General features: G+C 34.1%; 50 protein-coding genes (1 of these 50 cut by a window edge). 28 read left to right on the top strand and 22 right to left on the bottom strand.

Annotation, left to right across the window (positions count from 1 at the left end; genetic code table 11):
* Positions 1-129 precede the first annotated feature (129 nt).
* Entirely contained in the window at positions 130-1,041 is a 912-nt protein-coding gene (locus BMW63_RS14290; protein WP_074724155.1) for a helix-turn-helix transcriptional regulator, read from the top strand.
* Positions 1,042-1,254: 213 nt separating this feature from the next.
* Here the strand turns inward: BMW63_RS14290 and BMW63_RS14285 are convergent, their stop codons facing one another.
* The 8 genes from BMW63_RS14285 to BMW63_RS14255 form a co-directional block, all read right to left on the bottom strand.
* Positions 1,255-1,998, bottom strand: a complete 744-nt coding sequence (locus BMW63_RS14285) for a hypothetical protein (RefSeq protein ID WP_074724154.1) — start codon at positions 1,996-1,998, stop codon at positions 1,255-1,257.
* Positions 1,980-2,426 (bottom strand): hypothetical protein, encoded by a 447-nt coding sequence (locus BMW63_RS14280; protein WP_074724153.1) that lies wholly within the window; start codon positions 2,424-2,426, stop codon positions 1,980-1,982. Before BMW63_RS14280 ends, BMW63_RS14285 begins: the two co-directional genes overlap by 19 nt.
* Entirely contained in the window at positions 2,426-3,115 is a 690-nt protein-coding gene (locus BMW63_RS14275; protein WP_074724152.1) for a GTPase domain-containing protein, read from the bottom strand. The genes BMW63_RS14280 and BMW63_RS14275 overlap by 1 nt, the downstream gene beginning before the upstream one ends.
* Positions 3,116-3,183: 68 nt before the next feature.
* Positions 3,184-3,627, bottom strand: coding sequence for a hypothetical protein (locus BMW63_RS14270; protein WP_074724151.1), 444 nt, complete (start codon positions 3,625-3,627; stop codon positions 3,184-3,186).
* 271 nt (positions 3,628-3,898) lie between these two features.
* On the bottom strand, positions 3,899-4,075 hold the full coding sequence (locus BMW63_RS18190) for a hypothetical protein (RefSeq protein WP_175460298.1): 177 nt from the start codon (positions 4,073-4,075) through the stop codon (positions 3,899-3,901).
* Entirely contained in the window at positions 4,065-4,316 is a 252-nt protein-coding gene (locus BMW63_RS14265; RefSeq protein WP_074724150.1) for a hypothetical protein, read from the bottom strand. The genes BMW63_RS18190 and BMW63_RS14265 overlap by 11 nt, the downstream gene beginning before the upstream one ends.
* A 3-nt stretch (positions 4,317-4,319) precedes the next feature.
* Positions 4,320-4,760, bottom strand: coding sequence for a DUF5675 family protein (locus tag BMW63_RS14260; RefSeq protein ID WP_074724149.1), 441 nt, complete (start codon positions 4,758-4,760; stop codon positions 4,320-4,322).
* A gap of 109 nt (positions 4,761-4,869) precedes the next feature.
* The gene (locus BMW63_RS14255; protein ID WP_074724148.1) at positions 4,870-5,625 is read right to left on the bottom strand and encodes a hypothetical protein; all 756 of its coding nucleotides are present in this window, start codon (positions 5,623-5,625) and stop codon (positions 4,870-4,872) included.
* Positions 5,626-5,929: 304 nt separating this feature from the next.
* Here BMW63_RS14255 and BMW63_RS14250 point away from each other — a divergent pair, with 304 nt between their 5' ends.
* The 3 genes from BMW63_RS14250 to BMW63_RS14240 are packed head-to-tail and all read left to right on the top strand — an operon-like array spanning position 5,930 to position 7,435.
* The gene (locus BMW63_RS14250; RefSeq protein WP_072992765.1) at positions 5,930-6,154 is read left to right on the top strand and encodes a helix-turn-helix domain-containing protein; all 225 of its coding nucleotides are present in this window, start codon (positions 5,930-5,932) and stop codon (positions 6,152-6,154) included.
* Entirely contained in the window at positions 6,154-6,486 is a 333-nt protein-coding gene (locus BMW63_RS14245) for a HipA N-terminal domain-containing protein (RefSeq protein ID WP_016991032.1), read from the top strand. The genes BMW63_RS14250 and BMW63_RS14245 overlap by 1 nt, the downstream gene beginning before the upstream one ends.
* Positions 6,479-7,435 carry a HipA domain-containing protein gene (locus BMW63_RS14240; protein ID WP_074724158.1) on the top strand — a complete coding sequence of 319 codons (957 nt, stop codon included), beginning with the start codon at positions 6,479-6,481 and terminating at the stop codon, positions 7,433-7,435. The genes BMW63_RS14245 and BMW63_RS14240 overlap by 8 nt, the downstream gene beginning before the upstream one ends.
* Positions 7,436-7,886: 451 nt before the next feature.
* Here the strand turns inward: BMW63_RS14240 and BMW63_RS14230 are convergent, their stop codons facing one another.
* From BMW63_RS14230 to BMW63_RS14205, 6 genes are all read right to left on the bottom strand, one after another.
* A complete protein-coding gene (locus BMW63_RS14230) occupies positions 7,887-9,953 on the bottom strand; it encodes a glycoside hydrolase domain-containing protein (protein ID WP_074724147.1) in 2,067 nt (688 codons plus the stop codon).
* Between the two features lie 9 nt (positions 9,954-9,962).
* Positions 9,963-11,225 carry a YdcF family protein gene (locus BMW63_RS14225; protein ID WP_074724146.1) on the bottom strand — a complete coding sequence of 421 codons (1,263 nt, stop codon included), beginning with the start codon at positions 11,223-11,225 and terminating at the stop codon, positions 9,963-9,965.
* Between the two features lie 54 nt (positions 11,226-11,279).
* A complete protein-coding gene (locus BMW63_RS14220; RefSeq protein WP_083380513.1) occupies positions 11,280-12,944 on the bottom strand; it encodes a RagB/SusD family nutrient uptake outer membrane protein in 1,665 nt (554 codons plus the stop codon).
* An 11-nt stretch (positions 12,945-12,955) separates the two neighbouring features.
* The gene (locus BMW63_RS14215) at positions 12,956-16,348 is read right to left on the bottom strand and encodes a SusC/RagA family TonB-linked outer membrane protein (RefSeq protein WP_074724144.1); all 3,393 of its coding nucleotides are present in this window, start codon (positions 16,346-16,348) and stop codon (positions 12,956-12,958) included.
* 84 nt (positions 16,349-16,432) lie between these two features.
* Positions 16,433-17,032 carry a sigma-70 family RNA polymerase sigma factor gene (locus BMW63_RS14210; protein WP_083380508.1) on the bottom strand — a complete coding sequence of 200 codons (600 nt, stop codon included), beginning with the start codon at positions 17,030-17,032 and terminating at the stop codon, positions 16,433-16,435.
* Entirely contained in the window at positions 17,022-17,966 is a 945-nt protein-coding gene (locus BMW63_RS14205; RefSeq protein WP_245744975.1) for a FecR family protein, read from the bottom strand. Before BMW63_RS14205 ends, BMW63_RS14210 begins: the two co-directional genes overlap by 11 nt.
* Before the next feature lie 199 nt (positions 17,967-18,165).
* Here BMW63_RS14205 and BMW63_RS18185 point away from each other — a divergent pair, with 199 nt between their 5' ends.
* Positions 18,166-18,321: a hypothetical protein gene (locus BMW63_RS18185; protein WP_175460297.1), complete on the top strand. Its 156-nt coding sequence runs from the start codon at positions 18,166-18,168 to the stop codon at positions 18,319-18,321.
* Between the two features lie 510 nt (positions 18,322-18,831).
* On the opposite strand, the gene BMW63_RS14200 is transcribed toward BMW63_RS18185, so the two are convergent.
* The 4 genes from BMW63_RS14200 to BMW63_RS14185 are packed head-to-tail and all read right to left on the bottom strand — an operon-like array spanning position 18,832 to position 23,831.
* Complete coding sequence (locus BMW63_RS14200; protein ID WP_074724142.1) at positions 18,832-19,263, bottom strand: acyl-CoA thioesterase; 432 nt, start codon at positions 19,261-19,263, stop codon at positions 18,832-18,834.
* A complete protein-coding gene (locus BMW63_RS14195; RefSeq protein ID WP_074724141.1) occupies positions 19,260-20,435 on the bottom strand; it encodes an acyl-CoA dehydrogenase family protein in 1,176 nt (391 codons plus the stop codon). The genes BMW63_RS14200 and BMW63_RS14195 overlap by 4 nt, the downstream gene beginning before the upstream one ends.
* A 27-nt stretch (positions 20,436-20,462) precedes the next feature.
* Positions 20,463-22,610 (bottom strand): 3-hydroxyacyl-CoA dehydrogenase NAD-binding domain-containing protein, encoded by a 2,148-nt coding sequence (locus BMW63_RS14190; RefSeq protein ID WP_074724140.1) that lies wholly within the window; start codon positions 22,608-22,610, stop codon positions 20,463-20,465.
* A 21-nt stretch (positions 22,611-22,631) separates the two neighbouring features.
* A complete protein-coding gene (locus BMW63_RS14185) occupies positions 22,632-23,831 on the bottom strand; it encodes an acetyl-CoA C-acetyltransferase (protein ID WP_139174254.1) in 1,200 nt (399 codons plus the stop codon).
* A gap of 154 nt (positions 23,832-23,985) precedes the next feature.
* Here BMW63_RS14185 and BMW63_RS14180 point away from each other — a divergent pair, with 154 nt between their 5' ends.
* The 5 genes from BMW63_RS14180 (at position 23,986) to BMW63_RS14160 (ending at position 28,475) form a co-directional block, all read left to right on the top strand.
* Entirely contained in the window at positions 23,986-24,642 is a 657-nt protein-coding gene (locus BMW63_RS14180) for a transglutaminase-like domain-containing protein (protein ID WP_074724138.1), read from the top strand.
* Complete coding sequence (locus BMW63_RS14175) at positions 24,643-25,212, top strand: TetR/AcrR family transcriptional regulator (RefSeq protein WP_074724137.1); 570 nt, start codon at positions 24,643-24,645, stop codon at positions 25,210-25,212.
* 419 nt (positions 25,213-25,631) lie between these two features.
* Entirely contained in the window at positions 25,632-26,351 is a 720-nt protein-coding gene (locus BMW63_RS14170; RefSeq protein WP_175460296.1) for a DUF4339 domain-containing protein, read from the top strand.
* 545 nt (positions 26,352-26,896) lie between these two features.
* Positions 26,897-27,235 carry a P-II family nitrogen regulator gene (locus BMW63_RS14165; protein WP_074724135.1) on the top strand — a complete coding sequence of 113 codons (339 nt, stop codon included), beginning with the start codon at positions 26,897-26,899 and terminating at the stop codon, positions 27,233-27,235.
* Between the two features lie 37 nt (positions 27,236-27,272).
* Positions 27,273-28,475, top strand: coding sequence for an ammonium transporter (locus BMW63_RS14160; RefSeq protein ID WP_074724134.1), 1,203 nt, complete (start codon positions 27,273-27,275; stop codon positions 28,473-28,475).
* A gap of 198 nt (positions 28,476-28,673) precedes the next feature.
* Here the strand turns inward: BMW63_RS14160 and BMW63_RS14155 are convergent, their stop codons facing one another.
* Positions 28,674-29,228, bottom strand: a complete 555-nt coding sequence (locus BMW63_RS14155) for a DNA polymerase ligase N-terminal domain-containing protein (protein ID WP_074724133.1) — start codon at positions 29,226-29,228, stop codon at positions 28,674-28,676.
* A gap of 251 nt (positions 29,229-29,479) precedes the next feature.
* Between BMW63_RS14155 and BMW63_RS14150 the strand changes: the two genes are divergently transcribed.
* Positions 29,480-30,583: a DUF3667 domain-containing protein gene (locus BMW63_RS14150; RefSeq protein ID WP_074724132.1), complete on the top strand. Its 1,104-nt coding sequence runs from the start codon at positions 29,480-29,482 to the stop codon at positions 30,581-30,583.
* A gap of 89 nt (positions 30,584-30,672) precedes the next feature.
* On the opposite strand, the gene BMW63_RS14145 is transcribed toward BMW63_RS14150, so the two are convergent.
* Positions 30,673-31,029 (bottom strand): hypothetical protein, encoded by a 357-nt coding sequence (locus tag BMW63_RS14145; RefSeq protein WP_074724131.1) that lies wholly within the window; start codon positions 31,027-31,029, stop codon positions 30,673-30,675.
* Between the two features lie 296 nt (positions 31,030-31,325).
* On the opposite strand from BMW63_RS14145, the gene BMW63_RS14140 reads away from it, so the two are divergent.
* The 6 genes from BMW63_RS14140 (at position 31,326) to BMW63_RS14115 (ending at position 34,986) form a co-directional block, all read left to right on the top strand.
* Positions 31,326-31,586 (top strand): heavy-metal-associated domain-containing protein, encoded by a 261-nt coding sequence (locus BMW63_RS14140; protein WP_074724130.1) that lies wholly within the window; start codon positions 31,326-31,328, stop codon positions 31,584-31,586.
* Positions 31,587-31,739: 153 nt separating this feature from the next.
* On the top strand, positions 31,740-32,072 hold the full coding sequence (locus tag BMW63_RS14135) for an ArsR/SmtB family transcription factor (protein WP_074724129.1): 333 nt from the start codon (positions 31,740-31,742) through the stop codon (positions 32,070-32,072).
* An 18-nt stretch (positions 32,073-32,090) separates the two neighbouring features.
* Positions 32,091-32,561 (top strand): DUF6428 family protein, encoded by a 471-nt coding sequence (locus BMW63_RS14130; protein ID WP_074724128.1) that lies wholly within the window; start codon positions 32,091-32,093, stop codon positions 32,559-32,561.
* A gap of 18 nt (positions 32,562-32,579) precedes the next feature.
* Positions 32,580-33,212, top strand: a complete 633-nt coding sequence (locus tag BMW63_RS14125) for an arsenate-mycothiol transferase ArsC (RefSeq protein WP_074724127.1) — start codon at positions 32,580-32,582, stop codon at positions 33,210-33,212.
* A gap of 1 nt (position 33,213) precedes the next feature.
* Entirely contained in the window at positions 33,214-34,284 is a 1,071-nt protein-coding gene (arsB, locus tag BMW63_RS14120; RefSeq protein ID WP_074724126.1) for an ACR3 family arsenite efflux transporter, read from the top strand.
* A 267-nt stretch (positions 34,285-34,551) separates the two neighbouring features.
* Positions 34,552-34,986: a cytochrome c oxidase assembly factor Coa1 family protein gene (locus BMW63_RS14115; RefSeq protein WP_074724125.1), complete on the top strand. Its 435-nt coding sequence runs from the start codon at positions 34,552-34,554 to the stop codon at positions 34,984-34,986.
* A gap of 22 nt (positions 34,987-35,008) precedes the next feature.
* Here the strand turns inward: BMW63_RS14115 and BMW63_RS14110 are convergent, their stop codons facing one another.
* Positions 35,009-35,383, bottom strand: a complete 375-nt coding sequence (locus BMW63_RS14110) for a hypothetical protein (protein ID WP_074724124.1) — start codon at positions 35,381-35,383, stop codon at positions 35,009-35,011.
* Between the two features lie 225 nt (positions 35,384-35,608).
* Here BMW63_RS14110 and BMW63_RS14105 point away from each other — a divergent pair, with 225 nt between their 5' ends.
* A complete protein-coding gene (locus BMW63_RS14105; protein WP_074724123.1) occupies positions 35,609-36,658 on the top strand; it encodes a glycosyltransferase family 9 protein in 1,050 nt (349 codons plus the stop codon).
* 81 nt (positions 36,659-36,739) lie between these two features.
* On the opposite strand, the gene BMW63_RS14100 is transcribed toward BMW63_RS14105, so the two are convergent.
* Positions 36,740-37,486: an NUDIX hydrolase gene (locus BMW63_RS14100; protein ID WP_074724122.1), complete on the bottom strand. Its 747-nt coding sequence runs from the start codon at positions 37,484-37,486 to the stop codon at positions 36,740-36,742.
* 159 nt (positions 37,487-37,645) lie between these two features.
* Here BMW63_RS14100 and BMW63_RS18700 point away from each other — a divergent pair, with 159 nt between their 5' ends.
* From BMW63_RS18700 to BMW63_RS14055, 10 genes are all read left to right on the top strand, one after another.
* Entirely contained in the window at positions 37,646-38,302 is a 657-nt protein-coding gene (locus tag BMW63_RS18700; RefSeq protein WP_394333765.1) for a glycoside hydrolase family 3 N-terminal domain-containing protein, read from the top strand.
* An 8-nt stretch (positions 38,303-38,310) separates the two neighbouring features.
* Positions 38,311-40,113 (top strand): glycoside hydrolase family 3 C-terminal domain-containing protein, encoded by a 1,803-nt coding sequence (locus BMW63_RS18625; RefSeq protein WP_394333764.1) that lies wholly within the window; start codon positions 38,311-38,313, stop codon positions 40,111-40,113.
* Between the two features lie 107 nt (positions 40,114-40,220).
* The gene (panB, locus tag BMW63_RS14090) at positions 40,221-41,039 is read left to right on the top strand and encodes a 3-methyl-2-oxobutanoate hydroxymethyltransferase (protein WP_074724121.1); all 819 of its coding nucleotides are present in this window, start codon (positions 40,221-40,223) and stop codon (positions 41,037-41,039) included.
* 65 nt (positions 41,040-41,104) lie between these two features.
* Entirely contained in the window at positions 41,105-41,866 is a 762-nt protein-coding gene (locus BMW63_RS14085; RefSeq protein WP_074724120.1) for a glycosyltransferase, read from the top strand.
* A gap of 12 nt (positions 41,867-41,878) precedes the next feature.
* Positions 41,879-43,300 carry an ArnT family glycosyltransferase gene (locus BMW63_RS14080; protein ID WP_074724119.1) on the top strand — a complete coding sequence of 474 codons (1,422 nt, stop codon included), beginning with the start codon at positions 41,879-41,881 and terminating at the stop codon, positions 43,298-43,300.
* A gap of 17 nt (positions 43,301-43,317) precedes the next feature.
* On the top strand, positions 43,318-44,007 hold the full coding sequence (locus BMW63_RS14075; protein ID WP_074724118.1) for an RluA family pseudouridine synthase: 690 nt from the start codon (positions 43,318-43,320) through the stop codon (positions 44,005-44,007).
* A gap of 73 nt (positions 44,008-44,080) precedes the next feature.
* Entirely contained in the window at positions 44,081-45,409 is a 1,329-nt protein-coding gene (locus tag BMW63_RS14070) for an aldehyde dehydrogenase (protein ID WP_074724117.1), read from the top strand.
* Positions 45,400-46,137 carry a nitroreductase family protein gene (locus tag BMW63_RS14065; RefSeq protein WP_074724116.1) on the top strand — a complete coding sequence of 246 codons (738 nt, stop codon included), beginning with the start codon at positions 45,400-45,402 and terminating at the stop codon, positions 46,135-46,137. The genes BMW63_RS14070 and BMW63_RS14065 overlap by 10 nt, the downstream gene beginning before the upstream one ends.
* 42 nt (positions 46,138-46,179) lie before the next feature.
* On the top strand, positions 46,180-46,962 hold the full coding sequence (locus BMW63_RS14060) for a hypothetical protein (RefSeq protein WP_074724115.1): 783 nt from the start codon (positions 46,180-46,182) through the stop codon (positions 46,960-46,962).
* A gap of 756 nt (positions 46,963-47,718) precedes the next feature.
* On the top strand, positions 47,719-50,196 hold the 5' portion of the coding sequence (locus BMW63_RS14055; RefSeq protein WP_245744973.1) for a PAS domain S-box protein. The gene runs 954 nt beyond the window's last position; 2,478 of the gene's 3,432 nt are visible here — the first part of the coding sequence; its start codon is at positions 47,719-47,721; the stop codon falls past the right edge of the window.

Below are 50,196 nucleotides of genomic sequence, written 5' to 3'. Positions count from 1 at the left end.
TAGAAAGCCTAAAGACAAACAAAATTGCTTTCTGAATTTGAAAAATAAGGCAAAACTTAATCGCCAAGAAATTGCGCTAGAAACTTGAATCCGCCCATATGTCCGATAAAAAACAATAAATAGCTGCATATGAAAGAAAATCAGAGTTTAAACTTGACCCAATTGAGAAGAATAAGCCTGTTACTGGCTTATTTAAAACGAAATCCATACAAAACCAAGCATGATATTTTAGATTATTTTGAAGACAACGACAAAGGTTTTAATGAGCGTACTTTTTACAGACTTAAAGAAACATTAGCCAGGGATTTCGGGATTGAAATTGTATTTGACTATAACAATGATGGTTATTTTTTTGATGAACAAAAAAGCACTAACCCGGAATCTTTCCTGAGCTTATTAGAAGTTTTGGCCACAGCCGAACTTTTTTCAAGCAATTTCAAACAAAAAAACAATGCGCTTTCTTTCGTAGAATTCGAAAATAAAGCTGCAATAGAATCCATTCCTAATTTCAAAATCGTTTTGGATGCTATCCAACAACAATTACCTATAACCTTCAACCATAATAGTTTTTATCATTTAAAAGAAAGTAATTATACCTTAAAGCCCTATTTCCTGAAACAATACCAAAACCGTTGGTATGCCATTGGCGAAACCGAAAAAGGATACCGAACTTTTGGGATTGACAGAATAGATAATATTACTATTGGCACTAAAAAATTCAAACCAAAAACAGAAGAAGCAAAAGACAAGTTCAGCCATGTAATCGGTTTAAACTACGTAGATCATAAAATGGAAAAGATAAAATTATCATTTCACATTTCCCAAAAACCTTATATTGTCTCACTTCCTTTACATCATTCCCAAAAGGAAATCAATCTCGAAAATGAAACAACATTTGATATTGAACTACTCATTCATCCCAATTTTGAATTTAGACAGCAGGTTTTGAAATATGGAAGTCTAGTCAAAGTTGTTGAGCCGAATTGGTTGGCGGAGGAGATTAAGGAGGAATTGAGGAAGGGGTTTGAAGGATACTTATAATAAATAAAACCTCTTAAGTTTTAAATTAAGAGGTTTCTTTGGGTTTACTAATAAGGATAATAAACTAACGTTTTCCCTTTTCTGCCTGAAGACGGAAGTCCTAGTTTCAAATAAATACCAGTTTTTCCAATAAAATAATGTGTTTTCATTTTTTTAAATTTAAATTATTAATTACCCATAAGGTTTTCATATTTAAATCGCTGTAATATTCTCTTAAAAATAAATCACCATATCAAGATTTACTTTTTTTATTGATTTAAACTTTTTCGAAAAACCCATATTTAATTCAAAAACATCCTTCATTACGTTCAAACCTGCTGAAAATTCTAAAAGTTGATTATAGTCACTTGTTATTTCTGTTTTTAAAGTTTGCTCCTTATTAAAGGAATCATTTTCTGGATCTCTCGAATCTATAAGACCTTGTAATTTTGTATCCGCAGAAAAATTGTGACTTTTAACAAAATCATTTGCTTTAATAAACCCTTTTTCGATGTCAAAATCCGTTTTCTTTTCTATTTTTCTTTTTAATTCTAACCTTTGAGAGATTTTATTAGTCTCATTTTTTCTATACGTTGAATCAAATTCGACAACTTTATATTTAAAATCGCCATTTCCATTAAAATCCATTTCTTCAATACTATCTAGAACCACTGTAGCTTCAAAACCTGTAGCTCCTAACAATTGAGCCACTTTTGCATAAAACTCAATTTTTTCTTCCATAAAATAATACTCATCTAAAGAACTATTTACATAAAAACCAGGTTTGTTTGGATGCTTATAATAAACTGAGCCTAATTCAGGTTCCTGTCCAATTATTTCATATTTATTTAAAAACTCTTCTTTATCATATTCTAACGATAAAATTTCTGTCGACCTTAATCTGTCAGAAAATTTTTCAAATTTATAATTTAAAGACCTTTCGTCTTCTTCAAACAATACTATTTTACTATTTCCCATACTACAAAACTTATTATTAATGAAATGAAAAAAACAATAATTATTTTTTTAATATTTTCTTTTTTTTTAATTTTAGTTATTAATTCTTCAACATTAAAAGCAATATCTTTATTAATTTTAAGCGAATCTTCCTTCAAGTACTTCAGCATTTCTTCAACATTGTTCGATTCAATATAATAGATATAAAAAAGAAATCTACCAACTTCATCTTGATTTTTATAATGTGATTTTATACTTAAAAAATTACCTTTCTTTTTAATTTTCAACTCTTCATCTTCATATAGAACTTTCCAATTTTCACTACTATTAACAATTTGGAATGCTTTCATTGATAAATCAGAAACATTATTTGTTTCTAGATTACCATCAATAACGAAATAATCACCTTTAACTGGGGTCTCACTTTGTGAATACAAAATCCTTTTCATTATCCAAAAATTTTATCCATTAAATCACTAACTTCATTTCTTTTAGTCAAATTAACTACGAAAAAAGCATTATTGAATAAATTCGAATATTTTTTATCTCTAACTTGATTCAGTATTTCTTCGATCAATTTATTTTTACTGTGTTGGGATAAGTCTGAATGTGATGCTATGATTGCTGATTTTTTATTTTTAATATTTCCATTTATATGATCTAGGCGCGAGTTGCATTCACGTTTGTAATCAATACTTGTTAGATACTCACTAACATTGAAAAAATATAAAACTATATCATTTTTTTCAATAATTTGCCTGTATTCTACCATATAATTTTTAGCTCCCCCTATATCATTACCTTTATCAATATATATAGTTTTGCCATTACTTAATTCAAATTTAAAACTTTCAAAATTTTCACGTGAGGTAGGATTAAGAACTGCCTCAAGTCCTCTTAAATTATTTAAAAAAGTGGTTTTCCCTGATGCTTGCATTCCTATTATGCCAAGTTTATTAGCTTTACTATCTTTACCAAAGAAGTCTACAACAACACCTGTAACACCCCCTATGCCCCCGCCGATAAGTGCACCAACTAATGATACTGCACCAACTGGTCCTGCTACTGGTAAGGCAATAACAGCACCCACACCAATTGCAATACCTCCTAAGATTTTACCTACTTTTTTTATATTCATTTTTTTAATTATTTAATTTTATTATCAAAACTAATATTCCAAACTGTCAATTCTTGTCGCTCTATTTTTTATTCCAAAAAACTCTTAACCTTTCTCTCAATCCCTTCATCCGCTTTTTTCAAATTAGCTAAAGTTATTTTCAAATCAATTTCATTAAGAGTTATGTTAGAAGGATTACTCAACCAATCTTCCATTTTTCTTTTACCCTTAGATTGATTGATACATCTTAAAGTAATACCAACATTTTCGGGACAATTAACAACTAAAGCTATTTGCTCATCAGTTAAACGAGATTTGAATTGAGTATGAACGGATTCCGAGGAACGCAAGTGTTCATAATCGTAAGGATCTCCTCCTCTGAGTGTTTTTCCTGTGTAACAATCAATATAAAGTGCCAATCCATCACCACCACGAATGAGTGCGGCTTGCTGCATGACAGCTTTAGTTTTTGTAAAAACTTTATCGATTGCTAGTCGGCTATAAGTACGTTCTGGGTTTATTAACTGACTCATTGGGTTATTATCTTTTTACCAAATATATAATTATTTAATCCTATTTCTTATAATTAAAAAGCAATTACTCCTTAAAATTTAATTTTTAATGAAATACAAATATTAACTCATTGAATGTTATAAACTTGCTCTCATTTGTTTCTTAACAAACCATATAATTTAAAATTTAAAATAGACTATTCTTAAACTTATTACATAAACAAAAAAAAGCCTGATCTCACGACCAGACTTTTATATAAATTCGGAAAAAGGTTACCAAGCCAAACCCGAATTATTTCTTTTTTGATTTTGTCAATCCTTTTAAAAGGAGAGAAACCGCAAAACTTACAATGGCTCCCACTACCGCTAAGATAGTCGTTTTTACAATATCTTCAGAAAGGATATTGGGCACAATACTCAACAAAGTTCCTGATGCGGTTCCTATTCGGAGGGAAATATTAGTCTCCATCACGGGTTTTATTTTGGTTTTCCTGCTCTTTTTTGGCTTTGTCATCCACAGTGATTTGACTTACCGCTGAGATAACGCCACCTGCAACAGCCAAATAGCCTGCAACGGTCACGACAGTAGCCGGTAAAACAATTGGCGCAGCTATAACGCTCCCGCTGATGGCCAACAAAGCCAAACCAATGGCTCTCACAATCTTAAAAAAACTTGGAGTGGGCGCTTTCGCGCGTTCAACTACATTCATAATTTATCTACTTTTTTTCAGCCTTGTCGTCCTGAGCGGAGTCGAAGGATTAGATTGGATACTTATTTTTACTTCTTCATTGCGATCTAAAGCTGCATAAACCAAAGCTTTCAGCTTTTCCAACGCTTTTCGGGAATAAATTCCCTTTCCTACTCCACTATGTTGCGCTACAGGAGCAATACAGCCCAATAATTCTTTTTTGGCGTCATTGGCGGGATGGATTAATATTAAATCTCTTCCCGGAACATTTCTCAAATGCAAGTGCCATTTAAATTTTGGGCTAAACCGCTTCTGCAAAACATATTCTCCTTCCGGAATACAAGAGATACGCCTTTGATTTCCCAACCAAGGCAATTCGATGGTATAACAAACTAATGTGCCGTTCCATTCTAGTATCCCTTGCGTTCCTTCAGGAAAATAGATTCTGGTTAATACTAAACCCATCTTATATCAATTATATTTTTGTATTTATCCGAAAATTTTCTGGTATAATGCCGATATAGTATGAAAATGGTCCAATTTTTATTGGACTATATTGAATACATAATCGGTATTACAATCCGCTTACACTAACCAAAGCTAACGGGTTGAAGGATCCATTTTTCAAGGGATACATCTGGCCATTTACTTGTTGGTAAAACTCAACACCTAAAGCCAAAAACAACGGTTTTGTGCTGTTTGGCGTGACCGGGTTTACATGACTAATCGCCGCTGTTGCAGTCATATCCCATGGAAGAATAGCAGTTTCAGAATTCGTTGATACGAAAGTCTCTGCCTCAAAATCAATTTCAGCACCAGCTGAAATAATTTTGAAATGGGTCGTCCCTCCTGGAGCTGCAATCATATTAGCGGGAATAAACGAATCCAAATCAACGCTGATATCTCCAGATACTCTGTCGATTATCCCTACATAGGGCGCAAACAAACTAGTTCCCAGTTTCCCTCTGATATTGAACTCAAAACCAATAAGCAATTCCGCCTCACCATCAATTACATTTCGTAACCCACGCTCGCTAATCGTATCCGCTTGGATCACTTTCACCATCGCTTGGGTAAGTCGACTCACCACTCTACCGTCCGCAGAATTTAGAAGTAAGACTCTCAGAGCCGTTCTTAAAGTTTTTCCGGCCTTCCCTGCTCTACCAAACTCGGAACCATTTTCACGGGTTCTTTGAAACGCAGGATCATTTTTGATTCTGCTGGCATCAATACCACCTTTTTCACGAGCCAAATGGCCGTCTTTGGTTTTGTAAAAAGTAATATCTCCAATAGTACCTTTCAACTTAATTATGCCTTTCTGTCTTGCCATAATTCCTAAAATTTAAGTTTATAAATTAATTTAAAATGAATTCAATCGTCTTCCTGTTGCAACACTTTTCAATTGATTTGAATACAAATTTTAGCTAATTAAATCACATTAAAAAGGCCTCGACGACCAGATGGCAGGATCAGACACAGATGGCATAAATCGACATAAATGACACATGTGAGTTCGTTACGAGTTATAAATTTCTATATGCAATTACATATAGATTGTGTTTTAGCAAGTAAATTATATTCTTTTGCATATAATTTCATATATTTGCTCTAATTCGATGTAAATGCATATAATCATGATGACACTAGCAGACTTTGTAAAAGAAAAAAGAAATGAAGTAAACCTTACCCAGGAAGCATTTGCAGAACGTGCTGGAGTAGCACTTACCGTTATTCGAAAAATAGAACAAGGCAAAGAAAATCTAAATCTCGAGAAGGTAAACCAGGTACTCCGAATGTTCGGGCATACCCTCGCACCGGTTAACGCAAGAGAATTATCCAAAAATGAAAAGAAAGAATAATGAGAAAGGCAGCAATATATTATAAAGACGTCTTAGCGGGAATACTCACCGAAACAGATGAAGGAGACTATATCTTTCAGTATGAAGAACAATACATAAAGAAACATCCCAAACAGTTCATTACGTTTACGATGCCAGTAAGTCCTAAAACATATACCGACAAACGATTATTCCCCTTTTTTGAAGGACTAATTCCTGAAGGCTGGCTCCTGGATATCGCATCCAAAAACTGGAAAATCAATCCCAATGACCGTATGGGATTACTCTTGGCCTGCTGCCAAAATTGTATCGGTGCCGTCAGTGTTCAACCAATACCAAATGAAAATGAGTAAGAAATGCGTATATTGTTATCAGATAGTAGAGGATACAATTGGAGGTGATTTTCACGAGCAATGTAGCTTAGCGTTTTTTGGAACAAAACACCAACCTGCATTTGAACATACCCTAAAACAAATGACCGCCTTAGCGCTAAATGTGGTGGAGCGAAGCGTAGCAGTACCCGGGGTACAACCCAAATTATCACTATCAATAGTAAATGACACGATTCAGGACGGGAATAAAGGACGTCTTACCGTGGTAGGTGCTTTGGGCGGTAATTATATTTTCAAACCGCCATCCGAACAATTCCCTGAAATGCCCGCAAATGAACATGTAACGATGCGCATTGCAGAAGCTTTTGGAATTAACACTGTAAAATCAAGCTTGATCCGACTACAATCTGGCGAGCTTTCCTATATTACCAAACGCATTGATAGGACAACTACTGGAGAAAAAATCCACATGCTCGACATGTTCCAAATCACGGAAGCTTTTGACAAATACAAAAGCTCGATGGAGAAAATAGGCAAAGCCATCAACGAATTCTCAGACAATACCTTACTGGACAAACTATACTTTTTGGAATTAGGTGTTTTCAGCTATCTGACCGGAAACAACGACATGCACCTGAAGAACTTCTCGATGATCAATACAGGGGATAGTTGGACATTGGCTCCAGCCTATGATCTGTTGAACGTGGCCATAGTAAACCCGGAAGACACCGAAGAACTAGCCTTAACTCTCGATGGAAAAAAGAAAAAACTAAAATGGGAGCATTTCCAAACACTAGGAACAAACCTTGGTCTTAACGAAAAACAGCTAAAAGGAATAGTAAAACGATTCCAAAAAAACAAACCAATTGCCATGCAGTGGATCGACAATTCATTCCTGTCTGAAGCATTCAAAGAAAAATACAAACTACTATTAGAGGAAAGATACAGCAGTTTATTTCAGCCTAAGTAAACAAGCACTTTTTTGTTTAATTTTACTTAGAAGTTCGGATAATAGAATTTTTAAGTAAGCCAAAGCCCAATCAAAGCTATAGATAGAGTATGAAAACAGAATATAAGAGATTGTGTATTTACCCGAAGGATATACAACGCATTACCGGAAAGAGCTATCGCCAAAGTATTAGACTGTTACAAAACATCCGAAAGGAACGCAATAAGCTCCAAAATGAGCTTGTATCTATAGAAGAGTTCTGCCAATATACAAGCCTAAAAATTGAACAGGTTGAACCGCTGATTATTGGTTAGAAATTGTTTTAAACCTTTTAAAATAATTAACCTGAATAGCTATTGCAACTTATAAGCAAAAACGAGAAGCCGGACTTTCAACTCGGCTTCTCGTTTTATGAGGTAAAGGATATTAAGCGAAAAAAAATCACTGATACCTAATTTATTAATCAATTGTATTACTCTGTTTTTGAAATCCACTGATCCTCAATTCCCCACTTTTTATTAGGCAAAGCAGCAGTTTCGATTATTAAGGTTCCACCATTACTAATCTCTTCCTGCGTCAACCAATTTCTAAACAAAGGCCGCCCATTTAAATTAGCCGATTGAATATAAAAGTGATCTTTATTATAATTGCGAACTTCAATGTGAAATGACTTTCCGTTTTCCCAATTTAAATCTACTTTCTTAAAGATAGGAGCGGTCAAATAATAAATGGGACTACCAATATTTGCTGGTGACAGCCCTATACTTCGCATCACAAACCAGGAGGACATTGTACCTGCATCATCATCCATAGTACGCACATAAGCTTGGGGTGCATTCTTATAAATCCTTCCAATATAGGAATCTACTCCTTTACTATTGTCATTAAAATAAGCCTGTACCACGGTATCTAACATAATATTCCGAAACAGTTTTTGAGATTTCCAAGGTTGTGAACTCGAGTTATACAAACCAGGAACTTGTAGGTCTGGTTGATTCGCATGATTGTAATTATCCTCTGCAAAAAATTGATCTAATTGCTTCAAAAATAAATCTTCGCCTCCTATTAAGTTTTTTAGACCCAACACATCAAAAGGAACAAACCAGCGATACTGCCAAACGGTGCCTTGATACATTCCACGAGCGGGCATTTTATCGAGATCTCCTTTGGATAAATCGGCAAAATCTTTTTTCCAATAATTTTTATATTTTAAAGCCTTATTCAAATATTGGGCACTTAACATAGAATCTTTGGTAATTTTCAGGACTTCAGAAAGTGCCCAACAGTCATAAGAAGATTCCAAAGCCTTGTCAGGCGAATTGTATTCCAATCGGTCTACTTCTGCGATTAGGGAATCTTTGATGGAATTAAAATCTACAGGAAACCCTTTTTTATAACCGTCCAATAAAACAACAATCGCATGCTCCGTGCGGACTGTAGGCGAGGACTCGTGTTTGGTAGCCCAATTATTCTTGCCATACGGATACAAGTTTGCAATAGACTTCACTATGGGGCCAAAACGTTCCGGATAAGCCAATGATAGCATGGGTAATTGTTCTCGATAATTATCCCAAATAGCCCAACCGTTGTATATTGGGCTACTTGATTTTTGAATAGAACCGTCGATGGCTTTGTAGCTTCCATCCGATTCTGAAACTAAAAATGGCGCCTGCAATCCCCGGTATAAAAGAGAATAGAATAAATCTTCTCTATCTTTTTCGCCAGTCACTTCTATTCTGGTTAAAAAATGATTCCAGTCAATTGCTGTTTGTGCAGCCAACTCTTCCAAGAGAATCGCTTCTATTTTAGCTTTGGCGTAAGCCGTACTAACGGAGGAGAAACCAACACGAACTTCCATTTCGGTAGTGTCAGCAAGGCCAGAAATAAGATACTTATGTTCCGAAATTGGAGTTATTGTTGCCAAATTAGAGATCTCTAAAACATAATAAATACGATAAATCCCCTTATCGCAAGTGGTTTGGGTGTCAATCCAGCCGCTTATAGTATTTCTATCAACTTCATGCTCTTCGGCAACAAATCGATTAACAAAAGCATGGGACAAATCAATAAAAAGCCCTGCTCCTTTTTTCGGAAATTCATAATGATGAATTCCAAAATTATGTTTTACACTCATTTGGGCTATAATTCCATTCTTAAATGCTACTCCATAGAAACCCGGGGAAGCTGATTCTTGTTTTTTGATTAATGGTGCACTCACATCACCATCAAAAATAGGTTTAATAAGCAAATTTCCTCCAGTTCCCATACAGCCTACTCCTTCGATACGGCTATGGGTAAATCCCAAGAATTCCTTGGCCAAATGTTCGTAACCGGCATGAATATGAGGATAGGTTTGGGGGCCAATACTCATCATATTAAAAGGAGAAGATGCCGAAGGCGACATTTGTCCATGATCTCCAGAAGTACCTAAAAATACATTTACCTTTTCAACTGGTGATTGCTCTTTTGTAGCATTTTTTTTCAAAGACTGGCATGCAACTATAATAAAAACAAGTAATATAACTAATATTTTTTTCATGATATCAATTTATGGATCTAAAGGGTCGATTGGGTTTTGATGCAAAGATTCGATTTTTGGTAAAAACTCTATTGTAGTAGAATTAAGTCTCTTTAGAATAATGGCAGGTAAATAACCTAATTCTTCAATACAACGCGCATTAAAATTGGGGCTTCCTACATAATCACTATGACTAACATTCGTAATTACAATACTTTTTTTGTTAGTTGGCATTTGATAAGCAAACATCATTCTACTGACATTACGTAAATTTGTTGTGGTATGTCTGGCAAAAGGATCAATAAGGATGTTTTCTTCGGGAATATGATACACAGTCATCAATTCTTTTTTCATTTCAATAGCCTCGCAATAGGGAGCTCTAAAAGGATGAGCATGACCTCCAGAAACAATAATCAAAGGGGCTTTCTTAGCTTCATATTCTAATACTCCTAATTGTATGTTTAGTTTTCCTATGGCGGACAATCGGTCTTGATAATTCTCTGGTCCGTTTCCCAAAATTAAAATAGAAGCATAATCTAAAGCATTGAAATTTATTTGCTTTATATGATCAATTGCTTTTTTGTTCTCTTTTTCCTCTAACGGTTCGTAACGCGCCACCTCATCACGATGGTTCATGTACAAAAGTGACAAACTAAAATCCAGACTTTCTTGAAAAAATAAAGTATTCAATCTAGGTTTTTTATTGTGAAGCATATCAGACCACATAAAAACAGATCCTTTATAAAATTTAGACTTTACATCATAAGAAACAGAATCTATTGTAGCATACTGAGGGGCTTCTCCAATTCCATAAACATTCATAATCCGATTCATTCCTCGAGAACAAATTTGCCACGCTTTTAGCAGTAATTCGGTATCGGTATCGTTTTTAAAATTTTCATATTTACCAGAAGAACGCAAATTATTTTTCACAAAATCTTGTAGTTCCTTTTTACTTTTCATCAAAATTTGAACTTCCTTTTCAATACTTTTGAGTTCTTTTTCTTTAATTTGATAGGTACTAATCAAGCAGGAAAGGCTGTCTTTGCAAGAGCTCAGCTTGGAACTTATCTCTTGTTGCTGTTTATTAAAAATGCTTTTTAAAACACTATTGTTTTCTAGAAGTTGTCTAACTGCTTTATCGTTTTGAATGGCTGTCAGCAAATAAAAATTCTTATCCTGTACCAACGAAGAAGTTTTGGATGATTTATAATTTAGATCAAATCCTTTGACTTCTTGGCTATAGCCTGAAATACATGCAAGTGTAATTAATATGTAAATTAGTTTTTTCATCTTTTTTATATAAAAATTAGGCAATCGATAAGATTACCTAACTTTATTTAGTTTTTAATAACCATTATTCTGAGTAACCATTCCTATAGGTAATCCATCTATATACCTTTGTGGTATTGGAAAATATTCGTTTTTCCCTTTGATAAACACCGCATTAGTTAGATGTGTTCTTCTGGTTTTTTCAATCAAAAGATACGCATTTAAAACAGTATCTGCCTCTCCCCATCGAACTAGGTTAAAGAATCGATGCCCTTCCATTGCTGTTTCCAAACGAGTTTCTAAATGTACTGCAGTTTTAGCCATAACTTTACTTGTCCATACTGTGCTATACGGCGCTATAGTATAGTTAGCAGCATTGGCACTTCCGTCTAAAGTTTTTACAAAGGCAGTATTAGCTGCACGATTTCGAATTTGATTTACTAACGTTCTCGCTTCTTCTAATTTCCCTATTTCAACGGCTGCCTCTGCTCTCCATAAAACGACCTCCGCATAACGGATAATGTAATAATTTAACGCATTTACATATGGCCAAACCGTAACATAATAAGGTGACTTTGCTGAAACTATGCGCTTCTTTGGGGAAAATGAACCATAAGTAGCCAAATCTCTAGCCCAAGTATCCTGATATAAAATACCCAAATCTTTGTATGGTATTCCTGGACGACCAACGGTAATGTCCAAACGAGGATCTACATTATCACTAGCAACAACGTTTACATTATTTTCTAAGGGTAAACCTGAAGCATCTGTTTTAAAAGCGTTCACTAGATTCTGTGAAGGACGGTGAAAACCATATTGAGAATAAAATGGGCCTCCTGGAGCAGTCAATCTATCGCCGATACTCCCATTATAATTACTAGGCTGTCCATCATTTACCGAATGTTGAACTGCAAAAATAATTTCCTTATTATTATCATTCTCTGGTAAAAACACTTGTTGAAAATCCGTCAATAAACCATAATTACTACTCATTATTTCAGTAGTAGCGTCATAAGCAAGTTGCCATTTACTTTCAAATAAATAACATTTTGCCAAATAAGCTTTAGCAGCTATTTTAGTTGGTCGTCCCAGTTCACTTTGCGTCTCTGGAAGATTGGCATAAGCTTCCTGAAAATCTGTTTCAATTTTAGTCCAAATCTCATCTGAAGAAAAGGTCGTATTTGATTTTGCATAATCAGCAACAGTTGTAGCCGTTTCATCGATATAAGGAATGTGATTGTATATCTTTTTTAATTCAAAATAAAAGTGGCCTCTCAAAAAACGTAATTCAGCCATTCTCTTCACTTTTAAAGAAGCTTCAAAATCAGTCGAAGCGTTTAACAATCGCATGGCTTCATTAGAACGCTTTACACCTTCATAAAGTGCCTTCCATTTACGTTCAATATCTACAGTAGTTGCATTTTCATTGTAAATCTCCATTTGGTGAATGTTATTCTGATCACCTGTTCCGCCACCACCTTTATAACTATCATCAGACGTTATGTCTCCAAAACTAAAATTAGAGTCGGGAGAATTATAAGCATTACTAGCCCCATCTATTTGACCGTTCAGAACACTATAGGCCGATATTATAGCACGTTCTACATTTGCAGGCTTTGTCATTTCAGAAGGATCAACTTCACCGTATGTAACCTCCTCTAAAAAATCATTAGAACATGAACTCATCTGTAGGCATAAAGCCAATAGGAAAACTGTTTTTATTGTGTTTTTTATTCGCATCATTTTTAAATTTAAAAGTTTAAATTACAACCAAAAGTAAATGTTCTTGAAGGTGGATAAATCCCTCTATCAATACCTATATCAAGATTTCTATTACTTGAAGAATAACTTTGTAGACCTATTTGAGGGGTCATTCCACTATATTTTGTTATAGTAAAAACATTACTAGCCTGCCCATATAAACGCAATTTCATTCCAGCTAAAGCTTGCGAAGGAAAAGTATAGCCTAATTGTAAATTGTTTAATTTGAAATAAGAACCGTCTTCAACATAATAGGAAGAAGCACGAATGTTGTTGTTTCTATCGTCCAGTGACAATCTTGGAATAGTAGAATTTGGATTATCAACCGTCCAAGCATCTAATAAAGCAACATCTTTATTGTAGGCTGCTTGATTGAAAAAATGGGTTTTGTACTTGGTTAGATTATAGATATCATTTCCAAAACTTCCGTTAAAAAACATTCCTAAATCAAACTGTTTGTATTTAAGGTTGATATTGAAACCAAGCATCAAATCAGGATGTGGAGAACCAATAAAAGTCCTGTCTTTACTATCAATTATTCCATCACCGTTGACATCTTTAAACTTAAGGTCTCCAGCTTGTGCATTAGGTTGCAAACCATAATCTGAAACTTCTTGTTGACTTTGAAATAAACCTTCAGAAACATAGCCATAAAAAGATCCAATAGGTTCTCCAACTGCACTTCTAGATATTTCCTGATCAAAATTAACTGTATGCAAAGAAGAACTAGGAATTCCTAAATAAGCTACGCTATTTAAAGCCGTCAATTCATTTTTATAGCCCGTCAAATTCAAAGCAAGGTCATAGGAGAAATTACTTATTTTATCAGCAAAATTTAAATCTAGTTCATAACCATGATTTTTCATTTGCCCGTCATTAATCCATTGTCCATCATTAGTGCCTCCATAGGTTAGTGGAACCACATTATAAACAAGAATATCATTTGTTTCTTTATTGTAATATTCTGCCGTAACATTTAATTTATCATTAAAAAAACCTAGATCAACTCCAATTGTTCTCTGAGTAGTTGTTTCCCAGGATAAATCAGCATTAGAAACGCGTGTTTGTGTTAATCCTGTGGCTGTCACATTTTGACCGCCACCAATAGCATAATCAGAATAATTATTGTTATTAAAATAGCTATCTACAGTAGAATAAGAAGGTAGCTGTTGATTTCCTGTTTGTCCCCAACTTCCACGCAGTAAAAACGAACTGAATTTATCTCCAAAATCAAAGAAATCTTCCTTGTCAATTCTCCAGCCTCCAGAAACTGCTGGAAAAGTACCCCAATTGTTATTGGCTAATCTTGAAGTCCCATCCCTTCTAACAGTGGCACTTAATAGATATTTTTGATTAAAATTATAATTTACTCTACCAAAATAGGAGTTCAAAGCCCATTCGTTTGCAGTCCCAGTGTTTAATTGGTTTTCAGTACCATAACTTAAATATCTGAAATTTGGATCTTCATAAAGGAAGTTTTGACGAGAAGCTCCAAATCCTTCGTAATAATATTTAATAGCTTCATGTCCCAAAAGAACGTCTAGATTATGACTACCAATCTGTTTCTTATAATTTAAGGTATTTGAAATTGTTAATTGATAATTAAAACTATTGTTAGTGGTTAATGAGTTTTTCACATTTTGCGAAAGAATTTCATTGTAAACAGGTGAAAAACCTCTGTAATTATAATTCTCAAAATCCAATCCTAAAGAGGTTTTAACAGTGATATCACTGATCTTAGCACTAATAAATACATTCCCTAAGGCTTGAATTCGTTTTTGCTTATTATCTTTGGCACGAGTTAAATTCCCAAGAGGATTTGCAATATCATTGATTGGATTTCCAGCAAAATCTCCATTATTATCATAAACGGGAACAATAGAAGGGAATTGCAATGCATCATAAACGATACTTCCCAAAGCACTATTCGTTCCTGTTGCTACTTGCTCAGTATACGAAGACGTAAAGTTTTCACCAATAGTCAAAAAGTCTTTAATGGTATAACTGGAATTAAATCGAGCAGAAAAACGTTCAAATCCGGTATGCTTTATAGTTCCTTCCTGATTAAAATAGCCAAGAGAGAAAGCGTGTTGGCCTTTTTCATCCCCTTTTGACAGCGATAAATTATATGAATGAACAGCGGCAGGCTGCATAATTTCATTAATCCATTTTACATCATCACTGGGAATGGTTTTACTAGAATTAAGATACTCAGGAATTGTAGGTGAATTAAGATTGCTTCCGTAGATCCCACTTGCTGGTACTTTTCCATCATTCTTTGTGGCTTGCCAAAGTAGATCACCATATTGTTGTGCATTCAGCAGATTAGGCAAATTAAAGGCCGATTGAACACCAGAATACCCATCAAATTGTATTTCGGTTTTACCATTTTTCCCCCCTTTTTTTGTTGTTATAACGACAACTCCGTTAGCAGCACGAGAACCATAAATAGAAGAAGATGCAGCATCCTTTAATACTTGAAGAGTTTCAATGTCTGCTGAATTAATACCATTTAATCCATTTGAAGCTGGAACCCCATCTATAATTACTAATGGATCATTATTGTTAATGGTACTAAAGCCTCGTACACGAATAGAAGAACCTCCTCCTGGGCTGTTATCACTCATGATTTGAACACCAGGTAAGCGACCTTCAAGCATTTCAACTACATTAGCCTTTGGTTGAGATTTAATATCTTTCATTTTTACAGTAGAAATAGAAGCAGTAACATTTCTTCTTTGTTCTGTACCATATCCCACAACTACAACCTCGTCTAACTGAGAAGTTGATTCAAAAAGAATTACTTTAATTTCTGTCTTATTCTCAATATTGATTATTTTAGTTTCAAATCCCATATAACTAATGGATAAACTGCTCGCGCTTTCAGGGACATTAATCGTAAATTTCCCGTCAAAATCAGTAGTGGTTGCTATTGCAGTTCCTACTGCAAAAACAGATGCTCCAGGAATAGGCAAATTAGAATTATCTAAAACTACTCCAATAATTTTTCTGTTTTCTTGAGTCTTATTTTGATTTGAATTACCAAGTTCTTTTACTAAAATCCCGTTTTTAGTTATCTTAAAATCAAGACTCACCTTGGTTTTTAAAACAGCTAATACTTGATTTAAATCCTGATTACTCGTCGTAATAGAAATTTTTTCTTGAAGAAATTTCTGGTCTGACATATAAATGAACTTTTTGTCAATTTGCTGCTCTATTAGAGAAAAGATTTGTTTTATGGAAACATCTTTTAGATTCAAATTAATTTTCTCGTTTGCAGCTATATTTTCTACGGCTTCATTCATTATCGGAGTATTAGAATAAATAGTCCCAATACCCAACTGAAGACATAATGATAAGGTTAGAATAATTTTTTGTTTCATTTTATCTGTGATTACTTAATGTTGTTTTTAACAAACTAGAACTGATTTTAAAAAGTTAGTTTTTCTAATAATTATTAAATAGAGTTAAATAACTCTATCTTTTTTATGAGATTCCAAAGCCTTACTAATATATTTGAGTGCAATAGCTATATGATTTTCAACCGTTTTAGGGGTGACGTTTAGAATCACGGAAATTTCTTTATATTTTAATCCGTCTATTCTACTGAGTTCAAAAGCTTGCCGTGACTTTTTAGGAATAACATCTAATATTTCACGTATCAAATTGGTACTAATTTCCTTCTCTTCATTTTCAATAATCTCCTGCTCTCTACTGGGAGAAAACATTGTATTATTAGTTTTACTTTCATCGATTTGTTGATGAAACTGCTCTGATTTCCGTACTGTTTTTAAACTGTTTTTTACTACTACATAGATATAGGATTTAGGATTTTTAATTTTATCAAGAATATTTCTACTGTTCCACAACTGAATAAAAATATCAGCTACTTTTTCTTCTACAAGACAAGAATTCGATTCATAACTCAATCCAAAACGACACAAAGGAGTATAATACCTATTAAAGAAAAGTTCCATTGCTTCGTATTGACCATTTCGAATTTGCTGAAATAAATAATCGTCTGAAAAGCAATCACTATTGCCCATTTTTATTTGGTTAATGTTCATGATATTTTGCTATTTCGAAATTGTTTTGAATAGTTTTGGTTATACTCACATCTAAAATAAATTCTAGAGAAGTTATAAAGTCATCAATAGACTGATTCTTGAAAGCACCTTTAATATGCATATTTGCAATTACAGCATCCTTAATTACAAAATTCACCCCATAGAATTGATTAATTTTAGGAAGAGCATCTTCAATTTTCACATCGTCGAGTAGAAGGATATTATCTTTCCAAGCTAAAATTTTATTCACATTAAAATTTCTTTTAATGACACACTTTGTCTTAGCATTCCATACCAATTCTTCATTTGGCAGTAGGTTAATTTCATCCTTACTTTCTTTCAATAGTACATTGACCTTTCCCTTTGATAATGAAATTGTTTGGTTAATTGCACTGCCATTAACATTAAATTCTGTACCTAAAACTTTCACATCAAAATCATTAGTATGGACGGTAAAAGGGGAATTAATATTCTTTGTAACTTTGAAGAAAGCTTCTCCTTTTAACCATATATCCCTCTGCTTTCCAAAATCGCTAGAGTATTTAACTTCACTTCCCGAGTTTAAGATAACGGTACTGCTATCTGGTAGCGTAAAAGTGAGTCGCTCCCCTTTAGTAGCAGTTTTATGATTGTTATAATGTGAATTTGGTATTGTAACAAAATAAAAAAATGTGCAAAAGACAAAAAGTAAAGCAGTAGAAAGAAGTACCTTATAATTTAATGACCCCTTTACCGATTTTTCCTTTACTGGTTTGTTATGTTTTTTAATAATTTGTCCAAAAGAAGTAGTTGTTTTGGTTAATTTACTATCGGGATAATTAATCCAGATTGTTTTAAAATTTTCAAAAACAGCAAATAGATCATCATCCAAAGACAATTCGATTTCAAATACAGATCGCTCTGCTTTTGACATTTCATTGGCAAGATACCTCACACATTTTTTTTCCTTCTGATTAACATTCAACATAAATATTTTCCTTTACTTATAGGAGTCAAAATAAAAGAAATACCCCTAGTTTTCAATACCATCAAATCGACACCATATTGTTAATGAATCGTTAATAGCCTATTTATAGTGGAAGTAAGTCCTCGCTTAGAAAATTATATTTTGATAAAACTATTAAATCTAAAAAGTGACTAAGAGCTTAAACCGCGATCCGTTAGAAATACAAATGACTATCAACAAAGAATCGATTAACCATCAGGCGGGAACGGAACAAGCTCGAGAATGGGTTTGCAAGCATAGAGGAGTCCTGCCAGTACATCAGTCTAAAAATGGAACAAGTTGAACCTTTAATTATTGGGTAGTAACTTTATTTAACCTCATCAAATTTTGAACTTTACTAGGCTAATAACTTGTTCAATGATCGGTTCATTTACATGTTCATTTTTTAGTTTAGTTTATCCTCAAAAATTGTAATAAATCTGCAATATTTTGTATATTTACTGAACACAAATTGATAGAATACATTACGATTAAAAAAAGGGGGTGATTTCGGTTACCCAATTATAATTTATATTTTAAAATACTGATTATAAGCGATATATAGAGATTTGTAAAATCCCTCTTTCTCCGCTAAAAGCACCTCAAAAGGGTGCTTTTTACATTTCAATACTTTCCAACTTTCGATAAATTGGAAAACAAGTTCAAAAGTTGTTTGTTACAAACTATCGACCATTTTCAATAATTACTCAAACCATTCGCGCACAATAATATTAGGCTAAAATCCAAAATTTTTATTCCTTCTAACGGCAGAATTTCTTGAATATGGAGCGGTTTACTGTTTCAGTTTAAAAAATTAAATGCTTTCTAAATTATTTATTTGAAGTACTAATTCTTTTGGAACTAGAATTTTACTTTGGGTTTTGAAATCAAATAAAATGACCTCATGTGTTTTTATCGCCATCAATTTCTGGCTTTTTTCACTGTAATAGAAAGATTTCAGGATGATTCTGTCATCCCTGATTTCTTCCGTTTTTGTACCAATATGGATGGTGTCGGGATAGGTTACCGGAGCAATATATTTAACCGACTGGAATCCTAAAATAATACCTGTTTTCATTTTATCCCCTTCAGATGAGAAGAATCCAAGCGCTCTAAAATAATCAATCCTAGCTGTTTCTCCCCATCGAACATAGACCACATTATTAACATGTTGCAATGCATCCATTTCTCCCCACTGCACTTCAATAGTCGAAATAACAGGATACTGTTTTAAAATATCTTTCATTTTTTCAATAGGTCTTTAAACAATCCGCGGGCGATCACTATTTTCATAATTTCATTGGTTCCTGCATAAATACGGGCAACACGATTGTCAGCATACATGCGAGCAATGGGGTAATCCCACATATATCCATAGCCTCCAAATAATTGTAAACATTCATCCACTACATTGCCGCACATATCCGTTGCCGAATATTTAATCATCGAAGCGGTTTCAGTCGTTAATTTATGATCCACCAATAATTCAATGCAGCGATCTAAAAAGGCCTGATGTATTTGCATTTGCGTGGTACATTCAGCTAGTTTAAATTGGGAATTTTGAAAACCGGCAATCTGAGTTTTAAAAGCCTCTCTTTCTGTCGTATAGGCAATTGTGCTTTCAATAGCTCCTTCGGCTGTTGCTACTGCAAAAATCCCTACTGTCAATCTTTCACGAGCCAATTCTTCCATCATAATTTTGAAACCCATTCTCTCCTCTCCCAGTCTATTTTCTTTTGGTACTTTTACATTATCAAAAAATAACTCACAGGTGTCTTGAGATTTCATTCCTATTTTCTTAAAAGGGATTCCTTTACTGAAACCCTCCATAGATGATTCCATTATAAGCAAAGTCACTCCTTCCTGATCTGTATTGACATTTGTTTTTACTGCTACAATGGCCATATCACACATAAAACCATTGGTGATAAACGTTTTTTGTCCATTTACTACATAATGGTCTCCTTTATCTTCGGCGGTGGTTCGAAGTGCTTTCAAATCACTCCCGCAATTCGGCTCAGTCATACCTATGGCGGTAATCATTTCGCCTTTGGCCATTTGTGGCAAATACTTCTGCTTTTGATCCTCAGTTCCATATTTCAACAAATAAGGCGCTACAATGTCAGAGTGCAATGAAAAACCTGGACCGCTAATTCCTTTTTTTGCAAATTCTTCGATGAATAAAGCGTTAAATGAAAAATCAAGTCCTCCGCCTCCGTAAATTTCTGGCATATCGATACACAATAACCCCAAATCCCCAGCTCGTTTCCATATTTCACGGCCTACCAGACCTTCTTTTTCCCATTCATCCAGCTTATCCATTATTTCATTCGAAATGAATTCCTGAATCATTCCTTGCATCATTTTATGTTCTTCTGATGCGTATATCTTTCTTTCTATTAGTATATTCTGTAACATATCTTTTAGTTTTTTAGTTAGTCTATTTTAGTTCTCGTAGAAAACTCGGCCGGTTCCTGCGCTTTTAATTCGTTCTTGTAAACTTTCGGGTATCTTAAATCGCTCCCCATATTTCGTTTCTAATTTGGCACTATACAAGGCAAATTCCTTTGCTCCTACATAATCAATGTACGACATCACTCCTCCAGTGTGTAGTGGAAATCCTAATCCTAAAATCGAACCTACATCAGCATCTTTGGGTTCTTGAAGTACTCCGGAGTCTAAGCATTTATATGCATCAATAACCATAGCGAATAATAATCTTCTGCCCACTTCTTCTTCATCATAACTGGCTTGAGGAGGATAAATTTTTGACCATTCTTTCCAAATTGATTTCTTTTCATTTATTGGATAATCATAAAAGCCTTTCCCCTCTTTTTTACCCGTTCGCCCATGCGTTTCAGTAATCGTGACCAAAGTCTGCCGTAAATTAATCTCATGAGGCGTTAAATTGGGGTCTTCACTCATTATTGCCAGCATTAAGTTCAAATTAATCTCATCTGAAATCGCCAAAGGACCTACTGGCATACCTATCTTTTTAGCCACATTTTCAATTAAAGCAGGCGGTACCCCTTCGGTAAGCATTGTAACTCCTTCATTTATAAATTTACCAAAAACTCTTGAAGTAAAGAAACACCAACCGTCATTTACGATAATGGGGACTTTCCCAATGGCAGTTACATAATCTATGGCTGCTGCCAAAGTTCCTTCGCTTGTTTCTTTACCAACAATTACTTCTACTAATTGCATCTTTTCTACAGGCGAAAAGAAGTGCAATCCAATAAACTTATCCGGTCTGACAGAGGCTTTCGCGAGTTGGCTTATAGGTATTGTTGAAGTATTCGAAGCATAAATTACGGCTTCGTCAATCACTTTTTCGGTTTCAATAGTAATCGTATTTTTTAATTTTTCATTTTCGAAAACGGCTTCAATAATCAAATCACAAGACGCTAAATCAGCATCTGAATCTGAAGCTTTTATTTTTTGTAATAGCGCTTCTATTTTGGCTTCAGTTGTATATCCGTTTTCTAATTTTTTTTGCTCCTGTATCTTTATGTAGTCTTTTCCATTTTCTGCTTTTGCTATGCTCACGTCTTTCAGTAAAATATCAATTCCGGCCTTTGCATTTACATAAGCAATTCCCGCACCCATCATTCCGGCACCTATCACGCCTACTTTTTTGAAAGAAACTCGATCATAGCCTTTGGGTTTTGATTTTCCTCTGGTGGCATCGTTTATAAAAATAAAGGAGGCCCTAATAATGTTTTTTGTTTCTTTACTAAATAAGGTATCGACAAAATAACGTGCTTCAATCTCTAATGCTTTATCAATGTGACAGGCTGCGCCATAATAAATCGCACTGAGTACATTTTTGATATGCGGTAAATTCCCATGGGTTGTTTTATAAGCCATCGCATTCGAAACACTGAAAAATTCAGTAACTCCAGACGTTTGCCCAACACCCAATGGAGTTCCGGGGACTTTAAATCTTTTGTTGTCCCAAGGTTGCTCGCTTGTTCCTTTAGTTATAATCCAGTTTTTAGCCAGCATTACGATATCATCTTCAGGACTGCATATTAAATCGACAAGACCGTCTTTCAATGCTTGTGCTGCAGTTAGTTTTTTAGATTTCGTAATGTATTCGATGGTTTTCTGCGACCCCAACATTCTCAAAAAGCGTTGCGTACCTCCTGCCCCAGGAAATAAACCCACAGAACATTCGACTAATCCTATATAACTTTTTGGATGACTACTCATAATCCGGTGATGACAGGCTAGTGCAATTTCGCATCCACCGCCAAGAGCAAGTCCGTTTATGGCAGCCACAACCGGTTTGGCACAAGTCTCCATTTTCCGTAAATAGGTATTGGTTTGCATGAGCATATCAAAACATTCTTCTTTTGATTTGTCATAATTTAAAAACCTTTTTAAGTCACCGCCGGCTATAAAATCTTTTTTGGCGGAAGCAATAACAATTCCTTTTACGGCATCATCCGTTATGGCTTGGTTTATAGTTAAAAAGAACTCGGCCATGGTAACTTCATTCATTATGTTTACCGGAGAATCCGCCACATCCCAAGTAACAATTGCAATACCATCATTATCAACACTGTATTTTATATGTTTATTATTCATAATCTAAAGGATAATTGGTTTTTAAATACGTTCAATAATGGTTGCTATTCCCATTCCCCCACCAACACATAAAGTTGCCAAAGCGGTACTTTTATTTTGACGTTCTAATTCGTCTAGGGCAGTTCCAAGAATCATACAGCCTGTTGCGCCTAAAGGATGCCCCATAGCTATCGCTCCGCCGTTGACATTTACAATCGAATGATCGATATTAAAATGATCCATCAAACGCATTGGAACCACTGCAAACGCTTCATTAACCTCAAAAATATCAATGTTACTCGCATTCATTTTGGCATTTCGCAATGCTTTTTTAGTTGCTGGAATAGGACCTTCAAGCATAATCAATGGCTCACTGCCCAATACGGCCCCCATTCTGATTATTGCTCTTGGTTTTAATCCGAGTTTCTCCCCTATTTCTTTCGAACCAATTAACATTAATGAAGCTCCATCAACAAGGCCAGAGGAATTACCAGCATGATGGATGTGATTTATTTTTTCGATTTCTAAGTATCTATCTATGGCGGTTTGATCAAACAATTGCTCGCCCATTTTTTCAAATGCTGGCGATAATTTAGATAGTATTTCTAAAGTGGTATTTGCTCGAATGTATTCATCCTTTGCCAAATGAACCAAGCCATTTATATCAGTCACTGGAATTATGGATCTATCAAAAAAGCCATTTTGTTGTGCAAACGCTGCTCGTTTTTGAGAATTCACAGCAAAGTGATCTACGTCGTTTCGGGAATATCCATATTTCGTTGCTATTAAATCGGCCGAAATTCCTTGAGGAACAAAGTGCCCAAAAGCAGCATCGGGCTCCATTAGCCAAGCAGAACCGTCAAGCCCCATAGGCACTCTTGACATGGATTCTACTCCACCGGCAATAATCAACTCAGACCATCCTGATTTAATCATAGCTGCTGCTTGATTAATAGCCTCCAGTCCGGAAGCACAATAGCGGTTTAAGGAAACGGCCGAAAGGTGATCTCCGTAATTCGAACACTGTGCAGCGACTTTGGCAACATTCCCTCCTTGTTCTCCAACCTGAGTCACACAGCCAACTATCAAATCTTCTACTAAACTAGTGTCTAAATCGTTTCTTTCTTTTAAGGCGGTCAACAAAGTAGTTAATAATTGAACCGGACTAACTGGGGCTAAAGAACCGTTGCCTTTTCCAATTCCCCTGGGTGTTCGAACTGAATCGTAGATATATGCTTCCATTTTCATTAATTAAGTTACCAATCGGTAACATGTATTTAAAAAATGTTACCATATGGTAACAAATATAGTTTTATTTATTTAAATTTGAAATTTATTTTAAAAAATTAAAGTCATAATATTGCAGAAAACCATCAGCTTACATAATTTATTAACTATGGAACAATACACTCAAGAAACCTATCATTTCGATTTATCCAACGATAAAATACAAACTGTTCATGCCTTTCTCAATAAAGACGGGGCAAGCACAGCTAAAGAATTTGCCATCAAAGCCTATGAATACGTTCGCGATAACTGGCCGTATTACCCCTATCGCTTTAGTTTAATAAATGAAGACTGGCGCGCATCAGAATTAACAACGCATAAAAGTGGCCATTGTATTGATAAAGTAATTATTTTGATTGCAATTTTACGAGCACAGAAAATTCCGGCTAGACTGGGATTGGCAAAAGTAAAAAATCACATAGCGGTAGATCAGATTGTTGAAAAATTTGGCTCAGATGTACTCGTGCCACATGGTTATATCGAAATCTACATAGATAATAAATGGATCAAAGCCACACCCGCTTTCAACAAAGAACTCTGTCAGCTCCTCAATGTAAAGGTTTTAGATTTTGATGGAGAAAATGATTCTATATTTCAAGAATTTGACCAAACCGGTAAAAAGGCTTTTATGGAATACCTTGAAGATTACGGAACTTTTAATGAAGTACCTTTACCTTATATGTTTCAATTATTACAACAACATTATCCCCGAATAATTGAATCAGGAATAACTTTAGGCGGTGTATTACAACTATCCAAATTATAAATGAAAAAAGACAGAGCAGCTACCGAAGAAAAGATCTACAAAGCCTTTTTGGATATATTAAAAGAAAAAGGCCCCCAAGGAGTTGGGATAAATGCCATTGCCAAGGAAGCAGGAGTTTCTAAATCATTAATCTACCGTTATTTTGGCGGTATGAAAGGTCTCCTGTTACGTTTTGCTCAAAAAGGAGACTTCTTTAAATCCCTTTCAGTCATTGATGAAAAAAAGGATAATTTAGAAAACTTAAAAGACTTCATTAAAGAAGGAACCAAAGAACTGCGCAAAAACACTTTAACCCAAGAAATTTTGCGCTGGCAGTTGATCGAAAATAATGAGAACACGAAAAGTCTTTTTAAGTACTTCAATGCCCAAGTAGGCAAAACATTTACTACGAATACAAAAGACGAATCCCTTAATGCCGCTTTTCAGTTAATGTTAGGTGGCTATGTTTACTTTACCTTATTATCTAAATTTAATAAAACATTTATAGCAACCGATTTGACATCAGAAACTACTTGGGAAAATTTTGATGAGGCTATTGCCAAAACAATAGAACTGTTCAGTAAAACCTAACTGGAATCTAAAATCACCCACTCTTACTACAACCAAAAGCTGTTTCGACTAAAGTCCTATCAATACACTCTCTTTCTGAAAAGCACAATTATAAAGCTTTACAAAGCTACCAAATCAATCAAATCCTGACTGAAAACCTTAACTATATAGCGCAAATTCAGTCACACAATCGAAACTTAAATAGAAATAATGTCATTTTAACAACACACAAATAGGAATTTCAAAAATAGTTACATAATTACTATGTAGTATTACAAAAGGCATGTTGTTTGCTTTATAACAAAATGGGGTTCTGCTTTTGACTCAGAACTATATTTTTTTTCACTAATGTGTTTAAAATAAAGAATATAGTAAGAACAAAAATGAAGAGTTATCGCAGAATCAAATTAAAATTAATAGCATCAATTAAAATAACGCCTATGAATACCTATTACTTACATGACGGGACAATACTTAGCGGTCCTTTTGATTTTGCCGAATTAAAAGCAAAAAAAATAACGAAAACCACTCCCGTATGGTGCGAAGGAATGGAAGATTGGAAACAAGCAGGAGAAGTGGAGGAATTAAAAAAATCATTATTTTCCATACCCCCACCAATTAAGTCTTTCGTTGTCCCTCCAACACCTTCAAAAAACGAATATGAAAATGAAATTAAGAAGTTTGCACGTGTAAATAAAAAACCCTTACTTCTGGTTGCTGGAATGTTACTTTTAACTATTGGAACCTTAATTTTTAATATTATACTAAAGAGGAGAACTTTAAAACTAGAGGAGAGAAACAATCAAACTGAATACAACAACCATCAGTATAAAATACAGGAAAAAGAAATTGAAGATCAGAAGAACTTTATTACTGAACAAGAGAAAATAGAATCGGAAAGGATTGGAAAAGAAAGAAAACTGGCCATCAATAATCGACTTTCATCCATTAAAAATTTACTTACCGTCACACATTCCAATTTAAACAATTCCAAAAACGAATTAAATGATGCCCGAAAATTTCAATTTTTAAGAACAAATGGCGAACGGGAGGATGAAATTAACTCTATAGCAAATAACATTGTTTTTTGGCGGAATGAAATTGAAAAACTTGAAAAGGAAATGAGTATGCGATATCTGGAACTTGAAAAAATTCACTAATCTGCTTCTCAACATTTAGCAACTTCCTACACTGCTATTTTTAAATCACAATCAAGGAACAGCTTTTAGTCCAATCAGGATTAAAAGCTGTTTTTTTATGCCTTATAATGCGACACGATCTTAGCAATAATAAAAGGGGTTACGATAATTTATTTTTATATAAAAAATTAAAAACACATCCTTTCAATCTTATTTAGATTAAAAAAATAAAAAAACTTCTTTATTTATACTGAAAAAATAATACTACCCTAAACAAATAGGGGGTATCGTTAAAAATATTAATTATGAATATTTCGATATTTTAGCATTATAATACCGAATAACTAAAATTTGGAAGTCATTTTTTGTAATTGATAATTCTTTCCAAATTAGATCAAAAACATTAATTATTCTTTCTTCTCTTAAAGAAAAGTTAATAAATTCGTCAAAATCAGCGGCTGAAAATCGCATCAAAACCGAATTTATTTAACCTATTTCAAAATTTAAATGAAGAGTAAAATAATAACCAAAACCAATTAATCAATACTAACTAAATTTTTTATCTAATGAAAAAAATCGAAGCTGTTATTCGAAAATCAAAATTTGATGAAGTTAAAGAAGCTTTACACAAAATCGAAGTCAATTTTTTCACCTATTGGGACGTTACCGGAGTTGGTAATGAACAACAAGGACATGTTTACAGGGGAATAACCTATAGCACCACAGACATCCAACGAAGATATATTTCCGTGGTCGTTTCCGATCCTTTTTTAGAAAAGACGGTTGACACTATTTTAGAAGCGGCCTCTACAGGAATGGTAGGAGACGGAAAAATATTTGTTTCTGACATTCAAGAAACATACAGAATCAGAACTAAAGAAAAAGGAACGGATGCCATCAACTAACCAACTTTCTATAAACTAACTAATAACAAAATAAATTATGGATACGAATGCTGTATTAGACTTAATGTGGGTGTTAATCTGCGGAATTTTAGTGTTTTTTATGCAAGCAGGTTTTACGCTTGTAGAAACTGGATTTACCAGATCGAAGAACACAGGGAACATAATAATGAAAAATTTAATGGACTTCTGTATTGGAAGTGTCGCATTCTGGGCAATAGGATACTCGTTAATGTATGGAGCTTCAATAGGTTCTGTTATAGGAACTCCAAGTTGGTTTTTTGATAGCGCTGCCGATATGCACAGTTTGTTCTTTCAAACTGTATTTGCTGCAACAGCTGCAACAATTGTTTCTGGTGCTATTGCCGAAAGAACAAAATTCACTACTTATTTGATCTTCTCGTTATTAATGACTTTACTTATTTATCCAATTTCTGGTAGCTGGGTTTGGAATGCAGGAGGATGGCTTGCAAAAATGGGATTTACTGATTTTGCTGGTTCCAGTGTAGTACACTCTGTTGGTGGTTGGGCATCATTAGTGGCTGCTGCTTTGGTAGGACCTAGAATTGGAAAATATAATACGGATGGAACATCAAATGCAATACCTGGACACAGTTTAATGTTAGGTGCATTAGGGGTGTTTATTTTATGGTTTGGATGGTTTGGATTTAATCCGGGTTCTCAATTAGCAATTTCTGGGGACAATGCTTTCAAAGTAGCGGCTATTTTTATCACAACAAATCTTGCTGGAGCTTCTGGAGCATTGGCTGCTATGTTCTTGACTTGGGCCGTTTATAAAAAACCAGATATTTCTATGACATTAAATGGCGTATTAGCTGGCCTTGTAGGTGTTACTGCGGGTTGTGCTGCTGTAAGTCCAATGGGAGCTTTCTTTATCGGACTAATTTGCGGTGTAGCAGTCGTGTTTTCAATCGAATTTATAGACAAAAAACTAAAAATTGACGATCCTGTTGGAGCCATTTCTGTACACGGAGTTTGTGGTGCCTTAGGTACTTTACTAGTAGGTGTTTTTGCTACTGATGGTGGTTTACTTTACGGCGGAGGATTTGAAAAGCTAGGAGTTCAAGCTATTGGGGTATTTTCAATTGCAGCATGGGCAATGGGCGCTTCGTTTGTAGTACTTTTTATCCTAAAGAAAACTATGGGATTAAGAGTTACTAAAGAAGAAGAAATTGATGGTTTAGATATTCATGAACATGGAACCAATGTTTATAATGATTAACACTTAAAAAAGTTAAACTAAAACGGATCAAATATAATTAAATCGAGATATCGTAGCTTATAAATAAAGTCTCAAACAAAAAATAGTTTTGTTGGAGGCTTTATGCTTTAAGAATCCACATTAATCACTACATTAAGATAATCCTTGATTCTCTTTTAAATCTCTACAGGCTAAATAAACACATCGCTTCCTCCATTTTTATAAATCTTCTAAAGTAACATGCGAAACTACCGACTTGTCTTGCAGCAAAACATCATCATAACTTCCGTCGCCGTCATTTTTTTTTATTAGAAGCCAAGCGTTTTCCTGTTTTCCCTTTAGTCTCACCAATGTAAATTCCCCCTTCAGTTTATGCCCTTTTAGAATAATTCCCAGCTTCCCTTTTTCTAAATCAGATTTAATATCGCCTTCCTCTTGAGTATCTGCAAGCGTATACGTTCCATTATCCCATACAATCACTTTACCAGCTCCGTAATTTCCTTCGGGAATAATACCCTCAAAATCCTTATAATCGTATGGATGATCTTCCACCATAATCGCCAATCTTTTATCAGCGGGGTTCATCGAAGGCCCCTTGGGTATAGCCCAACTTTTCAGTACACCATCCATTTCCAAACGAAAATCATAATGCAGATGAGATGCGGCGTGTTTTTGCACCACAAAAACCAACTCCTTTTTCGGCTTTACAGCATCTCCTTTTGGCTCTGTTGTGGAATTAAAATTGCGTTTTTCGCTGTATTTTTTTAAAGACATACCACATGTATTTTAGATTGAAACCTTCCTAAAAGTTACGCTTTTTAATTTATTTATGGATTAAAATCCATTATTACTCATGGTATCATATTCAAAATAATACCGCTAGAAAAGCATTTTATAATTAATACGCTACAAACCCACTAGATTATTTTTTAAACTGCAGTATGTTAAATCTTATGAAAATAATAAAAATACGGCCTTAAAGTTTAATAAGTTTACAATCTGGAATTGATTCCTACTAAATGCCCATGTCAAAAGAAAAAATACGTCCAGATAAAACCTGTCTCAATTGTAACCATATTGTAGCTGAACGGTATTGTCCAAATTGTGGACAGGAAAACACGTTGAGCCGCCTCTCTTTTCACCATATCTTTATTCATTTCTTTAAAGATTTAACTCATTACGACAATGCTTTTTGGAAGTCAATATTTTACTTATTTTTTAAACCTGCCGCTTTAACTAAAGCATACATGGCAGGAAAGCGTTTGTCTTATTTGAATCCTATCAGACTTTATATTTTCATCAGTTTTGTGACTTTTTTAATGATCTCTTTATTTCCTAATAATCCGGAAAAAGAAATGACGAGCCCTTCAGCAAAACACGAACAAGTAACCATTCCTAACATAGATTCTTTACATATTGAAGAGAAAAGCGTAGATGGTTTAACAAAAGTCGGTCTGTTATCGCAGCAGAATAATGACACAATAAAAAAAATATTAGAACAAACAGATAAAATTGACAAAGTAAAAGATACCCAAACAACTGATTCAACTCCCAATAAAGAAGTTGCTGATTTTGGATATAAATCCATCACCGAATTAGACTCTATTCAAAAACACGGTAGTAAAAAAGCACAAGTAACCGATACAGAATATTGGTTACTTAAAAAATGGCTAACCGTAAAAGAAGAAAACACAAACGAACAAATTGTCGACAAGTTCACTGAATCATTTGCACATAATTTACCAAAGTTATTATTCATGTACATGCCGGTCTTCGCCTTCGTTTTATGGCTTTTTCATGATAAGAAAAAATGGTATTATTATGATAGCGGCATCTTTACTTTGCATTATTTTTCCTTTTTACTACTACTGGTTCTAACCCTATTCTTTATCGATAAAATCTTTCCGTTATTTGGAAATAATCCTGTTACGGAGTGGGTTCATTTTAGTTTAAAAACCCTAGGAATATTTTGGATGATTTATTATTTCTTTCCGGCACACCGTCGTTTTTACGGAGAAAAAATTATGGTCTCGTTATTCAAAAGCAGTGTTATCTTTATCATTAACTTAGTTGTCATTACCTTATTATTAGTGCTTTTTGCATTGTACACGTATAATAATATTCACTAAAAAATCATTATTAATCCGTTTGAACCTTTATTTACTGGCTTGATAATAAGTCGCTATTAATACAAAAACTATTTTATCGAAGGCGTTAGCTACCCATTATCTTCTTCCAAATCATTGTGGTTATCACCGCCAATACTATAATGATTGTTTTCTTCATCCTCACTCCCTATTTCCTCTTGTGCATCGTCTAATTCTGACCCTGGAATATCTAAATCCCCGCCTGACATATCCTCTTCAAAGTTTTTCTCGTTGAATTCACTTCGGTTATTAATTTCAACCGGTATTTTCTTTTTAGTGATATCAGCAGGATTGATGTCCCCTTCCTTATGTCCCTTATTGTAGATATCTTCGCTTGGCGGATAGTTTAGAGAATCCGGTAATTTATCTTTATCTGCTTCTTCCGTTTTCTGAGATTTAGTACTTGGTTTATTATCTTTATTTCCCATCTTACTTAAGGTTTTAACTTGTTGATATATAACACACTAAGTTAGTGATTAATTTACACAAACAGCCGTTACATCTTTATTTAAATACAATGAGATAATTAACCCCTTCTCCTCAAAGTCTATTTGACGTAAATTCAACACACTACTATTCGTTTACAAATAAAATAGCTAGTATGTCAACCTAAAATACCATCCTTCTTATTACATTTTATACCTAATAAATGACTAATTTTAAACTGACAAAAAAGCTCGCTTCCCATATGCTTTTTTTATACTAATTTTAAAACAATACAAATATGAGCTTACTATCAGAAAATATTATTCCAGGAAATCACGGTAAAATCTTTGGAACAAACGCGATGGAAGAAAACGATTTAACAGCAATTAAAAATAGTCTGTTAGAATTAGAAGGAATTGTTGATATTATCCTAAACACTGAAATTTTCCCACGAGAATTTACGGTACATACTGACAAAATCGTTTCCTTATCGGATATTGAAAACAAGGTAAAAACAGTTGGATTCCACGCTATTCCTAAAGGCACATTTAAATTATAGTAAATACGGAGATTTACAACGACATAAAGACCTAACTTTTTCATTAAAAGGCAGTACTTCCTGAGTACTTTTGTTTTTTTTTTATGAAATAGCTATTCTAATATTTGTTTTCGAATTCTTTATATCGTAATATTGCAATATAAATATATAGCAATGGGAATTACTAAAACAGAACATTTTTCAGAAGAGCAAAATGAGTTGGCAATCTTAGCGAAAGCAATTGGCCATCCAGCACGTATTGCCATAATTCAGCATCTAATAAAAGTAAACAGCTGTGTTTGCGGAGACATCGTAAACGAATTACCTCTGGCACAACCTACCGTTTCTCAACACTTAAAGGAATTAAAAAATGCCGGACTCATCAAAGGAAGTTTTGAAGGAAACGCTATTTGTTATTGTCTAGACGAAAAAGGCTTCCATAAAATTCGTGGCTTTTTCAACCAAGTAAATACCTATTTAGAAAACAAAAAAAATCAATGTTGTTAATTTTTAAAATATAAAACCATGAAGTTATCAGAAATTAAAAAACAGTTAAGCACATTAGAAAATGTAACTTTCCAATTGCCAAATGGCACTTATGTTCCAGAACATTTTCACGTTACTGAAGTAGGTTTAATTACCAAAAATTTCATTGACTGCGGAGGAAAAGTGAGAAACGAAACCGTGGTAAACTTCCAGTTGTGGGATGCCAATGACTTTGAACACCGCCTAAAACCAAAGAAACTCTTGGATATTATTACACTATCTGAAAAAGTTCTAGGAATTGAAGACAACGAAATAGAGGTCGAATACCAAGCAGAAACTATTGGTAAATACGACTTAGGATTCAACGGAAAGGATTTTACACTATTAAACAAACAAACCGCTTGCCTAGCAGAGGATGCATGTGGAATTCCGCAAGAAAAGCAAAAAATAAAATTATCTGAAATTCCAAGTCAAACGAACAGCTGTACTCCAGGTGGAGGTTGTTGTTAACTAAAAACCTTTTTAAAAATGATTCAATCAAATACTGCCGTATTCACAGCGATAGAAAATGAAATTAGCTCCTTTCAATTCGGAACTATTTCTTTGGAGCGAAAAGCAATACTGCTACCACTTATTGATTTTATTCAAGAGAAAGTTAGCAAGAATCAAGAAGTCCGACTCAACTTTATTTGTACCCACAATTCAAGAAGGAGTCATTTATCGCAAGTTTGGGCACAAACAGCAGCAGCACATTTTAATGTGAAAAATGTGTTTTGCTATTCTGGCGGAACAGAAGCTACCGCATTATTCCCAATGGTGGCGAAAACATTAGAACAAGCAGGATTCCAAGTGAGACCCCTTTCTGAAGGTACGAATCCGGTTTACAGCATTAAATATAGTGAGAATGGACATCCTATTATTGGGTTTTCTAAAACCTATGACGACAGTTTCAACCCGCAATCTGCCTTTGCCGCGATATTGACTTGCTCAAGTGCTGATAACGGCTGCCCTTTTATTGCCGGTGCTGAAAAACGCATTCCTATCACTTTTGAAGACCCAAAAGCGTTTGATAATACACCCCAAAAAGAAGCAAAATACAAAGAAAGAAGCGTCCAAATTGCTACGGAGCTTTTCTATGTATTCTCACAAATAAAAAAATAATATGTCTGCAACTAATTGCACTCCTGCATTGAACCGAAAAAAATTGGGGTTTCTCGATAGTTATTTAACCCTTTGGATATTCCTTGCCATGGCAATAGGCGTTGCCATTGGGAACTTCTTCCCCTCTAGCGGAGACTTTATCAATTCCTTTTCCAGTGGAACCACTAATATTCCGCTGGCAATTGGACTTATCCTAATGATGTATCCGCCATTGGCAAAAGTAAAATACGAACAAATGGGCGAAGTCTTTAAAAATACTAAAGTACTAGGTGCTTCCCTATTCCTGAATTGGGTTTTAGGCCCAATCTTAATGTTTGCCTTGGCGCTCATTTTCCTCAATGGTTATCCTGAATACATGATCGGCGTGATCCTTATTGGACTCGCGCGTTGTATTGCTATGGTTGTAGTTTGGAACGACCTTGCAGATGGAGACAGAGAATATGCAGCTGGACTAATTGCCTTAAACAGTATTTTTCAAGTACTGCTTTATAGTGTTTATGCGTATATTTTCATCACCGTACTTCCTCCCTATTTTGGCTACACCGGTTTTGAAGTCAACATCAGTATTGGACAAATTGCCGAGAGTGTTGGTATTTATTTAGGAATTCCCTTTGCGCTGGGAATCATCAGTCGATATGCTTTAATCCATTTAAAAGGCGAAGACTGGTTCCAGAATAAATACGTCCCTTTTATCTCCCCAATTACCCTGATCGCCTTATTATTCACGATTGTGATCATGTTTAGCCTAAAAGGAGAATTGATTGTTCAGATACCGATGGATGTCGTTCGAATCGCCATTCCTCTTGTTATCTACTTCACTTTGATGTTTGTTTTGAGCTTCATGGTCGGGAAATACTTTGGTGCCGACTATTCTAAAAGCACCGCTATTGCATTTACGGCCACGGGAAACAATTTCGAATTGGCTATAGCAGTTGCAATTGGTGTATTTGGTATCAACAGCGGACAAGCTTTTGCTGGTGTTATAGGCCCGTTAGTCGAAGTTCCGGCATTGATCGCCTTGGTGAATGTCGCTTTTTGGTTTCGAAAAAAATACTATCCCATTACGGCATAAAAATCACATTACCATAAAATATAGAAACCATCCTTTTATTTCAAAATAAGAGGGTGGTTTATTTTTTAGGAGCTATTTCCCGCTATCCGCTGTATCTTTATACCTGCCGAAAACGGCCGATATAAAGGATGCCGCTTCTATCGGGGCTAGGGCATTTAGTGCTTACAAGAAGTTTTAATTCATTCAAGGTCTAAATCTTAAATGCAATAAAACAGTTATATTAGCCTACCAGAACCAGTTTGCTATATTAAAACAAATTCAGAAATAATGGACAACGAATTAATTGCTACAACAAGTTGGTGGAAAACTAATTGGAAATGGTTTGTACCCACTTGTATCGTGCTATTTACAATTGTCGCAACTTTGCTAGCGACAACTAGCTTTGATGGCACCGCTATTAATTTTGCGCAAGCTTATTCCGAGGATTCTCTATATACTAAAGCAATTGAAAAAGTAAATGCAAACCACAGAGCAAAAACAATCCTTGGAGAAATAGAGCCCATTGGCAAATTAGCCATTCTAGAAGGAGATGCAAAGTACACAAATGATAAAACAGCTGTCGAAATAACAGTGAGAATCGAAGGCAGCAAAGCAAACGGTAAAATGGATATTTCAGCTTACAAAAACAGAGCAGAATGGGAATACAAAAAAATAACGGTTCGAATAAAACAACCCAAAGAAGAAATTGTAATTATTGACTAATGTTATCGAGTTAAAAAAGAAATTACAACTTAGTTGATTTACCCACCGTCAAATAAATGTGATTGTTGGGATATAGAAATTCCATTTTAGTACTCTGCTTGTTAATTTTCATATCAACAGTACCTTTCTCATTTTCCAAAGAATAAAGTATGTAATTAGGATCGGGAGCATACACCACAGACTTCGTAATTTTATATTTCAATTTCATATTAGTAAAAAAGAAGACTACATCATTCTTTTTTCTATCGAGGAACACAAACGAATATTCATTTCCTGAAATATCGCATTCTCCAATCTTAAAAGGAGCTTCGTCAACACAATAACGCTGCACATTAAACACCTGTTCTTGAGAATACATAGAACCCGACAACAATAATAGAGCGATAAAATACTTCATGGTTTTTGCTTTTCTTAAATTGTACTACAGCAATACAATCCGTTGCACTAACGCAAAACACATGCCATTTAAAAAACAACTGGGAATAGAGTACTCCTCTTTTTTGCTTAAAGCATCACTTTCCTACTTTAGGATATAAAAAAAAATCGTTCCTTTGAAAACTATTTTACAATAGCTAAGGAAATAAGAATTAGAGCTTATATCAAAATAAATTTTATATAAATCATGAGTTTAAAAACAGACATTAACGCATTAAGACGAAAACTAATGCGTCGCCTTACGAAGAACGTCGGGGCTTCACAATTTGATCAAAATATCGATTTGACAAAAGTGGAGTTTAAAAAAATTCTAATTTGTAGACCCAATCCTAGATTAGGAAATCAATTGTTAATCACTCCACTAGTGCAGGATGTTATTGCAACTTTTCCAGACTGTGAAATAGATTTATTTGTGAATGGTGGTTTAGCGCCCATCATTTTTCAAAATTACACCAATATAAATCGAATAATTCGTCTCCCAAGAAAACCTTTTAAGGAGCTTACAAAATACGTTAAAGGATGGCTTTCCTTAAAAAAATACAGTTATGACATTGTGATAAATGTAGTAGAAAACTCTTCGTCTGGAAGATTATCTGCGCAATTTGTGAATTCAAAATATAAGTTTTTTGGAGATGATGTTGATGATATTCAATTGAAGTACAACGATTATGAGCATATTGCTAAATACCCTGTGTACAACTTCAGACATTACTTAACTAAACTTGGATTTAAAGAAAACAATAGCCCTGTTCCTAATTTAGACTTAAAGCTAAGTCCTTCAGAACTTGCGGAAGCAAAGAAGACTTTACATAATATTGTACAAAACGACAAGAAAACCATTTGCATCTTTACTTTTGCTACAGCGGACAAATGCTATCCAGAATCATGGTGGGCTCCCTTCTATGACCGCCTAAAAGCGGAGTATACAGACTACAATATCATCGAAGTATTACCCGTGGAAAACGTTTCGCAAATAGGTTTCAAAGCACCAACATTTTACAGCAAAGATGTTCGCGAAATAGGCGCGCTTATGGCAAATACAGAAGCGTTTATAGGAGGCGATAGCGGAATTATGCATTTGGCCAGCGCTTCGAAAGTGCCTACTGTCGGTCTTTTTTCTCGTGATAATATAAAGATGTATCAACCTTATGGAAACGATAGTATAGCCATAAATACCAATACTGATTCTATTGATGATTACATTAAAGTATTGGACAAAATTCTAAAGAAAAATTAATTTTGCAAATTCAATTACATCAAATACAGTTTGCATCAAGCATAAAAAAAGAAGCAAAGTTGCTTCTTTTTTTATTACTTATTACCAACCGTTGTTCAGTCCCTCTTTCAAGGCTACTTCATATTTTTCTAGATCAAACTGATACAAATCTGGAGCCTTATGCGCACCGCCTTTTCTACTCTCGTCTAATTTAAAGAGAATATCATACCGCAACATTTTTCGATAAAAATTACCTCTATTTAATTTTTTACCTAAAATGATTTCATACAATTTTTGAAGTTCAGGCATAGTGAATTTTTCCGGTAATAGATTATAACCTATCGGTTTATCATTTAATTGCTTTCGCAATGTTATTAGTGCGGTGTTAAAAATAGTTTGATGATCCATCATAAATTCCGGTAGTTCTTCAATGGATTTCCATTCACAGGCATCAGAAAAATTGTCGATAATTAAATTTACTTTAGAATAATCAACTAATGCATAAAATCCAATAGAAACAAATCGCTGCTTATTCCATACCGTATCAGCATACTCCTCAAAAAATCCTTCTGAACGATCTAAATCGCCAAAAGCTCTAAATTGATTTAGGTAAATATTTTCTGCACCTGTACGTTTTTTAAGAATTCTACTAGCGGCCTCGCTTAAATTTTCGAGCTTGTTAACATAGCCTCCCGGCAATCCCCAAAGGTTTTTGTCTTTCATTTTCAAAACCAAAACTTTCAGTGTTGCATCATGAAAACCAAATACAACGCAGTCAATAGAGATACTTGGCAAATAAATTTCCCATGACTCCTGCGATTTTTCTTCTATAATTTTTTTTAACTCCATTGTTGATAATTCGTTACAAAAATACCATTTTGAATCCAATACCTCCTATTAAAATAGGAAATCACAATTATATTGATTCTTTTTTTGCAAATATTAAAAAAAAAGATTACTATTGCTTCATAATGAAGCAATGAAAATTAAAAAACTAAAAATTGACTTATGAAAAATTATCGAATCAAGAGATTAGCTGCAACCACGCTTCTTTCTGCTGTAGTGTTTTTATCAATTTCCTGGACCACAAGCCAACAAATCTTAAAGCCAAATAATAACCCAACTATTACGATAAATGGATTCACTTTTACAGACTATAATAAAAACGGCAAACTAGATAAATATGAAGATTACCGCCTTCCTATTGAAGATCGTATCCAAGATTTAATCAATAAAATGACTGATGAAGAAAAAGCAAGTATGCTAGTAGGAACTGGAATGCCAGGTTTTGATCAACTCACTTTTACACCAATTATTGGTGCTTTCCAAGGGAAAGTTCCTGGAGCTGCAGGGGGAACTTATGAAATAAAAAGATTAGGAATTCCTGCTATTGTTGTCTCTGATGGACCTGCAGGAGTACGCATTAAACCCGTACGAGAAAATGCCAAAAACACTTATTACGCTACAGCATTTCCAGTGGGAACCGCTTTAGCTTCCACTTGGAATGAAGCACTTATTTATACTGTTGGAACCTCTATGGGAAATGAAGTTAAAGAGTATGGAATTGATGTATTGTTAGGACCAGGAATGAACATTCACAGAAACCCACTTTGTGGCAGAAATTTTGAATATTATTCAGAAGACCCACTTTTTCTGGAAAAATAGCTGCCGCAATGGTAAATGGAGTGCAATCTAATGGTGTTGGAACGTCAATCAAACATTTTGCAGCTAACAATCAAGAACGAAACCGCATGGGAGTAAATGCGCATATTAGTGAAAGAGCGATGCGAGAAATCTATTTAAGAGGTTTTGAAATTACTGTTAAAGAAGCGCAACCGTGGACAGTAATGTCTTCTTATAATTTAATTAATGGTACTTATACATCAGCTAGAAAGGATTTATTAACCACTATTCTTCGCAAAGAATGGGGTTTTAAAGGTTTAGTTATGTCGGACTGGTTTGGTGGATACGATAGTTTCAAGGCTTCATTTAAAAAAGATGCCGTTAGCGATGTTATAAAACAAATCTCGGCGGGGAATGATTTATTAATGCCAGGTCTTCCTAATCAACAACAAGCTATTTTGAAAAATATTAAAAACGGTACTCTATCAAAAGAAGTACTTGACATTGGATTAAGACGAGCATTGGAATTAGTATTGAGATCACCAGCTATGAATAATTACAAGTATTCCAATAAACCAAACTTAAAAGAAAATGCAGAAGTCACAAGACAAGCTGCCTCGGAGGGAACTATCCTACTTAAAAATGACAATAATATTTTGCCGTTTACTTCAAAATCATCTCCTTTAGCTGTTTTCGGAAATACATCTTATGATTTTATTTCGGGTGGAACTGGAAGTGGTGACGTAAATGAGGCTTACTCTATTTCACTAATTGACGGAATGACTAATTCAGGATTTTCAATTGATAAAGAACTAGAAGCACTATATAAACCATTTGTAGCTGAACAAAAAGTAAAAGAAATGGCACGTCGAGAGAAAGAAGGTGGATTATTGGCAACGCCAAAAAGAATTGAAGAATTTGAATTAACTAAAGAAATTATTGCTAACAAGGCTAATTCATCTGAACTTGCTGTACTTACAATTGGAAGAAATGCAGGAGAGGCAGACGATAGAAATGTTGATAATGATTTTAATTTAGCACATGACGAGATTAATTTGATTGACAACGTTTCTGCAGCATTTCATGCGCAAGGAAAAAAAGTAGTTGTAATTTTAAACATAGGAGGTGTAATTGAGACCGCTAGCTGGAAAGACAAAGTAGATGCTATTCTTCTACCTTGGCAACCGGGTCAAGAAGGCGGAAATTCAGTAGCTGATGTTTTTACAGGAAAAGTAACACCCTCAGGAAAACTAACCATGACTTTCCCTATTAAATATGAAGACACTCCTTCATTTAAAAACTGGATCGGAATACCTGCCGAAAACCCAACTAGTGTTGCCTATGAAGATGGAATTTATGTTGGTTACCGCTACTATAACACATTTAATGTAAAACCATCTTATGAATTTGGTTACGGATTATCTTATACTGCATTTGAATATTCAGATCTTACTCTAGGTTCGAAAACATTCAAAGACAAAATGAGCGTTGCAGTTACCATAAAAAACATAGGGAAAACTGCAGGAAAAGAAGTAGTTGAGTTGTATCTTTCTGCTCCATCAAAATCAATAGATAAACCAAAAGAAGAATTAAAGGCTTTTGGAAAAACCAATTTATTACAGCCTGGTGAAAGTCAAACCATCACTTTAGAAATAAGCGTTAAAGATCTAGCTTCATTTGTTCCAATAAAAAATGCTTGGGTTGCTGACTCTGGTGACTATAAAGTAAGTGTTGGTGCTTCTTCTATAGACATTAAAAAAACAGCTGTATTTTTATTGACCGATGAAAAAGTAGTAGAAAAAACAAATCCGGCATTTGCTCCTAATTTAAAATTTACTGATTTGAAACACTAATTCTCTAAAAGGGTACTTTATAAAAATGGATTCGATGAAAGTCGAATCCATTTTTTTGCTTCAGAATCATTTGTTTTACTACTTTTACAACTCATAAAAACATAACTATGTCTGTCGCTAAAAAAGATTACAAAAGAATTACCACTAAATCATTGATTGAAATGAAAGCAAATGGAGAAAAAATCTCTATGCTGACCGCTTATGATTACACCATGGCTAAAATTGTGGATACAGCCGGTATTGATGTTATTCTTGTGGGTGATTCTGCTTCAAATGTGATGGCTGGACATGAAACAACTTTACCAATTACTTTAGACCAAATGATATACCATGCCTCTTCAGTTGTTAGAGCAATTGAAAGAGCCTTAGTTGTGGTAGATTTACCTTTTGGAAGTTACCAATCAGATCCTAAGGAAGCTTTGCGTTCATCAATTAGAATTATGAAAGAAAGCGGAGGACATGCAGTAAAACTAGAAGGTGGAAAAGAAATTAAAGAATCAATTAAAAAAATATTAAATGCAGGTATTCCAGTAATGGGACATTTGGGTTTAACACCTCAATCCATCTATAAATTTGGAACCTATACCGTTCGTGCCAAGGAAGAAGAAGAAGCAGAAAAATTAGTTGAAGATGCTCAATTGTTAGAAAGACTAGGTTGTTTTGCTTTGGTTTTAGAAAAAATTCCAGCTCATTTAGCTGAAAAAGTGGCCAAAAGCATTTCGATTCCAGTAATAGGAATTGGTGCTGGAGGTGGCGTTGACGGACAAGTACTTGTTATTCATGATATGTTAGGGATGAACAATGAATTTAGTCCCCGTTTCCTGAGAAGATACATGAATCTATATGATGATATGACAATCGCCATTGGTCAATATGTTGCTGATGTAAAATCGAGTGACTTCCCAAATGACAAGGAGCAGTATTAACCATTTATTAAAGTTACTTTAAGAAGTAAGGTTATATATTTGTCTTAAAATAAATACGACCTATTATGCGTGAAATACCTTGTACTTGTATAGTTATTCCCTGTTATAATGAAGAAAAAGGCCTACCGTTAAACGAATATTTAACATTTCTTGACACGACTCCCGAAGCGATTATTTGTTTTGTAAATGACGGTTCAACTGATAAAACGCTGCAGGTGCTTACTCTCTTGCAGCAAAAGTGTTCTGAGAAGGTTCATATTGTTTCGTTGCTGAAAAATTCAGGAAAAGCAGAAGCGGTCAGAATAGGTATCAATTATTGCAACCAAAACTTCCACCACCAATTCATCGGGTATCTGGATGCCGATTTAGCAACATCACTTGAAGAATTCATGGACCTTACTGCCTACTTGAAAGAGGATGTCGTGTTTTGTTTTGGTTCTCGCATTAGAAAAATCGGATCTGAAATAGTTCGTGAAAATAGCCGCTTTTTATTAGGTAGAGTCATCGCTACTTTTATTTCACAAGTATTGGGTTTAAAAGTGTATGATACTCAATGTGGCTGCAAGGTTTTTACCAAAGTGGTTTCGGAACTTTTATTCAAAGAAGAGTTCCTTTCAAAATGGCTTTTTGATGTTGAATTATTCTTTAGAATGATGGTTCTTTTCGGAAAAGAAAAAGCAATCCGAAAAATGCATGAGGCTCCTTTAAATTCTTGGGTTGAAAAAGGAAATTCTAAAGTAAAACCAACTTATTTTTTTAAACTTTGGACTGATTTGTACCAAATAAATAAGAAATATAAAAATTTATTACAAAATTCATCTATCTAAAACTTGAAGACTATGATTGCAGATAAATTTAAAAACAACTCCTATATTCTTTATATTTCTGTAATTATTATTATCCTGTTCCGGTTGTTATTGACCTACTCTATTCCTTTACTAGATAAAACGGAAGCACGATATGCTGAAATAGCAAGAATCATGTGGGACACTAACGAATGGATTGTACCGCAAATAGATTATGGAGTTCCTTTTATGGCAAAACCACCGCTATCCACTTGGCTTTCGGCTGTGAGTTATATCATTTTTGGCATCAATGAATTTGCTTCGAGACTGCCTTCTTTGTTATTGAATGTCTTAATTCTGGTCATCACAGGGAAAATTGCCAAAAAAACAGGAATGTCTTTTTATCTTCCAGGCTTTATTTTATTAACCATGCCTGAATTTCTGATTCACACTGGTGTTGTTTCTACTGATACCGCTTTTTCATTTTGCACCACAATGGTAATGATTGCATTTTGGAAAACCATGAATTCTCCACATAAAACCTATTGGAATTACCTTTTCTTTGTTTTTCTTGGGTTAGGTTTATTGGCAAAAGGCCCGCTGGTATTGATGCTAACTCTCCCTCCCATTTTTTTATGGTGCGTACTCGATCCTAAAAGATTTAAAGAATTATTTTCAAAATTTTCAATAATTATTGGAACCCTTATTGTTGCCGTGATTGCCGTTCCTTGGTATTATTTAGCAGAACAAAAAGCCCCTGGTTTTCTTGACTATTTTATCATTGGAGAGCATTACAAACGGTTTGTAGAATCTGGATGGAAAGGAGATTTATATGGCAGACCTAAATCCCAGCCCTTAGGCATGATTTGGTTGTTCATGATTGCCTTTGGTTTCCCTTGGGTACAAATTGTTTTTTATAAACTTTGGAAAAACAGAAAAACAATTTTAAAAAACAGTTGGGTAGCCTTCTTGGTTTTATGGTTATTTTGGACTCCAATATTTTTTACCCTTTCGAGAAATATACTGCACACCTATATGCTTCCCATCACAGTACCAATTATGTTTCTAATGATTTACTATTGGGAGGACTTTAAAAGTAAAAAACAAATTTTTCGTGTTGCTTTAGCATTTCCTTTGATTGTATTTATCGCTTATTTTGCCGTTTTTGCCACTGGAAAATTAAACAACTATATGAACACCGATAAATATATGTTAGAAAATTTAAAAGTGAACAGTGAAAACAAACAAATTCCGTTGTTCTATTGGAAAGAGAAAAGTTATTCGGGGCAGTTTTATTCTAACGGGAAAGCCCAACTAATAAAAAATGAAACTCAGTTTGACTCGATATTCAAAATTCACAAGAAGATATTCTTGGTCACATTGAAAAAAAAGGAACATGAAATTCCGAAAAAAGTTACCGATCAAATGGTTTTAACGGAAAGCAATTATAAAACTTCTATTTTTGTATCCAAATAAAGGAACAGCATTAGCTAATGAAAGAAATATCAAACAAGAATAACTTACAAGTCCTTCATGAAGACAACCATATTATTGTGGTGAATAAGCGTGTTGGAGATATAGTCCAAGGAGACAAAACAGGAGACAAACCATTATCTGAAGTCGTAAAGGAATATGTCAAAGAAAAATACAACAAACCAGGAGAAGTTTTCCTCGGTGTAGTGCACCGTTTAGACAGACCCACGACTGGTATTGTAGTTTTTGCTAGAACTAGTAAAGCATTAACGCGATTAAATGAGTTATTCAAAAACAGGGAAACGCAAAAAACATATTGGGCAATTGTAAAAAACAAACCTGCTAAACCAGAAGACAGCTTAGTTCATTTCATTAAAAGAAACGAAAAAAATAATACCTCAAAGGCACACATAAAAGAAGTTCCTGACAGTAAATTAGCGAGCTTAGATTATACCGTTTTTAAGGAGTTGAACAATTACTTTGCGTTGGAAATCAATCTGCATACGGGAAGACACCATCAAATCAGAGCACAACTATCTGCGATAGGCTCTCCTATTAAAGGAGATTTAAAATATGGTTTTGACCGAAGCAACCCTGACGGCGGCATCCATTTGCACGCACGAAAATTAGTTTTTGTACATCCAGTATCAAAAGAAACGCTATCCATTACTGCACCTGTACCAAATGAAGTAATCTGGAATGCACTATAATTTTGGTTGAATAAAAAATCATTTTTAAAATTTAAGAATTAACTTGCATAGAAATTATTTATCCAAATTTATAATGAGCTACAAAACTAATATAGAATATAGAAAAGAGACTTTAATAAAACTTCTTGATAATATTATAATTCATGAAGAGGAGATCATTAAAGCTTTATATGATGATTTCAAAAAGCCTGCTTTTGAAGCGGTCCTAACTGAGACAAGTTATGTAATTTCTGAATTAAAAGATACAATTAAGAACTTGAGTACATGGGCGAAGCCAAAAAGGGTTCTTCCATCACTACTTAATTTTCCCTCAACAGATTATATCTACAAGGAACCTTATGGAAAAGTGTTAATCATTGCTCCATGGAATTATCCCTTTCAATTGGCTCTTTGTCCTCTAGTTTCGGCAGTTGCTGCCGGAAATCAAGTCGTACTAAAACCATCGGAATTAACGCTTAATACTTCTGCTATTATTGCAAAAATAATAGCAAAAACGTTCCATGTGAATCACGTGGAAGTCATTCAGGGTGGTGTGGATGTCTCCAAAAATTTACTATCGCAACGCTGGGATTATATCTTTTTTACTGGAAGCGTTCCTGTTGGAAAAATAGTGGCGAAGGCAGCAGCAGAACACCTGACTCCGATAACATTAGAACTTGGCGGAAAAAATCCGTGTATTATTGATGAAACTGCTAATTTAAAATTGGCGGCAAAAAGAATTGTTTGGGGAAAATTCATAAATGCGGGACAAACCTGTATTGCTCCAGATTATATCTTGATTCAAAAAAATATGAAACTTAAGTTCATTGACTATTTGAAAGAGGAGATAACTACGGCATACGGAAATAAACCTGAAGAATCCCCTGATTTTGCCAGAATTGTCAATGTTAAAAATTGGACTCGATTAACTGAGATGATTGACAACGACAAAGTCATTTTTGGTGGTCAATCTGATGAATCTGACTGTTATATAGCGCCAACGCTTATTGATGAATCTGATCTTGACAGTCTTATCATGAAGGACGAAATATTTGGGCCTTTATTACCTATCCTTGAATATTCTAGTGATGCTGATATACACGCCGTGATTTCAAAATATGAAAAGCCATTGTCTTTGTATGTTTTTACGGAGAATAAAACATTTGCAAAACAAATTATTCAAAACTACTCTTTTGGAGGAGGTTGTATAAATGATACTGTAGTTCATTTTTCAAATAAACGATTGCCTTTTGGAGGTGTAGGACATAGTGGCATTGGTGCCTATCACGGGTCTTTGAGTTTTGATGTTTTTTCGCATAAAAAAGGAATAGTAAAAAAAGCAAATTGGTTGGATTTACCGATGCGCTACGCTCCGTATAACGACAAATTAACAACAATCAAGAAACTATTGAAATGGATTTAATTAAAGAGAAATCAGTAAGCGAAGCCATACAATACAGACGTTCTGTACGGGTCTTTAAAAACGAAGCCCTTGATAATGAAAAAGTAAAAGAATGTATTCGATTAGCTACACTAGCTCCTACAAGTAGTAATATGCAACTCTGGGAATTCTACCAAATTACCACACCCGAAGTTTTAGAAAAGCTCACACAGGCAAGCTTTAATCAAAATGCGGCAAAAACTGCCCGTCAAATGGTTGTCGTGGTGGCTAGAAAAGATCTCTGGAGAAAAAGAGTACAGTCAAATGTTTCTTTTTTAAAATCACAGTATGGTGAAAAACCACCGGCAGACTATTCGAAAAGAGAAAAATTTGCCCTGAACTATTATCAAAAAATTGTTCCCACGCTCTACTTTGATTTCATTGGAATTTTGGGTGCTCTAAAGTTTCTTGTTTTTCAAATCATCGGAATATTCAAGCCTATTTACAGACAAGCCCGAAGAAGCGATATGCGAATAGTAGCTCAAAAAAGTGCTGCACTAGCCGCGCAAAACTTTATGATTAGTATGGCTGCCATAAATTATGACACTTGCCCAATGGAAGGTTTTGATTCTCTACGAGTAAAAAAAATATTAAATTTACCATCTGCAGCTGAAATAAATATGATTATCGGCTGCGGAATAAGGGAGGAATCTGGCGTTTATGGAGAACGATTCAGAGTTCCCTTTGAAGAAGTCTATTTTAAATTATAATCCCACTTTACTATTTTAAACCAATACAAAACCAAATAAAAAATGAATTTGAAACAAGACCGAATAGAAGAAGTACTACGAAATGGATATCAGTTGGATTTTGCTGATGTTTTCAACAAAGCATTTGAAAATTATAAAAAAATAGCCCTCTATGCAGGACTTATGATCTTTGTGTTTATGGTCATCTTGATGACAATCATAGCAAGTTTAGGCATTAGTATTTTAGGTGTAGCAGCACTATCACAGGAATCTATGAAAGAGCTAACCCTTAATATGGAAACCCTTAGTGGAATAAATCTGATTTTCTATATGGGAGCCTCTATTTTATTTTCTTCTTTACTTAGTCCGTTGCAAGCCGGATTAATAAAAATGGCTTATTGTGCCGAAAGAGATGAGGAATTTCATGTTTCAACCGTTTTTAGTTACTATTCAACAAAGTATTTTATACAAATTTTTATTGCAACATTTTTAATCTTGGTGTTAGGTAATGGAATATCTATGGGATTAAATTATAGCGGAATTATTCTCATTGGACCTATGGTCTCTCTTGCCCTATCTTTTTTCACGATACTGACAATTCCACTTATCATTTTTAGTGATAGCAACGCTATAGATGCAATAAAATATAGTTTTTCAATTGTTTCAAAACAGCCCCTAATCCTACTTGCCCTAATCGTTGTAGCAGTTATTGGATCAATGGTTGGATTTATTGGGTGTTGCGTTGGAGTATTTTTCACATTGCCTTTTATTTATTCGATGTATTACGCGATATATAGTGAAATTATCGGGTTTGACCATGAGGGAGAATTGTCAATAAACACATAGTCCCTATTTTATCTAAAATAATATAAAACGTCAGTTATTTTTAATATGATTAAATCACGTTTTATATTATAAATATTCATTAAATTACTGACTTATTACTGTTAATATTGTCAATTCAAATAAATATTTTCTATGGTACATTACTATAGTTTTTTTAATCCAATAGTTTCATACCTTGGTTCCTTTGGTTGGCTTTCGCCACCAAAAGCTATACTGTCTTCAATAGGCTTAAGTGTTATGAGTATTTCAATTAAGACCCCTTTACTATGGGGGACTTTATTGGTTTTATTTGCTTTGTTTTTTTTTACTCTTTACAAAACAAAAAATAGTTTAAAGAGTATATTAATCGCAAAAAATAACGACGAATATATACATAATAAGGAATACCAGCTTTATCTTCTCTTCTTTGCAATTACAACGATTATTGTTGAAATCAATTATGAAATTTTTAGTGTACGACCAATAAGCTTACTCCTTATAAATGTTAGTACAGGTGTTTTTTGTTTAATTATTTACGCAATTAGTACAATCTCGCCTCTGATTTTTAAGAATATACAAAAGATATTCATTATATTTTACATAATCTACTTTGGTATAATATGTAGAAATTTACTTTTCACACCAACCGATATCATACCAGTTATTGCTTTTACTGTCGTTTTTTATTTTGCTCACACCGTTTTTAGACCTATAAAATTATATTGGTTTTTTGCAGCGACTGCTTTTTCATACATTGTGATTGCTACTTATTTTGAAATGTTACCTCTCAAAACAACGATAGCACTATTTAATTTTTCTTTAATTATTTTTACAATAAATTTCATTCAGCATATCATAGCTTTAAATATTAAAGACAAATTTCGTTTTTCTGATCAAATAATAAATAATGGAAACTCTCTTATTCTTGTATCTAATAGAAAAGGCGAAATTTTATTTTGTAGTAAGACAATCGTTCCTATTTTAGGGTATTCAGTAGATGAAGTTATGGGCATGTTATTTTGGAATGTCACAGAAGATCCTGAATTTACTGGTGAAAAATTTCATGATACTGAATCTGTTGAAAGAGTTTTCGTTAGGAAACTGAAATGCAAAAATGGAGAATACAAGCATATAGAATGGCATGATAAAAAATATACTAAGGATTTAGTTATTGGCATTGGTCATGACGTAACACAGCAAATAAAAACACAAAAAAGATATGAAAACATAGTTGAATCTGCTTATGATATAATTTATGAACTAGACCGTTATGGCGCTTACATCTTTATAAATAAAAACTCTGAAATAGTCACTGGATTCACTCTTAAAGAGTTGTATAGCTCAAAATTTGAGCATTTAATCAAAGATGGTTTCCAACAAAGAGTACTTGATTTCTATGCTAATTCGACAGAGGAAATGATAAACTTCCCTAGTTTTGAATTTCCTATTATTAATAAAAATGGAGCCGAAATATGGATTTCTCAAAAAGTAACAATCAATAGAGATGAAAACAGAAAAATTACTGGTTATTCAGTTATTGCAAGAGATATTACCTTCTTAAAAAACATTGAAAAGGAAAAAAGTGAACGACAAATAAAAAATTTAAAATACAGTGCCGCTTTAAAAGTATTTACCTCAAAGAGTTATTCTAACAATGAAAGTTTAGAATCTAAACTAAAATCAATTTTAGAAATTACCACTATTACAATTAGCGTTAATCGAGCTAGTTATTGGAATTATTTTGAAAATAAATTGCTTTGTATGCAACTATATGATTTAAAAACTAATGAATTTTCTAACGACCAAGAACTTGTAAAAAAATCATCCCCAAAATACTTTTCAACAGTTGAAAATAAAATGCAAATTGTCGCTTCTGATGTCTATGCAAATGATATCACTAGGGAATTATTTGTTGACTACATTCCTAAAAACAACATCGTTTCACTTCTTGATACCCCTGTTTTTATTAATGGTGAATTAAAAGGGATTCTTTGTATTGAAGCTGTAGATGAGCCTAAGCAATGGGATAACGAGGATATAAATTTCTCAAGATCCGTTTCTGATATCATAGCGATAGCATTTGAGTCCAAAATGAGGTTGGATATTGAAAACAAATTAACATATAAGAGTGAATTACTGGCTGCAATGACTAAATGCAACGAAAAGTTTTTAAACAGTAACGATATAGATGCTATTTTTTCTGATGTTTTGCTTATTATGGGGAACGCCACGAAATCACATCGTGCCTATTACTATGAAAATGATTTCAATACAAATTTAATAAGCCAAAAATACAGATGGGTATATCATAATAGCTCTTTGACCGAGAATAATCCTGAGCTTCAGAATTTACCCCATGAATTTTTTGAAGAATTGATTCTACCGATATTAGATAATAAAATTTTTGAAGCTACGGTATCAAAAATTAATAATGAGTCGTTAAAAAACAAGTTGCTACAAGTAGATGTTATTTCCTTAATCCTTTTTCCAATTTTTATAAAAAATAAATTTCATGGATTTTTAGGGTTTGATGACACCTCCGAAGAAAAAAAATGGTCTGAAGACGAAATCAATATTCTTCAATCACTGGCTAGTAATATTGCTTCCTCCATAGAACGTATCACAGGACAAAAGGCTATGTATGAAAGTGAGGAAAAATTCCGTCTATTAGCTAATAATATTCCGGGGACTGTTTACCTTTCTGAGAACGATACAAAATATACTAAAATATATCTCAATGATGAAATTAAGAAGCTAACAGGTTATGATAAAAGCGAATTCTTAGAAAAAAGAATTCATTATAGCGACCTGATTCACCCAGAAGATTTTGATCGAGTGAATACTGAATCTAAAAATAGATTATCTAAATCTCAGCCTTTTCATTTCACATACCGAATCACAAATAAAAAAGGGGAAATCGTTTGGGTAGAAGAGTTTGGGGATGCCGTAATCAATAATGGTAAAATTACCTATATTGAAGGTATAATGCTAGACATAACAACACGAAAACTGGCCGAAGATGCCATAAAAAGCCTTGAGTATGCTGAAGCAGCTAATAAAGCCAAATCAGAGTTTCTTGCTAATATGAGCCATGAAATCAGAACTCCTTTAAATGGAATCATTGGTTTTACCGACCTATTGATGAAAACTAAACTTGAGGAAGTCCAGCAAAAACATATGATTACCGTTAATCAGTCAGCCCATTCCTTGTTGGGAATTGTAAATGACATCCTTGATTTTTCAAAAATTGAAGCA

The sequence above is a fragment of the Flavobacterium frigoris genome, from assembly GCF_900111075.1.
Classification (GTDB): Bacteria; Bacteroidota; Bacteroidia; order Flavobacteriales; family Flavobacteriaceae; genus Flavobacterium; species Flavobacterium frigoris.
This window is presented reverse-complemented; position numbering and strand designations above follow the sequence as displayed.

Excerpts from the sequence above, each read along its gene's own strand:
- BMW63_RS14290 (WP_074724155.1), top strand. The coding sequence starts at position 130 with ATGAAAGAAAATCAGAGTTTAAACTTGACCCAATTGAGAAGAATAAGC.
- BMW63_RS14285 (WP_074724154.1), bottom strand. The coding sequence starts at position 1,998 with ATGGGAAATAGTAAAATAGTATTGTTTGAAGAAGACGAAAGGTCTTTA.
- BMW63_RS14280 (WP_074724153.1), bottom strand. The coding sequence starts at position 2,426 with ATGAAAAGGATTTTGTATTCACAAAGTGAGACCCCAGTTAAAGGTGAT.
- BMW63_RS14275 (WP_074724152.1), bottom strand. The coding sequence starts at position 3,115 with ATGAATATAAAAAAAGTAGGTAAAATCTTAGGAGGTATTGCAATTGGT.
- BMW63_RS14270 (WP_074724151.1), bottom strand. The coding sequence starts at position 3,627 with ATGAGTCAGTTAATAAACCCAGAACGTACTTATAGCCGACTAGCAATC.
- BMW63_RS18190 (WP_175460298.1), bottom strand. The coding sequence starts at position 4,075 with ATGGAGACTAATATTTCCCTCCGAATAGGAACCGCATCAGGAACTTTG.
- BMW63_RS14265 (WP_074724150.1), bottom strand. The coding sequence starts at position 4,316 with ATGAATGTAGTTGAACGCGCGAAAGCGCCCACTCCAAGTTTTTTTAAG.
- BMW63_RS14260 (WP_074724149.1), bottom strand. The coding sequence starts at position 4,760 with ATGGGTTTAGTATTAACCAGAATCTATTTTCCTGAAGGAACGCAAGGG.
- BMW63_RS14255 (WP_074724148.1), bottom strand. The coding sequence starts at position 5,625 with ATGGCAAGACAGAAAGGCATAATTAAGTTGAAAGGTACTATTGGAGAT.
- BMW63_RS14250 (WP_072992765.1), top strand. The coding sequence starts at position 5,930 with ATGATGACACTAGCAGACTTTGTAAAAGAAAAAAGAAATGAAGTAAAC.
- BMW63_RS14245 (WP_016991032.1), top strand. The coding sequence starts at position 6,154 with ATGAGAAAGGCAGCAATATATTATAAAGACGTCTTAGCGGGAATACTC.
- BMW63_RS14240 (WP_074724158.1), top strand. The coding sequence starts at position 6,479 with ATGAGTAAGAAATGCGTATATTGTTATCAGATAGTAGAGGATACAATT.
- BMW63_RS14230 (WP_074724147.1), bottom strand. The coding sequence starts at position 9,953 with ATGAAAAAAATATTAGTTATATTACTTGTTTTTATTATAGTTGCATGC.
- BMW63_RS14225 (WP_074724146.1), bottom strand. The coding sequence starts at position 11,225 with ATGAAAAAACTAATTTACATATTAATTACACTTGCATGTATTTCAGGC.
- BMW63_RS14220 (WP_083380513.1), bottom strand. The coding sequence starts at position 12,944 with ATGCGAATAAAAAACACAATAAAAACAGTTTTCCTATTGGCTTTATGC.
- BMW63_RS14215 (WP_074724144.1), bottom strand. The coding sequence starts at position 16,348 with ATGAAACAAAAAATTATTCTAACCTTATCATTATGTCTTCAGTTGGGT.
- BMW63_RS14210 (WP_083380508.1), bottom strand. The coding sequence starts at position 17,032 with ATGAACATTAACCAAATAAAAATGGGCAATAGTGATTGCTTTTCAGAC.
- BMW63_RS14200 (WP_074724142.1), bottom strand. The coding sequence starts at position 19,263 with ATGAAAGATATTTTAAAACAGTATCCTGTTATTTCGACTATTGAAGTG.
- BMW63_RS14195 (WP_074724141.1), bottom strand. The coding sequence starts at position 20,435 with ATGTTACAGAATATACTAATAGAAAGAAAGATATACGCATCAGAAGAA.
- BMW63_RS14190 (WP_074724140.1), bottom strand. The coding sequence starts at position 22,610 with ATGAATAATAAACATATAAAATACAGTGTTGATAATGATGGTATTGCA.
- BMW63_RS14185 (WP_139174254.1), bottom strand. The coding sequence starts at position 23,831 with ATGGAAGCATATATCTACGATTCAGTTCGAACACCCAGGGGAATTGGA.
- BMW63_RS14180 (WP_074724138.1), top strand. The coding sequence starts at position 23,986 with ATGGAACAATACACTCAAGAAACCTATCATTTCGATTTATCCAACGAT.
- BMW63_RS14175 (WP_074724137.1), top strand. The coding sequence starts at position 24,643 with ATGAAAAAAGACAGAGCAGCTACCGAAGAAAAGATCTACAAAGCCTTT.
- BMW63_RS14170 (WP_175460296.1), top strand. The coding sequence starts at position 25,632 with ATGAATACCTATTACTTACATGACGGGACAATACTTAGCGGTCCTTTT.
- BMW63_RS14165 (WP_074724135.1), top strand. The coding sequence starts at position 26,897 with ATGAAAAAAATCGAAGCTGTTATTCGAAAATCAAAATTTGATGAAGTT.
- BMW63_RS14160 (WP_074724134.1), top strand. The coding sequence starts at position 27,273 with ATGGATACGAATGCTGTATTAGACTTAATGTGGGTGTTAATCTGCGGA.
- BMW63_RS14155 (WP_074724133.1), bottom strand. The coding sequence starts at position 29,228 with ATGTCTTTAAAAAAATACAGCGAAAAACGCAATTTTAATTCCACAACA.
- BMW63_RS14150 (WP_074724132.1), top strand. The coding sequence starts at position 29,480 with ATGTCAAAAGAAAAAATACGTCCAGATAAAACCTGTCTCAATTGTAAC.
- BMW63_RS14145 (WP_074724131.1), bottom strand. The coding sequence starts at position 31,029 with ATGGGAAATAAAGATAATAAACCAAGTACTAAATCTCAGAAAACGGAA.
- BMW63_RS14140 (WP_074724130.1), top strand. The coding sequence starts at position 31,326 with ATGAGCTTACTATCAGAAAATATTATTCCAGGAAATCACGGTAAAATC.
- BMW63_RS14135 (WP_074724129.1), top strand. The coding sequence starts at position 31,740 with ATGGGAATTACTAAAACAGAACATTTTTCAGAAGAGCAAAATGAGTTG.
- BMW63_RS14130 (WP_074724128.1), top strand. The coding sequence starts at position 32,091 with ATGAAGTTATCAGAAATTAAAAAACAGTTAAGCACATTAGAAAATGTA.
- BMW63_RS14125 (WP_074724127.1), top strand. The coding sequence starts at position 32,580 with ATGATTCAATCAAATACTGCCGTATTCACAGCGATAGAAAATGAAATT.
- arsB (WP_074724126.1), top strand. The coding sequence starts at position 33,214 with ATGTCTGCAACTAATTGCACTCCTGCATTGAACCGAAAAAAATTGGGG.
- BMW63_RS14115 (WP_074724125.1), top strand. The coding sequence starts at position 34,552 with ATGGACAACGAATTAATTGCTACAACAAGTTGGTGGAAAACTAATTGG.
- BMW63_RS14110 (WP_074724124.1), bottom strand. The coding sequence starts at position 35,383 with ATGAAGTATTTTATCGCTCTATTATTGTTGTCGGGTTCTATGTATTCT.
- BMW63_RS14105 (WP_074724123.1), top strand. The coding sequence starts at position 35,609 with ATGAGTTTAAAAACAGACATTAACGCATTAAGACGAAAACTAATGCGT.
- BMW63_RS14100 (WP_074724122.1), bottom strand. The coding sequence starts at position 37,486 with ATGGAGTTAAAAAAAATTATAGAAGAAAAATCGCAGGAGTCATGGGAA.
- BMW63_RS18700 (WP_394333765.1), top strand. The coding sequence starts at position 37,646 with ATGAAAAATTATCGAATCAAGAGATTAGCTGCAACCACGCTTCTTTCT.
- BMW63_RS18625 (WP_394333764.1), top strand. The coding sequence starts at position 38,311 with ATGGTAAATGGAGTGCAATCTAATGGTGTTGGAACGTCAATCAAACAT.
- panB (WP_074724121.1), top strand. The coding sequence starts at position 40,221 with ATGTCTGTCGCTAAAAAAGATTACAAAAGAATTACCACTAAATCATTG.
- BMW63_RS14085 (WP_074724120.1), top strand. The coding sequence starts at position 41,105 with ATGCGTGAAATACCTTGTACTTGTATAGTTATTCCCTGTTATAATGAA.
- BMW63_RS14080 (WP_074724119.1), top strand. The coding sequence starts at position 41,879 with ATGATTGCAGATAAATTTAAAAACAACTCCTATATTCTTTATATTTCT.
- BMW63_RS14075 (WP_074724118.1), top strand. The coding sequence starts at position 43,318 with ATGAAAGAAATATCAAACAAGAATAACTTACAAGTCCTTCATGAAGAC.
- BMW63_RS14070 (WP_074724117.1), top strand. The coding sequence starts at position 44,081 with ATGAGCTACAAAACTAATATAGAATATAGAAAAGAGACTTTAATAAAA.
- BMW63_RS14065 (WP_074724116.1), top strand. The coding sequence starts at position 45,400 with ATGGATTTAATTAAAGAGAAATCAGTAAGCGAAGCCATACAATACAGA.
- BMW63_RS14060 (WP_074724115.1), top strand. The coding sequence starts at position 46,180 with ATGAATTTGAAACAAGACCGAATAGAAGAAGTACTACGAAATGGATAT.